The organism is Aquirufa antheringensis (assembly GCF_023921165.1).
Classification (GTDB): Bacteria; Bacteroidota; Bacteroidia; order Cytophagales; family Spirosomataceae; genus Aquirufa; species Aquirufa antheringensis.
This window is the reverse complement of sequence record NZ_CP049835.1, coordinates 1-57671: the sequence shown is the minus strand read 5'-3', so window position 1 is coordinate 57671 and position 57671 is coordinate 1. Positions and strand designations below refer to the sequence as shown.

General features: G+C 41.6%; 50 protein-coding genes, 1 tRNA gene and 1 other RNA gene (1 of these 52 running past the window's edge). 28 read left to right on the top strand and 24 right to left on the bottom strand.

The window, feature by feature from the left end; translation table 11 throughout:
* Both G9X63_RS00260 and G9X63_RS00255 read right to left on the bottom strand, forming a co-directional pair.
* Nucleotides 1–170 carry the start of a hypothetical protein gene (locus tag G9X63_RS00260; RefSeq protein ID WP_252623132.1) on the bottom strand. It extends 229 nt beyond the left edge of the window, so 170 of the gene's 399 nt are visible here — the first part of the coding sequence; it begins with the start codon at nt 168–170; the stop codon falls past the left edge of the window.
* 17 nt (nt 171–187) lie between these two features.
* Complete coding sequence (locus G9X63_RS00255) at nt 188–1237, bottom strand: o-succinylbenzoate synthase (RefSeq protein ID WP_252623130.1); 1050 nt, start codon at nt 1235–1237, stop codon at nt 188–190.
* A gap of 68 nt (nt 1238–1305) precedes the next feature.
* On the opposite strand from G9X63_RS00255, the gene lpxK reads away from it, so the two are divergent.
* The 7 genes from lpxK to mnmE are packed head-to-tail and all read left to right on the top strand — an operon-like array spanning nt 1306 to nt 11008.
* Nucleotides 1306–2310, top strand: a complete 1005-nt coding sequence (gene lpxK, locus G9X63_RS00250) for a tetraacyldisaccharide 4'-kinase (RefSeq protein WP_252623128.1) — start codon at nt 1306–1308, stop codon at nt 2308–2310.
* 9 nt (nt 2311–2319) lie between these two features.
* Nucleotides 2320–4266: a putative porin gene (locus G9X63_RS00245; protein ID WP_252623126.1), complete on the top strand. Its 1947-nt coding sequence runs from the start codon at nt 2320–2322 to the stop codon at nt 4264–4266.
* A 23-nt stretch (nt 4267–4289) separates the two neighbouring features.
* Nucleotides 4290–4778, top strand: coding sequence for a gluconate 2-dehydrogenase subunit 3 family protein (locus tag G9X63_RS00240; protein WP_130923191.1), 489 nt, complete (start codon nt 4290–4292; stop codon nt 4776–4778).
* A gap of 8 nt (nt 4779–4786) precedes the next feature.
* Entirely contained in the window at nt 4787–6493 is a 1707-nt protein-coding gene (locus G9X63_RS00235) for a GMC oxidoreductase (RefSeq protein ID WP_252623124.1), read from the top strand.
* The gene (locus tag G9X63_RS00230; RefSeq protein WP_252623122.1) at nt 6493–9315 is read left to right on the top strand and encodes a PD-(D/E)XK nuclease family protein; all 2823 of its coding nucleotides are present in this window, start codon (nt 6493–6495) and stop codon (nt 9313–9315) included. The genes G9X63_RS00235 and G9X63_RS00230 overlap by 1 nt, the downstream gene beginning before the upstream one ends.
* A gap of 43 nt (nt 9316–9358) precedes the next feature.
* Nucleotides 9359–9643 carry an SCP2 sterol-binding domain-containing protein gene (locus G9X63_RS00225; RefSeq protein ID WP_130896881.1) on the top strand — a complete coding sequence of 95 codons (285 nt, stop codon included), beginning with the start codon at nt 9359–9361 and terminating at the stop codon, nt 9641–9643.
* Between the two features lie 3 nt (nt 9644–9646).
* Nucleotides 9647–11008, top strand: a complete 1362-nt coding sequence (mnmE, locus tag G9X63_RS00220; RefSeq protein ID WP_252623121.1) for a tRNA uridine-5-carboxymethylaminomethyl(34) synthesis GTPase MnmE — start codon at nt 9647–9649, stop codon at nt 11006–11008.
* A 297-nt stretch (nt 11009–11305) separates the two neighbouring features.
* Here mnmE and G9X63_RS00215 read toward each other — a convergent pair whose 3' ends face one another.
* Nucleotides 11306–12736: an AAA family ATPase gene (locus tag G9X63_RS00215; protein ID WP_252623120.1), complete on the bottom strand. Its 1431-nt coding sequence runs from the start codon at nt 12734–12736 to the stop codon at nt 11306–11308.
* 1 nt (nt 12737) lies between these two features.
* Nucleotides 12738–13847, bottom strand: coding sequence for a vWA domain-containing protein (locus G9X63_RS00210; RefSeq protein ID WP_130896878.1), 1110 nt, complete (start codon nt 13845–13847; stop codon nt 12738–12740).
* 57 nt (nt 13848–13904) lie between these two features.
* Here G9X63_RS00210 and G9X63_RS00205 point away from each other — a divergent pair, with 57 nt between their 5' ends.
* Nucleotides 13905–14570 (top strand): spheroidene monooxygenase, encoded by a 666-nt coding sequence (locus tag G9X63_RS00205; RefSeq protein ID WP_252623119.1) that lies wholly within the window; start codon nt 13905–13907, stop codon nt 14568–14570.
* A 245-nt stretch (nt 14571–14815) separates the two neighbouring features.
* Here the strand turns inward: G9X63_RS00205 and G9X63_RS00200 are convergent, their stop codons facing one another.
* Entirely contained in the window at nt 14816–15157 is a 342-nt protein-coding gene (locus G9X63_RS00200; RefSeq protein ID WP_130896876.1) for a P-II family nitrogen regulator, read from the bottom strand.
* A gap of 18 nt (nt 15158–15175) precedes the next feature.
* Nucleotides 15176–16429 carry an ammonium transporter gene (locus tag G9X63_RS00195; protein ID WP_252623118.1) on the bottom strand — a complete coding sequence of 418 codons (1254 nt, stop codon included), beginning with the start codon at nt 16427–16429 and terminating at the stop codon, nt 15176–15178.
* A 101-nt stretch (nt 16430–16530) separates the two neighbouring features.
* Here G9X63_RS00195 and G9X63_RS00190 point away from each other — a divergent pair, with 101 nt between their 5' ends.
* Nucleotides 16531–18414, top strand: a complete 1884-nt coding sequence (locus G9X63_RS00190) for a family 20 glycosylhydrolase (protein WP_252623117.1) — start codon at nt 16531–16533, stop codon at nt 18412–18414.
* Nucleotides 18414–19073, top strand: a complete 660-nt coding sequence (locus tag G9X63_RS00185; protein WP_252623115.1) for a DNA/RNA non-specific endonuclease — start codon at nt 18414–18416, stop codon at nt 19071–19073. The genes G9X63_RS00190 and G9X63_RS00185 overlap by 1 nt, the downstream gene beginning before the upstream one ends.
* Here G9X63_RS00185 and G9X63_RS00180 read toward each other — a convergent pair.
* Together G9X63_RS00180 and kduI are read right to left on the bottom strand one after the other, a co-directional pair.
* Nucleotides 19065–20930 carry a glycoside hydrolase family 88/105 protein gene (locus G9X63_RS00180; protein ID WP_252623112.1) on the bottom strand — a complete coding sequence of 622 codons (1866 nt, stop codon included), beginning with the start codon at nt 20928–20930 and terminating at the stop codon, nt 19065–19067. The two genes, G9X63_RS00185 and G9X63_RS00180, sit on opposite strands and share 9 nt — an antisense overlap.
* Nucleotide 20931: 1 nt before the next feature.
* Nucleotides 20932–21762, bottom strand: a complete 831-nt coding sequence (kduI, locus tag G9X63_RS00175) for a 5-dehydro-4-deoxy-D-glucuronate isomerase (RefSeq protein WP_252623110.1) — start codon at nt 21760–21762, stop codon at nt 20932–20934.
* A gap of 65 nt (nt 21763–21827) precedes the next feature.
* Here kduI and G9X63_RS00170 point away from each other — a divergent pair, with 65 nt between their 5' ends.
* The 11 genes from G9X63_RS00170 (at nt 21828) to G9X63_RS00120 (ending at nt 31974) form a co-directional block, all read left to right on the top strand.
* Nucleotides 21828–22535, top strand: a complete 708-nt coding sequence (locus G9X63_RS00170) for a hypothetical protein (RefSeq protein ID WP_252623108.1) — start codon at nt 21828–21830, stop codon at nt 22533–22535.
* A complete protein-coding gene (locus tag G9X63_RS00165) occupies nt 22525–23274 on the top strand; it encodes a tRNA (adenosine(37)-N6)-dimethylallyltransferase (RefSeq protein ID WP_252623106.1) in 750 nt (249 codons plus the stop codon). Before G9X63_RS00170 ends, G9X63_RS00165 begins: the two co-directional genes overlap by 11 nt.
* A 65-nt stretch (nt 23275–23339) precedes the next feature.
* Nucleotides 23340–23427, top strand: a tRNA-Ser gene (locus G9X63_RS00160).
* 62 nt (nt 23428–23489) lie between these two features.
* Nucleotides 23490–24161: a 16S rRNA (cytidine(1402)-2'-O)-methyltransferase gene (gene rsmI, locus G9X63_RS00155; RefSeq protein WP_130896868.1), complete on the top strand. Its 672-nt coding sequence runs from the start codon at nt 23490–23492 to the stop codon at nt 24159–24161.
* Entirely contained in the window at nt 24162–25265 is a 1104-nt protein-coding gene (locus tag G9X63_RS00150) for an Lnb N-terminal periplasmic domain-containing protein (RefSeq protein WP_130923205.1), read from the top strand. It abuts the gene before it with no gap.
* Nucleotides 25266–27458 carry a carbohydrate binding family 9 domain-containing protein gene (locus G9X63_RS00145; RefSeq protein WP_252623104.1) on the top strand — a complete coding sequence of 731 codons (2193 nt, stop codon included), beginning with the start codon at nt 25266–25268 and terminating at the stop codon, nt 27456–27458.
* 1 nt (nt 27459) lies between these two features.
* Complete coding sequence (locus G9X63_RS00140) at nt 27460–28473, top strand: threonine aldolase family protein (protein WP_252623102.1); 1014 nt, start codon at nt 27460–27462, stop codon at nt 28471–28473.
* Between the two features lie 39 nt (nt 28474–28512).
* Nucleotides 28513–28827: an L-rhamnose mutarotase gene (gene rhaM / locus G9X63_RS00135; RefSeq protein ID WP_252623100.1), complete on the top strand. Its 315-nt coding sequence runs from the start codon at nt 28513–28515 to the stop codon at nt 28825–28827.
* The gene (locus G9X63_RS00130) at nt 28827–29918 is read left to right on the top strand and encodes a glycoside hydrolase family 88/105 protein (RefSeq protein WP_252623098.1); all 1092 of its coding nucleotides are present in this window, start codon (nt 28827–28829) and stop codon (nt 29916–29918) included. The genes rhaM and G9X63_RS00130 overlap by 1 nt, the downstream gene beginning before the upstream one ends.
* Nucleotides 29919–29979: 61 nt before the next feature.
* Entirely contained in the window at nt 29980–30528 is a 549-nt protein-coding gene (locus G9X63_RS00125; protein ID WP_252623096.1) for a hypothetical protein, read from the top strand.
* Between the two features lie 60 nt (nt 30529–30588).
* The gene (locus G9X63_RS00120; protein ID WP_252623094.1) at nt 30589–31974 is read left to right on the top strand and encodes an aminopeptidase P N-terminal domain-containing protein; all 1386 of its coding nucleotides are present in this window, start codon (nt 30589–30591) and stop codon (nt 31972–31974) included.
* A 54-nt stretch (nt 31975–32028) separates the two neighbouring features.
* On the opposite strand, the gene ssrA is transcribed toward G9X63_RS00120, so the two are convergent.
* Together ssrA and G9X63_RS00110 are read right to left on the bottom strand one after the other, a co-directional pair.
* Nucleotides 32029–32397: a transfer-messenger RNA gene (gene ssrA / locus G9X63_RS00115) on the bottom strand.
* A gap of 24 nt (nt 32398–32421) precedes the next feature.
* Entirely contained in the window at nt 32422–32892 is a 471-nt protein-coding gene (locus tag G9X63_RS00110) for an Lrp/AsnC family transcriptional regulator (RefSeq protein WP_130896860.1), read from the bottom strand.
* 205 nt (nt 32893–33097) lie between these two features.
* On the opposite strand from G9X63_RS00110, the gene ald reads away from it, so the two are divergent.
* Complete coding sequence (ald, locus tag G9X63_RS00105) at nt 33098–34183, top strand: alanine dehydrogenase (protein WP_252623092.1); 1086 nt, start codon at nt 33098–33100, stop codon at nt 34181–34183.
* Here ald and G9X63_RS00100 read toward each other — a convergent pair.
* Genes G9X63_RS00100 through alaS form a run of 4 tightly spaced genes read right to left on the bottom strand, consistent with a single transcriptional unit; the run spans nt 34178 to nt 39819 of the window.
* Nucleotides 34178–35614 (bottom strand): ATP-dependent DNA helicase, encoded by a 1437-nt coding sequence (locus tag G9X63_RS00100; RefSeq protein ID WP_252623091.1) that lies wholly within the window; start codon nt 35612–35614, stop codon nt 34178–34180. The two genes, ald and G9X63_RS00100, sit on opposite strands and share 6 nt — an antisense overlap.
* An 8-nt stretch (nt 35615–35622) precedes the next feature.
* On the bottom strand, nt 35623–36222 hold the full coding sequence (locus G9X63_RS00095) for an aminotransferase class IV (RefSeq protein WP_252623090.1): 600 nt from the start codon (nt 36220–36222) through the stop codon (nt 35623–35625).
* A 1-nt stretch (nt 36223) separates the two neighbouring features.
* On the bottom strand, nt 36224–37189 hold the full coding sequence (locus tag G9X63_RS00090; protein ID WP_252623089.1) for an aminodeoxychorismate synthase component I: 966 nt from the start codon (nt 37187–37189) through the stop codon (nt 36224–36226).
* Between the two features lie 5 nt (nt 37190–37194).
* The gene (alaS, locus tag G9X63_RS00085; RefSeq protein ID WP_252623088.1) at nt 37195–39819 is read right to left on the bottom strand and encodes an alanine--tRNA ligase; all 2625 of its coding nucleotides are present in this window, start codon (nt 39817–39819) and stop codon (nt 37195–37197) included.
* Nucleotides 39820–39903: 84 nt separating this feature from the next.
* Here alaS and G9X63_RS00080 point away from each other — a divergent pair, with 84 nt between their 5' ends.
* Nucleotides 39904–40266, top strand: a complete 363-nt coding sequence (locus G9X63_RS00080) for a MerR family transcriptional regulator (protein WP_252623087.1) — start codon at nt 39904–39906, stop codon at nt 40264–40266.
* Nucleotides 40267–40291: 25 nt separating this feature from the next.
* Complete coding sequence (dprA, locus tag G9X63_RS00075) at nt 40292–41359, top strand: DNA-processing protein DprA (RefSeq protein WP_252623085.1); 1068 nt, start codon at nt 40292–40294, stop codon at nt 41357–41359.
* On the opposite strand, the gene pyrE is transcribed toward dprA, so the two are convergent.
* Nucleotides 41360–41998, bottom strand: coding sequence for an orotate phosphoribosyltransferase (pyrE, locus tag G9X63_RS00070; protein WP_276532677.1), 639 nt, complete (start codon nt 41996–41998; stop codon nt 41360–41362). It abuts the gene before it with no gap.
* A 92-nt stretch (nt 41999–42090) separates the two neighbouring features.
* Between pyrE and G9X63_RS00065 the strand changes: the two genes are divergently transcribed.
* The gene (locus tag G9X63_RS00065) at nt 42091–42771 is read left to right on the top strand and encodes an NUDIX hydrolase (protein ID WP_130923218.1); all 681 of its coding nucleotides are present in this window, start codon (nt 42091–42093) and stop codon (nt 42769–42771) included.
* Here the strand turns inward: G9X63_RS00065 and coaD are convergent.
* Together coaD and G9X63_RS00055 are read right to left on the bottom strand one after the other, a co-directional pair.
* Entirely contained in the window at nt 42763–43221 is a 459-nt protein-coding gene (gene coaD / locus G9X63_RS00060; RefSeq protein ID WP_130896851.1) for a pantetheine-phosphate adenylyltransferase, read from the bottom strand. The genes G9X63_RS00065 and coaD overlap by 9 nt on opposite strands.
* Complete coding sequence (locus tag G9X63_RS00055; protein WP_130923219.1) at nt 43208–43813, bottom strand: DUF3822 family protein; 606 nt, start codon at nt 43811–43813, stop codon at nt 43208–43210. Before G9X63_RS00055 ends, coaD begins: the two co-directional genes overlap by 14 nt.
* A gap of 87 nt (nt 43814–43900) precedes the next feature.
* Here G9X63_RS00055 and G9X63_RS00050 point away from each other — a divergent pair, with 87 nt between their 5' ends.
* Nucleotides 43901–45517 (top strand): ABC-F family ATP-binding cassette domain-containing protein, encoded by a 1617-nt coding sequence (locus G9X63_RS00050; RefSeq protein WP_252623083.1) that lies wholly within the window; start codon nt 43901–43903, stop codon nt 45515–45517.
* A 52-nt stretch (nt 45518–45569) separates the two neighbouring features.
* Here the strand turns inward: G9X63_RS00050 and G9X63_RS00045 are convergent, their stop codons facing one another.
* The 5 genes from G9X63_RS00045 to queA form a co-directional block, all read right to left on the bottom strand.
* Entirely contained in the window at nt 45570–47192 is a 1623-nt protein-coding gene (locus G9X63_RS00045) for an NADP-dependent glyceraldehyde-3-phosphate dehydrogenase (protein WP_130896848.1), read from the bottom strand.
* A gap of 300 nt (nt 47193–47492) precedes the next feature.
* A complete protein-coding gene (locus tag G9X63_RS00040) occupies nt 47493–48674 on the bottom strand; it encodes an MFS transporter (RefSeq protein WP_276532676.1) in 1182 nt (393 codons plus the stop codon).
* Nucleotides 48675–51050 (bottom strand): efflux RND transporter permease subunit, encoded by a 2376-nt coding sequence (locus G9X63_RS00035; RefSeq protein ID WP_252623079.1) that lies wholly within the window; start codon nt 51048–51050, stop codon nt 48675–48677. It lies immediately after the preceding gene.
* Nucleotides 51051–51053: 3 nt separating this feature from the next.
* Nucleotides 51054–51719 carry a 2-C-methyl-D-erythritol 4-phosphate cytidylyltransferase gene (locus tag G9X63_RS00030; RefSeq protein ID WP_252623077.1) on the bottom strand — a complete coding sequence of 222 codons (666 nt, stop codon included), beginning with the start codon at nt 51717–51719 and terminating at the stop codon, nt 51054–51056.
* A gap of 20 nt (nt 51720–51739) precedes the next feature.
* Nucleotides 51740–52792 (bottom strand): tRNA preQ1(34) S-adenosylmethionine ribosyltransferase-isomerase QueA, encoded by a 1053-nt coding sequence (queA, locus tag G9X63_RS00025; protein WP_130896843.1) that lies wholly within the window; start codon nt 52790–52792, stop codon nt 51740–51742.
* A 120-nt stretch (nt 52793–52912) separates the two neighbouring features.
* On the opposite strand from queA, the gene G9X63_RS00020 reads away from it, so the two are divergent.
* Nucleotides 52913–54202 (top strand): cryptochrome/photolyase family protein, encoded by a 1290-nt coding sequence (locus G9X63_RS00020; protein ID WP_252623075.1) that lies wholly within the window; start codon nt 52913–52915, stop codon nt 54200–54202.
* On the opposite strand, the gene G9X63_RS00015 is transcribed toward G9X63_RS00020, so the two are convergent.
* Nucleotides 54178–54969, bottom strand: coding sequence for a DUF3108 domain-containing protein (locus tag G9X63_RS00015; RefSeq protein ID WP_252623073.1), 792 nt, complete (start codon nt 54967–54969; stop codon nt 54178–54180). The genes G9X63_RS00020 and G9X63_RS00015 overlap by 25 nt on opposite strands.
* A gap of 125 nt (nt 54970–55094) precedes the next feature.
* Between G9X63_RS00015 and recA the strand changes: the two genes are divergently transcribed.
* The gene (gene recA / locus G9X63_RS00010; protein WP_252623071.1) at nt 55095–56153 is read left to right on the top strand and encodes a recombinase RecA; all 1059 of its coding nucleotides are present in this window, start codon (nt 55095–55097) and stop codon (nt 56151–56153) included.
* Nucleotides 56154–56205: 52 nt separating this feature from the next.
* On the opposite strand, the gene dnaA is transcribed toward recA, so the two are convergent.
* Nucleotides 56206–57636 carry a chromosomal replication initiator protein DnaA gene (gene dnaA / locus G9X63_RS00005; protein ID WP_130896839.1) on the bottom strand — a complete coding sequence of 477 codons (1431 nt, stop codon included), beginning with the start codon at nt 57634–57636 and terminating at the stop codon, nt 56206–56208.
* Nucleotides 57637–57671: the final 35 nt, after the last annotated feature.

Below are 57671 nucleotides of genomic sequence, written 5' to 3'. Positions count from 1 at the left end.
ACTTTCTCCAAAATATCCTCTAATTGATCTCCGTATTTCTCATTGAAATCATCTTCCAAATCGTGAAGCATTTCCTCTACATCATCGTAAGTATCATCTGAGTAGTTCAATTTGCTCAATTCTAATCGCTTTTCTAAGATGGCGATCATCGCCTCATCAATCGTATTCATTTTAAACGGATTTGTTTTTACAAAGATAGGGGCTGAAACGGAGATTCCCTTGGAAATGTGGGGTCAAAAAGAATATTTCCTTTTTCGATCGACAATCCAGAGGCAAAATTATTCGTATAAAGTTGACCAGTTCCTAAGCCTTGTGGAATTTTTACATCATAATCCCCAGTCAATTGAGCGATGGCTTGTAATCCGATGTTGGATTCTAAAGCAGAGGTAATCCACCAATCTTTTCCCTTTTCTGTAGCCCAATTTATCCAATCGCGGGTCGCTTGGATTCCACCTAAAAAGCTTGGCTTTAAGATGATGTAATCAGGGTCGATGAATGAGGCGATAGATTTGTCTTGCATCCCTATCAATTCTTCATCTAAGGCAATGGGGAGTATTTGTAGAGCAATGAGCTTTCGCATTTCTTCTACCTGACCAGCTTTAATGGGCTGTTCGATGGAATGCAGGTCGTAAGCGGCTAATTTCTCTAGTTTATAGGGTGCCTTAGCAGGTGAAAAGGCGCCGTTTGCGTCGACACGTAAAATAAGTTCCTCTGCGGAGAAGCGGGAGCGAATACTTTTCAAGAGCGAAAGCTCAGTTTCAAAATCGATCGCACCGATCTTGAGTTTCAAGCAAGAATAACCTTGTGCTAATTTTTGTTCGATTTGCTCGCGCATAAATTCGGCACTGCCCATCCAGATGAGCCCATTGATGGGTAGAGACTTTTCTCCCTGAGCAAATTTATTGGTAAATGGCGCGGCGAAATCGTGAAAGGCCGTTTCTAAGGCGAAACGAAAGGAGGGCTGTTCAAATGAGATTTCAGAAATCCAGTCATTGATGTCTGAAGGCAATGCCAAACCTTGAAAAGGCTCTAAAGCTTTTTCAAAAGCAGCAGCGCAATCCTCCGAAAATTCAGGACTTAATCCGAATAAGGGCCCAGCTTCTCCAATACCGATTCGATTGCCATCAGATATCTCCACGAAATAAGATTTCTTATTGTTAAGTACCCCGCGGGAGGTACCTGCTTCGAAGTGAAATTGAAGATCGTGAGTAAGAAATCGAAGACTGATTTTGGACATGATGCAATTTATTATTTTCTATTCGATTTTGTGCCCTCCCGTATTATTTTTAGCTTTAAGGTTATTATATGAAGCAGCTAATTACCATTCTTCCGTCCTTGCTTTTTGGCCTGATTACCTTCGTCCGGAATAAACTCTATGACTGGGTGATTTTGCCGTCTACCTCCTTTGATAAACCGCGCATCATTGTGGTGGGCAATCTGTCGGTAGGTGGAACGGGAAAGAGTCCTTTCGTTTCCTATTTAGTCCAAAACTGGAGAGGAAACGATCGATTGGGGATTTTGAGCCGTGGGTATGGCCGTAAAACGAAGGGCTATCTAGACGTACAAGTGGATTCGACGGCGGAAGAAGTAGGGGATGAACCTTTGGCCTATAAAACTTTATTTCCTGAACTGCCTGTGGTCGTTTGTGAAAATCGGGTGAAAGGAGTTCAGCAGATGCCTGAAGTGGATGTGCTTTTATTGGATGATGCTTTTCAACATCGCTCGATAAAAGGGTCTGTCAATTTGGTTTGTTCTACCTTCTCTCAGCCCTTTTATAGCGATTCTATGCTGCCTCAAGGGCGTTTACGTGAGTCTGCTAAAGGGATAAAACGGGCGGATGCGGTGATCGTGACTCGCTGTCCGGGTATTTTAACGAAGGAGCAAAAATCGAATTTTGCCCAAGGCGTTTTACGGAATACCAAAGAGGAGAAACCGATCTTTTATACGAGTGTCCGGTATGGCAAGCCGCAAGGTCCAAGGGAATATTTACCAAGTAAATGGTCTTTATTTGCCGGAATTGCAGATCCAAAGCCCTTTTTTACGTATGCTGCTAGCCTAGGTCAAATTCAAGAGGAGGTGATATATGCTGATCACCACCGGTTTACAGAGATTGAATTGTTAGAGTTAGAGCAACAGGCCAAAATGATGGCAGGCGATGAGGGTTTTTTAACGACTCATAAGGATTATGTGCGTTTAAAGGCTGAATTAGCCCAATTGCCTAATCTAGCGAACCACTTGTATTATTTGCCAATGGAAATGTATTTCATTGATCAGGAAGAACAGTTTTGGGACTGGTTGGGAAAAAACTAAATTTGTAGCGTGAAGTATAGACTGATTGTTCTTCTTATTTTATGGGGTATTTCGCCCGCTTTTGCACAGACTTTGCAGTCCGCAGGAGGGGATCGGAATTCTTTCCCTGATCCGATGGCGCCTAAGGATCCCAACGCACCTAAGCCCGTTTCAAATGGGAAGTCTGGGCGTGCAGCTTTGGATGACTCCACTAAAATGCTCTATGGACCTCAAAGCATGTCCTATTTCGTAGAGGAAGATATATTGAATGGACGAGGGGCGAAAAAATCAGTCGATACGAGTCTGCACTTGTTTCACCGCTATTTATTTCAGGAGAGATCGGGCTTTTTGACGGCTCATTTAGGGAATGAAGGAACGGCAGTTCGGAATATTTTTGTCAATAAACCGGATCAAATAGGGACTCAATTAGGCTATAATGCCTATATGCCCTATGCTTTTGCGACGGACGAGGTAAAGTATTACCAAACAAAATCACCCTATTCTGACATTGAATATTATTTAGGAGCGGGTGGCCAAACGCGTCTGAATTTTACGTTCGCACGAAACGTGGATTCGCTTTGGAATATGGGTTTTGAGATTCAGAGGCAGGTTTCGGATAAGTTTTTGACCGATTCGAAATACAAATCGGGAAATCAAACTTTGACTGAGCAATGGGGCGTCTTATTCCAAACTAATTTCAGAACCCGTAACAACCGGTACCGACTTTTGTCCCATTTAAACTATTTTGATCAAGGAATTCAAGACCAAGGTGGATTACAATTGTTGAATGGCTTAGATCCGACTACGGCTTTGAATTACACGGATAACGGAGCGTTATTTGCCACTTCAGGAGTTCAGTCCAATGATTCTTTTATCAAATTCCATTTTTACCACGAGTTCATCGGGTTTAAAGGATTGCAATTCTTTCAGCGCGTAGATGTAGAAAATAGAACGGCGAAATTTAAGGACCTTGATTTTGCCACGAATCTGACGAAATCGTTTTACTTGAAGAATTATGGTACTCAGACGGATTCCTTGTACAATGAGAATCAATGGCAATCCTACACTCATCAAACGGGTATAAAAGGAATATTTAGAGGTTTTACCTACCGAACGTATTTCAAACAGCGCTATTGGGATGTGAATAACCCGATGGCAGGTTTGCAAAAGAATCGTTTAGAAAACTACGTGGGTCTGTTTTTGCAGCAAAAATTCAATGACAAGATCGACTTTACCGCAGATGGAGAATATTTAGTAGGATCCGATTACCGCCTGCAGGCAAGCTTTATTTCTCCGTTTTTTCAAGTTAAGGCGAGTCGCATTTCTGTGAGTCCTTCGATCGCTCAGAATTGGACTTATAATGCTGCTTTTCGATGGATTCAATCGTTTGATAACGTCCTATTTGATGAGTTAACAGGAACCTTAGATCTTCATACGAAAAACGTCTATTTCCGTCCAACCGCGACGATTCAACGCATCGCGAATTATGCCTATTTTGATACCTTGGCTACCGCAAAACAAGCAGCTGATGCGATAGGCGTATTTAGAACAGGGTTTTCGGCAGGAGGTACTTTTAAACGTTTTGAATGGTCTGCCTTGGTTTTAGCCAATACAAAGACGGGACCTGATGTGATTAGGATGCCAAACTTGGTTGCTAATGCGAATCTTGCCCTGAATGTCCAATACAAGAAATTGTTGTATATGCAGTTTGGTGTAGATGTACAGCATCAATCGTCCTATTACGCGGATGCCTATATGCCTACCATGCAACAATATCATTTGCAGAACCGCTATGAAATTCCGGCTTTTGTTCAAGCTGACGCTTACGTATCTTTACGCATTAACCGAGTTCGACTTTTCTTTAAAATGCAGAATGTAACACAAGGATTGTTAAATTCGAATTACTATACCGCTTACTTACATCCGGCGATGGCTCGTTCCTTCGGTTATGGTGTTCGTTGGCTATTATTTGATTAAAAAACAGTAAACCTAGATAAATTATGAACACTATTTCACGCCGAAATTGGGTGAAAGGAATGGCGCTTGCTACCTTAGGCAGCGTTGTTTTTACAGATCTCAAAGCAGCCAATGCGCCCAGCATTCAATGGAGCGCTGATCAAGACCAATTATTACAAGCTTGGATAGGAGTGATCATTCCTGAATCCAGTATTCCTGGGGCCGTTTCCTTAGGCGTTCCAGCTTATGTGAAGGTGATGCTTCGCGATTGCTATGAGCCTGCTACCTCTACCACATTGATGAAGGTTTTAGCGGCTTTACCGTCTATTGAGAAGGTTTCTGAGTCCGAAAAGGAGCAATTGTTTTTCCAAATCGAACAAGGCAAACAGGGTGCTGATGCGCAGAAAGCCATGGCCACGTTGAAGGGCCTGACGATTCGCGGTTATATGACCACGGAATACGTGATGGTGAATCACCAGAATTATGTGATGGCACCTGGATTTTTCAATGGCTGTGAACCTCTTAAAAAATAAACCGAGCGATGAATATTTTAACTAATGCTGAAAAACGTACTTATGGTGCGATTGTGATAGGTTCTGGTATGGCGGGCGGATGGGCTGCTAAGGAATTTTGTGATAAAGGAATCAAGACTTTGGTGCTCGAAAGAGGCCGTAAAGTGACCCATAATGAAGATTATCCGACGACTTTGTTGAGTCCTTGGGAAATGGAACATAGAGGGCAATTAACGAAACAGGAGATCGATGAAAATCCGATCATTTCGAAGTGTTATGCCTTCAGAGAAGATGCGAAGCACTTTTTCGTAAAAGATGCAGAGCATCCATACATTCAAGATAAACCATTTGATTGGATCCGTGGCTACCAAACCGGAGGAAAATCACTTCTATGGGCGCGTCAAACACAACGTTGGTCTCAATTAGATTTTGATGGTCCAGCGCGTGATGGATTCGCGGTGCCGTGGCCGATCACTTACAAGGAAATAGACCCTTGGTATTCCTATGTGGAGCATTTCGCTGGTATTTCGGGTAATAAGGATGGATTGGATTCCTTACCGGATGGCGACTTTTTACCCCCGATGGAATTAACCTGTGTGGAGAAACATTTCCAAAAAGAGATGAAACGTTTGTATGCAGATCGTCACGTCATCATTGGTCGCTGTGCTCATTTAACGGAACCGCGTGATATTCATATTCAACAGGGACGTGGGACATGTTTGGGTCGTAATTTATGCCAAAGAGGTTGCCCATACGGTGGTTATTTCAGCGCCAATTCGTCTACGTTGCCTTGGGCTGCAAAGACGGGTAATATGACGTTAAGAACGGATTCCGTAGTTCATTCGATCATTTATGATGAAAAGAAACAAAAAGCGGTAGGAGTTCGTGTCGTAGATGCGCACACGAAAGAGATGGTGGAATATTATGCTAAAGTCATTTTTGTGACAGCTGCTGCCATCAATACAAACTTAATTTTATTGAATTCGAAGTCTTCTCGCTTCCCGAACGGTTTAGGAAACGACAGCGGTCTATTAGGAACGCACGTAGCTTTCCACAATTACCGTGCTTCCTTGTCTGCGGAATACGAAGGATATTTAGATTATAAAACATCTGGTGGACGTCCTAATTCAGGGTATATTCCTCGTTTTAGAAACTTATACAAGCAAGAAACGAACTTCTTACGCGGTTATGCAGCGGGGATGAGTGGTGGTAGAGGAACGCACGCAGATCAAAGTTCGGTGGGTGAGAGCTTGAAGAATTCATTGTTAAATCCAAAATGGTCGAACTGGTATGCTGGATCGCACATGATGGGGGAAACGATTCCGAAGGAAAGTAATAAAGTGACTTTGGACTCCACGAAAAAAGATGCCTGGGGAATGCCTTTGCTACATATGGACGTGAGCTATGATAACAACGATGATTTGATGGTCAAAGATTTTATCGATCAATTCACCGAAATGTACGAGAAGGCCGGCTTCAAGAACATCAAAACCCGCGATTCACACGCTCCCGCTGGATTAGATATCCACGAAATGGGCGGAGTGAGAATGGGTTCAGATCCGAAGACGTCTCTTTTAAATAAGTGGAATCAAATGCACCACGTCAAGAACGTGTTTGTGACGGACGGAGCTTGTATGACCTCTACTTCTACCCAAAACCCTTCATTAACGTATATGGCCTTCACAGCCCGCGCGGTAGATTTTGCGGTGAAAGAAATGAAAAAAGGAAACCTGTAATGCAAACATTTTTAGGTAAAACGGCAGATCACCTCTTCCATACGCATGGTATGGAGGAATTGAAAGATATTGCCGTGGTGATGCCCTCGCAACGAGGTATCCTTTACCTAAAGAAGGAATTAGCGATCAGGGGTGATCGACCGTTTTTGTCTCCCTCATTCTTTACGATTGAGGAATTTGCGCTGCAGATGACGGATTCGGTTTTAGAGGATCCGATTGACTTGTTGATGGAGGCCTATGCCTGTTTTAAGGAGGTTGATTCGAAAGTTGATTTTGATCGTTTTGTGACCTGGGGGCAGATGATGTTGAAGGATTTCGATACCCTGGATCTGTATTTAGTGGATCCATCGGCCTTGTTTTCCTTTCTTTCTGAAGCTAAATCGATTGAGCGCTGGGGACAAGAATATGGTCAAGATCACGCAGATGAGTGGATTACGGCTAATACACAGGCTTATTTCAAATTATATGATTCGCTTTTAGAGGTCTATATTCGGCTGAAAAGTAGGTTAGAATCGAAGGGAACTACCTATCGTGGACTCGCTTATCGCAAACTAGTGGAGCTGTTAGAGGCGGGTAAATCACTCGGTTTTAAACAAATTTATTTTGTTGGTTTTAATGCGCTTTCTAAATCCGAGGAGACCATCATTCGTTTGCTATTGCGGGAGAATGTGGCGCAGACGCTTTGGGATGCAGATGAATATTATGCCAAAAGCAAGCATCACAGAGCCGGTAATTGGCTGAAAACCTATGCGAATCCGGCGGATCCAGCCTATTTATCGCGCGGTCCATTTCATTGGATGGGACGGGATTTGTTAGAAAAGCCAAAAGAAGTGGAGATTGTGGGTTTAGCAAATCCATCGGCCCAGATTTTTGTGGCTTTAGAGCAAATTCGTGCTTGGCAAACGGAACACGGGGATTTGGAACAGGTGGCCCTCGTTTTAGGGGATGAGAGCCTTTTAGATTCTTTATTGCCCTATTTAGGTGAATTTAAAGACCGTCTGAATATTACGATGGGCTATTCGTTGAAGAAGGCTCAAGTGTTTTCATTGATGGAGATGTGGTGGTCCTTGGTGCCTTTGGAAAAATACCCAGTTTCACTAGTAAAAGCGTTGAAAGAGCATCCGTTGATGGCTTCCGTCAAGGTACCTGCCTGGAAAGAGACAGATTTATATCTCTCACAAGTTCCGAGCGGGGGTACTATTTTTATATCGTCTTCATCTACTTTTGAAGATTGCCTGAAAGCTTTGATTCGCTTATTAACGGATATTCTGTACAAAACAGATAAGGATGATTGGGATGCGGAATCGCAGGCCATTTTGCAGGCTTTGACCGTGTTAGATAAGTTAGAAGAGATCGCTCAGGCGAATCCCTTTATATCAGTTAAAAGTGGCCAAGCACTTTGCAAGCAAATGGTGCAGCAGCAAAAAATGACTTTTGAAGGCGCGGAGAAACGTTCCTTGCACGTGATGGGGTTGTTAGAAACGAGGACCTTGGATTTTGACCGGGTGATTGTTTTATCGCTAAATGAAGGAAGTTTACCTGGAATGCGGAAGCGCGAAAGTTTGATTCCTGTTGATATTGCGAATATGGCGGCCTTTTCGCTACCTACGTTTACACAAGCGGATGCGGTGACGAGTTATCACTTCTATCGATTATTGCAGCGTCCTAAGGAGGTGATGCTGGTCTATGTGCAGAATGATTCATCATCAGCAGAAGTAAGCCGTTTTATTCGTCAGATTCGGTATGATTGGGCCAAAAAGAATCCACATTTGAACCTTCGGGAACCCGCCGTTAAATTCAGTTCAGATGAGGTCTCTAATCCGGAAATAACCTTGCGCATTGAGAAAACGCCGGAACTGATTGCTGAAATAAAAGATGTGCTAGCTCGAAGAGGGTTATCTCCTTCTTCCGTTGCTATGTTTGCCAGCTGTTCGCTAAAGTATTATTTCTCCCAAATAGTCAACCTGCAACAGGAAAAACAGCGCGATGATGAAATGGGGGCGGATGTATTTGGGACCTGGGTACACAAGGTGTTGGAATTATTGGATAAACAAATGATCGCTTCTGGCGGTTATGAGGATGGTCTTAATGTGGCACAAAAGAAGGCCTTAATCGAACCTTTGTTAGCAAAGGCGATGGAAGAGATCAAGGAACGTGAAGGAAATTTCGAAGTAGAGAAAGGCTTTAATTATGTGTTGCAAGAAGTCGCTAAAACGTTGCTGGGAACTTATTTTGATCAATCTGCTGCTTGGTATGAGGAAAGAATCCAATTACTTGCCGTAGAAGAAGAAGTGAATACGGTACTTTCGATCCCAGTGGGTACAGAAATGTGGCCAATTAAAATGAAAGGCCGGATAGATCGATTGGATCTAAAAGGAGGATCTGTTTTGCGCATTGTTGACTATAAGACGGGAAAAGTGGTGAAGAAAGATGTGGACGCTGGGGATAGTTTAGCCGAAACGCTTAGAGACGAGGAACTAAAAGCCAAACTTTTTCAGTTGTGGATGTACAAGTTTTTAGTGACGAAGGAGTTGCAAAAAGCGCCGTCGGAAAGAAAGGAGTTTTTACAAGGTTTGGAAGTAGATCGAATCAGCATTGAACCCGGTATTATTTCCTTCCGGAATTTCGATGAAAAGGTCCTGTCTTCGCCACTCGAATTTACCGAGGGAGAGTCAGTCTCTGATTTTATCCAAGAATCTGAGAAGCTAGTACAGTATTGGGTAAAGTCGCTCGTTTCCACGGATCAAGCCTTCGAGAAAACAGTGAATATAGACCAATGCACTTATTGTGATTTTACCGCTATTTGCCATCGAAACGTGTAGTTTCAGTAAAATGACGTAATTTTGACCCATAAATTGATATAAAATGACATTTCAAGAAATCAACGAACGTATTATTGCCTTAGCTGCCCAAAAAGGCGGCCAAGGTGTCTCATTCAAATTCGCTTTCCCAGGTGGAATCATCGTCGTAGGTGCGGATGGAGCTGTATCCAATGAAAATTTGGATTCAGATTGCACGATCTCTACCACAGAGGAAACATTCACTTCCATCTTAAACGGTGAATTAAACTCCATGATGGCCGTTATGACTGGTAAAGTGAAAATCTCTGGCGATATGTCTGTCGCAATGAAGTTGACGAATTTATTGTAATCGATGAACTTTACGGATACCATTGTTGCCTTAGCGACGCCCGCAGGGGTAGGAGCGATTGGCGTAATTCGTCTTTCGGGAGATCGAGCCATCGAGATCGTGAACGCCGTTTTTAAGCCCAAAGATCTATCCACCCAACCCACTCATACCATCCATTACGGCCGTATTGAGTCCAATGGGCGGGTCTATGACGAAGTGGTAGCCAGTTTATACATTGCACCACGTTCCTACACGAAGGAAAATGTGGTCGAAATTTCCTGCCACGGTTCCCCGTTTATCCAAGAGAGTATCCTTCAATTGTTTGTAGAACACGGGGCTCGCTTCGCTCGCCCCGGCGAATTTACTCAGCGCGCTTTCCTAAACGGAGCATTCGACCTAGCCCAAGCAGAAGCCGTAGCAGACGTTATTGCCGCCGATTCTGCCGCTGCCCAAAACGCCGCTTTGCATCAATTACGCGGCGGTTTTTCGAAAGAATTAGCCGCATTGCGCGAGGAATTAATCCATTTTGCTTCTCTAATCGAGCTAGAATTAGACTTCGGTGAGGAAGATGTTGAATTCGCGGATCGCAAGGATTTGGAAGCTCTGGTTAATCAATTATTAAAGAATATCCGTCCACTCGTTTCCAGCTTTAGAGCTGGTAATGCGGTGAAGAATGGGGTGGCAACGGTGATTGTGGGGAAGCCCAATGCAGGTAAATCGACGCTTTTAAATGCCTTATTGAACGAAGATAGAGCCATTGTGTCTGATATCGCAGGAACAACCCGCGATTCCCTCGAGGACGAATGGACCCTAGGTGGAATTAAATTTCGTTTAGTGGATACGGCGGGTCTTCGTGAAACTTCTGATGTGATTGAAGCGCTAGGAGTGGAGCGAACCCAGGCGTGGGTCAAGAAAGCGCAAGTGGTCATTTATATGGCCGATGCGACATCTGAAACACCTGATGGCCTCGCAGCCGGCGTGGAAGCTTTAGGGGCGTTGGAAATCCCTGTGATAAAGTTGTTGAACAAAGTAGATCAAATCGCTGATCTCTCTGCATTTCAATCGGCTATCCCGGATTTAATTCCCATCTCCGCTAAAAACCGTGACGGCCTAAACGACCTAGAAACCGCCTTGTTAAACGTAGTCGGTTTAGATCAAGTGAGCACGAACGGCACATTAGTGACAAATCTTCGTCACTACCAACAACTATTGCAGACTCAAGAAACCCTAGAAGGCGTTTTAAATGCGTTAAAAACGGGTTTGACAGGCGATCTTATCGCACAAGACCTTCGTTATGCCTTACATTACTTAGGAGAGATCACGGGTCAGATTTCGAATGACGATCTGTTGAAGAATATCTTTGGGAAGTTTTGTATAGGAAAATAGCCGAAGGCTATTTAAAGAGTAGAGATAAGAGAGTATAGAGTAGAGATGTAAATCATAGAACATAAAGCACAAAGAATAAAGTAGGTATAAAAAAAGAGAACGAAAATCGTTCTCTTTTTTTATGGTATTTTTTGAATATTTCATGAGTGCATCTCCGCAGGCGATGCTTTTCAAATTGTAGATTATAGAGTAAAGATTTAGTTTGATGACTTGTTTTAGAGTCAAGATTCCTTATTACCATTCGTAAAAAATATGACGAAGGCCATTTTTAAGAATGGTAAGAAGGAATCAGACTATTTAAAACAAATCCTTAAACTGAAAACCATTAGTCAACCTTTCCTTACCCAGCTTCTGATACTCCGCTAACGCCCATAACACAAATTCCTTTAAGAATAACTTATCCGCCGCCTCAACATCCGGTTGATAACGAACAATCAAATCCTCTAAAGGCTTAATCTCATTCAGCGTCGAAGCATAATCAGCCGCATTACATTCATCATACAATACAACGCCCCCCTCGGCATACACCGCTTCCATTAATGTAGCATATGGACTCTCTTCAATTTTCTTAGATAGCTTTTCGATCTTAGGGAATAAACCAGGGAAGAATGATTTAATCGCAGAACCGATTAATTGTTCCGCCACGAATGCCGCGCCTTCTTGTTCGCCCTCATACACTAATTCCACTTTTCCTGTGATGGCTGGGATGATGCCCATGAAGTCGGCCAAACGCACGGTTGTCGATTTCTCGCGATTTAGCAAGGCACGTCTTTCCGCCGTACTCACTAAACTCTCCAGCATGGAGATACTCATACGAGCGCTGACACCACTCTTTGAATCAATATATTCACTCTCTCTCGCCTCGAATATGATTTGCTCTAATAAATCGTAGGCTAAATTAGGGACATAAACGCGATCCGATTGAGCTTCGTTAATACGGGCCTCTTGAGATGAAATCTTGCGTGCAATCGCAATCGTTTCTGGATAATGTGTCAAAATTTGAGATCCAATACGGTCTTTCAAAGGCGTCACAATACTTCCTCTATTTGTATAATCTTCCGGGTTCGCCGTGAAAATGAATTGAAGATCTAAAGGCAAACGCAATTTGAAACCACGGATTTGGATATCTCCCTCTTGTAAAATGTTGAATAAGGCTACCTGAATGCGCGCTTGTAAATCGGGAATCTCGTTAATGACGAAAATGCAGCGATTCGCTCTAGGAATCATTCCAAAGTGAATCACCCGGTCATCCGCATAGGATAATTTCAAATTCGCCGCCTTGATCGGATCCACATCACCAATTAAATCGGCTACCGTCACATCTGGAGTAGCTAATTTCTCCGCAAATCTGTCCGAACGGTGTAACCACGCAATCGGTGTCGCATCTCCTTGAGCCGCGATTAAATCGATCGCGAATCTGGAAATAGGGGCTAAGGGATCATCGTTAATCTCTGAACCAGCCACGTAGGGGATGTATTCGTCTAAGAGATTAATCATTAAACGTGCCAAACGTGTTTTCGCCTGACCGCGTAAACCCAATAAGTTGATATTATGGCGAGACAAAATCGCGCGCTCTAATTCTGGAATAACGGAGTTTTCAAAACCATGAACGCCCTCGAAAACGGTCGTTCCTGCCTCCATGTGTTTAATCAAGTTGTCTCTTAATTCGTCTTTAATCGATTTGCTGATATAGCCTGAGGCCTTTAATTCGCCTAAATTGTGGATCATCTTATTTGAGTCTTTTCTTTCTATTCGTTTCGTAATCTTGGAAAATCATTTCCCCTAAGCCCTTTAAGCCCGTATAAAAGGCTTTTCCTTGGTTTGCTTCGGTAAATTTGTCCACAAATTGCTGCAGGTAGGAATCCCGGGCAATCATAAACGTGGTAATGGGAATATGTAATTTACGCGCCTGAGCCGCCTGCGTGTAACATTTCTCCGTTACGTAGGGGTCTAGTCCGTTGCTATTCATATAATACGTCCCGTCCTTTTCCCGAACACAGCTCGGTTTTCCGTCGGTAATCATAAATATCTGTTTGTTGGTATTCCTTTTTCGGCGCAGAATATCCATCGCTAATTGCAGTCCAGCCACCGTATTCGTGTGGTAAGGTCCCACTTTTAAATAGGGAATATCCTTGATGGAAATGCTCCAGGCATCGTTTCCGAAGACTAGAATGTCGATGGTATCTTTGGGATAGCGAGTTGTAATGAGTTCTGCCAAAGCCATCGCCACCTTCTTGGCCGGCGTAATCCGATCCTCGCCATACAGAATCATGGAGTGGCTGATATCAATCATCAACACCGTGCTCATCTGCGATTTAAATTGCGTGTCCTCCACGACTAGATCCTCCTCGGTTAACTCGAATTCACCTATTCCGTGATTGATTTGGGCATTTTTCAAACTCTCTGTAAGGGAAATTTTCTCTAGACTATCGCCAAAATGATAGGATCTAAATTCCCCCGTCATTTCATCTCCCTGGCCTGAAGCCTTGGTCTTGTGATTCCCAGCTCCACTTTTATTTAAGTTACCGAAGATGTTTTCCAATGCTGTTTGGCGAATCGCCCGCTCTGTTTTGGCCGTAATCCCCATCCCAGAACCTCCATTTTCATCGATCTCCTCGCGGATATAGCCTTTGGCCTTTAAATCCTCAATGAAATCCTCAATGGTATAAGTCTCATCCGTCAGCTCGTATTCTTTGTCTAATTCGCGTAACCACTCGATTGCCTCATCAAAATCCCCCGACGTATGCGTGATTAATTCCTTGAAAATCCCGAAAAGCTTATCAAAAGGGGAGATGCTCTTCTCCTCGAATTCCTTAAAATAAAATCCCTTTTTATTCATGTCTTTTAAACCCTAATAGCACTTTAATTGTTCAAATAAACAGCTAAATTTGATAAAATGAGTGACCAAATAATTTCTTTTCGATTTTTATCTTTCCAAGGCGTCGCAAACAAGCGCTTTGCCTTTGCTGAAATGGGTCGCTCATTCGTCCAAAAATGGGAATCAAACGGCCTTTCATTCGCCAAACATCTAGGTGTAGGCGCGGGCAACGGCTTCTCTATTTGGCCTGATTTTTCTTCCTATGCTTTCCTCGGTGTGTTTGATAACCAAGCAGCATCAGATCATTTTTTCAAAACTAATACACGTTGGTTAACGCTGTCGTCGCATTCTTCAGAAACGAAAGGTTGGGACGCCGTTGCTATAAAGGGCCACGGAACTTGGAATGGATCGAATCCTTTTTCCATTGTGGAGGATCCAGGGAACGGTCCCCTTTTAGTGATGACGCGCGCCAGTATTGTGTGGTACAAATCTCCCATTTTCTGGTTCTATGTCTCTCACGCGAGTAAATACTTGGAAAATCGGGCGGGTTTATTGTTTGCCAAAGGCGTTGGCGAATTCCCTCTCATCGAACAAGCGACGTTGAGTCTTTGGGACTCTTCGGAAAGCCTAGATTCCTTTGCCTATAAAAGTAAGGAACATGCGCCTATGATTAAAAAGACGAGGAAGATTGGGTGGTATTCGGAGGAGATGTTTACTCGATTCAGAGTAATTTTGGTTTTATAATTTCAAAAATGGGCTGCGCCATATTTTTCAAAATTATAAAATCAAAATTCTCTAAACTCGAGATCACTCTTCTTTCTCTTAAAGCATAAAGCACAAAGAATAAATATTGACTAATAAGTATAGTTAATACTTCACGAATTCATCGCCGAAGGCGAACCAACTTTATTCTTTGTGCTTTATGCTCTATTCTTTGTACTTCGTACTTTGTGCTCTATTCTTTACAATTCGATAAAGTGCGAAGCATTTTATCGAATAGCCTCAATCCCCCTCGTCCTCGTCCGAATACGAATCGCATCCTGAACATCATAAACGAAGATTTTGCCATCTCCCACGTTGCCCTCAGAGGCGTTGTCTAGGATGACATCTAAGCATTTTTCGAGGTTCTCGTCGCTCACGACGCAGATGATCATGACCTTTGGCAATAAGATCATCGACTTTTCTGTACCGCGGTATATTTCTGAATAACCTTGTTGTAAACCTGCTCCGCGAACGGGAACGACGGTCATACAAGGGATATCGGCATCGATCAAGCCTTTTTGAATAGCTTTTAATTTCGATGGTTTTACAATGGCTTCTACCTTTTTCATATGGTTTTTATTTAGCTATTATTCAAAAGTTGTGTATGCTTCTACTCCAAATTCAACGGCATCAATGCCCGCAGATTCTGCTTTATGGCTCAATCGAATGCCCATCGTCTTTTTCAAGGCCATGAAAATAGCATAGGTTGTAGCAAAAGAGAATACGCTGATCACGGAAACGCCGATTAATTGCGTGATGAATTGTGCACTTTCGCCGGTGATGAATAAACCATTCTTTTGTGAGAATAAACCTACGGCAATCGTGCCAAAGAATCCGTTAACACCATGTACCGCTACGGCACCCACTGGATCATCCACTTTCATTTTGTCCACTACCACTACCGCGATATCGACGATCGTACCTGCGATAAAACCAATAATCAAGGCTGAATCAGGTGAAACCACATTACAGCCAGCTGTGATAGCCACTAAACCCGCCAAAACACCATTTATTACCATGGTAATATCTACTTTCTTATAGCGAATAAACGTGTATAACATCGTGGCGATACCACCCGCTGCTGACGCAAGGAAGGTATTAGTCGCTACAGAACCGATTAAATCCCATTTGCCCACGGCTCCTAAAGTAGAACCTGGGTTGAATCCGAACCAACCGAACCATAGGATAAAGGCACCTACCGCCGATAAGGTTAAATTATGTCCTGGAATCGCATTCGCTGTTCCGTCTTCGTTGTATTTTCCAAGACGAGGTCCTAAAACGATCGCACCTGCTAAAGCGGCAAATCCACCCATCGCATGAATGGCTGCGGATCCCGCGAAGTCGTTAAAACCACGTAAGGTTAACCAGCCGTTTGGATTCCAAACCCAGTTTGCCGCTAATGGATACAATACCGCACTGAAAATGGCTACATAAATAGCATATGACCACATTTTCATCCGTTCAGCTACACCGCCAGAAACGATGGAGATAGCTGCCACGGCAAAGCCCATTTGTATAAACCAAAATAGGGAATTAGAAATGGTCAAACCTAAGCCTAGGTCTCCTTCCATTATTCCAGTGTCAAAAGCCCAATAGCCATTGGATTTGCCATAGGCAATTCCGAATCCGACTAAATAGAAGGCAACACCACCGAACATGATGTCGATCATTACTTTGGCAATAATACTAATGGCATTCTTTGAACGGACGAATCCAGCCTCTAAAAGGGCAAATCCTCCTTCCATTTGGAAAATAAGAGCAGCGCAAAGGGCTACCCAAACCGTATCAATAGCGTGTGTGAGTTCCACTTGCTGAGCAGCAAGCGTGGCAGTTTCATTCATGGTTTTGTGTTTTGTATATAATGCTTCGTTTGCAAAAATAGAAAACGATTTGGAATATTCTGCATTTTGATGGAACTTTAACCCTATACAAAAACCTATTTATGAAAAAAATCATTGCACTCTTTTGCCTAGGCTTAAGCTTCGTTTCATCCGCACAAATCCCATCGATTATCCCCATTCCATCACAGGCGGTATATCCTTCCGGGAAATTCGTTTTACCTGCTGCCATTTCGATTTCAGGTCCCTCTGAAGCTCAACTGAAAGTGGGATATGCGACTTTGGTTGGTAAGCTCAAAAGCGCCACAGGGCGTTCAGTTACACTAAAATCCTCAGGTACAGCATCTATTCAACTGCAAATCGTGAACAACGCTAAACTAGGGGCGGAGGGATATGAAATGCAAGTGAATGCGAAAGGAGTTGCCATCAAGGCGAATAAGTCTGCTGGTTTATTCTACGGAATTCAAACGCTTTTACAATTACTGCCTAAAGAAATTGAATCAAAAACAGTCGTTAAAGGAGTAAACTGGTCGATTCCCTACGCACAAATTACTGATACGCCTCGTTTCGCTTGGCGCGGTCAAATGTTTGATGTGGCTCGTCACTTCTTCTCGAAAGAGGATGTGAAGAAATTCATCGATGACATGGTGGAATACAAATATAACTTGCTTCACTTTCACCTAACGGATGATGAGGGCTGGAGAATCGAGATTAAATCCTACCCTAATTTGACGAAGAAAGGCGCCTATAATGTGAAGAAAGTAGGTCGTTTCACGACTTTTTCTAAGCCTGAACCAAATGAACCGCGTACTTATGGCGGTTTCTACACGCAAGAAGATATCAAGGAATTGGTCAAATATGGTCAAGATCGTTTCGTCAATATCGTACCAGAAATTGATGTGCCTGGTCATTCGATGGCGGCCGTTGCGTCTTATCCAGAACTTTCCTGTACCCCAGGTGCAGATAAATACGAGGTAATTTCAGGCGAGCCTTTCATTGATTGGTCGCATGGACATCCAGAGGCTTTGCAGGATAACACGCTTTGTCCGGCAAATGAAAAAGTTTATACGTTTTTAGACAAAGTGATGGGCGAGGTAGCTAGTCTATTCCCTTACGAATACATCCATATGGGTGGTGACGAGTGTCCTAAGAACTATTGGGACAATAATCCGGAGATTTTAGCTTTGAGAGCACGCGAGGGATTGAAAAATTCGCAAGAGGTGCAAGCCTATTTTGTGCGTCGATTAGAGAAGATTATAACCTCTAAGGGTAAGCGCATGTTAGGCTGGGATGAGATTTTAGAGGGCGGAGGATTGCCAAAGGGAACGGCTGTTATGTCTTGGCGTGGTATCGCCGGCGGTGTAGAAGCGGCTAAATTAGGTCACGAAGTGGTGATGACACCTAATAATAACGTCTATGTGGATCTAATGCAAGGTGATAAAGCCATCGAGCCGCCTGTCTATAAAACAGTTAGATTAGCCGATTCGTATGCCTTCAATCCAGTTCCGGCGGGTGTGGATGCAAAATTAGTGAAAGGTGGTCAAGCGAATATGTGGTCGGAACAATTGTTCAATTACCGCCATTTGCAGTACATGATGTGGCCTCGGGCGCTAGCCATTTCTGAATCTCTTTGGTCCCCAAATGAAAACAAGAATTGGGATAATTTCATCGGGCGTGTGGAAGATCACATGGCGCGTTTTGACGTAGCAGATAAGAAATATGCACCATCGATGTACGAGGCCATTGTGAATGTGAGCAAGAATGCAAAAGGTGAATTATTCGTGGAATTAAAGAATGAAATCTCGGGTTTACAGATTCACTACAGCTTTGATAATTCGTATCCAGATCAACATTATCCCACAGCCAATGGCTTAGTGGCTGTTCCTAAGGATGCAGAACTACTGCGCGTCGTATCGTATCGTGGAAATAAAATGGTAGGTCGTACGATGAACATTTCACGTGCGGACTTAGAAAAAAGAGCTAAATAATGCTTTTAAACTTTATTTTTAGTCTATTATTATCAGTAGGGGTGCCCAATATTTCGGGCGCCTCTTCTGCTTCTACGACTAACTACCTTTCGGTTAAGAAAGGTTATGTGATGTCCTATAATGGGGTAGAGGGTAGAGCGAATTGGGTGGGATGGACATTGAAGGCTAGTGATGTGGGTGCTGTAGATAGAACAGATCGTTTTATTCAAGATGAATCATTCCCTCGTAGTTTTAAGATTGTTGATGAGAAGGATTACGCTCATTCAGGCTATGATCGAGGCCATCTGTGTAATTCTGAAGATAGAACCTCTTCCTACTATTTAAATGAGGAGACTTTCTTAATGTCGAATATGATTCCGCAGACTCGTGAGTTGAATCGGGGGCCTTTCAAGATGCTAGAGGAATATTGCCGTAAACTGGCGATTAAAAAAGGACAGCATCTATTAATTTATTCCGGTGGCATAGGGGCAAAGGATCGATTATTTTCTGGAGTTATCGTTCCAGCCTATTGCTGGAAAGTAGTGTATACACCAGACAAAATCTGGTGCATACTTTTTCCGAATGAACGAGTTTTGAACAAAAACTGGCAGACCTATGCGGTGCCTTTGGAAACCCTAGAGAAAATGACGGGTTTTCGTTTTCCGCGGAAATTATCTTAGCATATACATAGCCAGTTTCTTAGCAGCTAAGAAATTCTCATATTCTAATGGCGTTCTGCGGTTATTTGTGTACTCGGTATACAACCAAGGATCACCCAGCGCAAATACTTTACCTCTTCCCACTTTCGACGTAGCCATCACCACATGACCTAGGTGATTCACTAGTGGCTTCGCATTGCCGCTCAGTTTTAGAGTTGTTATTTCTTTGATGTAGACCTTTTTAATGGGGTCAAATACTTCGTTACCTGCCGTTATCATTACAGCACCTTGCTCCCAGTTGCGGCCTTGAACGAAATTCAAGTTAGGAGCGACGAATTCGATGCCAAAACGTTTGGCCAAAATATTAAACTGAGGAATCTCGCAGTTCGTAGTGTCGTTTGCTAACAAGATCAAATTTCCACCAGCCTTTACCCAAGCCTCGATTTCGTCCGCAGCCTTAGTCGTCATGAAATTCGGCTTCGCCGTTTCCTTGTAGCTATCTGGATCTACAATGATGTAAACAGAAGCTCCTTTCAAGTTCTCCCGCGTAGGAGAGGCTCCCAAGGTATCTAACGTAGCGCCTAATTGTTCAAATTGAATGCCCCATTGGTTAAACCCAGAGTCCTTGCGATCCTCCCAAGTATAGTGGAAGCGATTGCCGTTTTTAGTCTCGTGGTTAAAGAAATAGTCTAATACTACTTTTTTGCCGGCACCGATAGGTAATTCTTTGGCAATTTCCATCTCTAAAGATGCCAGAATAAATGGACCTACACCTTTCAAATCATCTTTGCGTAAGGGTTCGCTCAAATAATAGTCGTACGATCCATCCCGGTATGGCACACCTCCTAAGCCACCCACAGTGACCGTTTTCTCTAAATGAATATAACCCTCCGCGTCCTTAGTGATGAACTCTTTCAGGATTCCAGCATATCCTTTCTCTGCGTTTTTGCGAAATGAAGCAGGTAAGTAGCCTTTTCTTACGCCCTTAGCGAAGGCATAAACGAACATGTTCGAACAAGAGGCCTCGAAATAGTTGCCTTTTTTGGCTGGATAACCCGGTAATTGATACCAAACACCCGAAGTAGGATCTTGAATCTTTGCGATGGCTCCTGATAATTGATTTAATTGTTGGATGAGGATTCCTCGAGACGAGTGATTCTTAGGCATATAATCCAATACATCAACTAAGGCCATCACGTACCACCCCATCGAACGACCCCAAAAATTAGGCGAATGTCCATTTGTCTTATCAGCCCAAGGCTGTGCTTTAGCTTGATCATAGGCGTGGAATAAAAGCCCCGTTTTCGAATCAATCGCGCCTTTGTACATTAATTGAAACTGCTTGACGATGTCTGCCCAATTGTCTTGTTGTGTGATTTGACCGTATTCGGCATAGAATGGCTCTAGCATATAAAGTCCGTCTAACCACATCTGGTTCGGGTATCTTTTCTTATGCCAAAATCCGCCATCTGCATCTCTCGGTTGCGCCGAAATCTGCTTTCTTAACAGGTCAGCGGCTTTTTTATAGCGCTCGTCGCCTAATTCTTGGTACAGATACAGGAGCATACGTCCCGTAGTGATGTTATCAGAATTGAATTCATCAAAATGGTAGGTGCGAATGTTACCATTGGCATCTATGAAACTGTCGATGTTCTTTTTAATGTAGTTAAAGTAGGTGGCGTCACCCGTTCTTTGGTACACATGTTCTAAAGCTTTCAATACCAAACCTTGCTCATAATCCCAGCCCGCCGGTTTTCCCACTTTCACCGTGATGGAATCGGTGTGGGTATGCATAAAGGATTTCGCCATTAGCTCGGAGTAATTTTGGGCTGAAACCGCGGTGCTTAACCCTAAAAAAAGAACGATCAGTTTTTTCATGTTAACGTAATTCAGAAATTTCTGCAAAATCCATATCGGTATAATCCTTATTTTCACCCGCCATTCCCCAAATAAAGGAGTAATTTTTTGTACCCGCTCCACTGTGAATCGACCAGGGCGGCGAAATAACTGCCTGGTGGTTATGCACCCAAATGTGCTTGGTTTCAGTCGTTTCACCCATCAAATGCAATACAGCGTGACCTGGCGTTACATCAAAGTATAAATAGGCTTCCATTCTTCTATCGTGTACGTGTGCCGGCATCGTATTCCAAACCGAACCTGGTTCTAAAATCGTCAAGCCCATCACTAATTGACAAGATTGAATCCCCTCGTTGTGAATGTATTTATAAATGGTACGGTGATTCGATGTTTCTAAACTACCTAAAACCACAGTGCTCACTTGCTCGCGATCTAATTTGGCATTCGGGTAATTGGCGTGCGCTGGGGAAGACAATAGGTAGAATTGCGCCGGATTATCCGAAGATTCCGAGCTAAAGCTTACCTCTTTTACGCCACGACCCACATAAACAGCTCCTAATTTATCGATGGTAAATGACTCGCCATCCGCTGTCACTGTTCCTTTGCCGCCTACGTTGATAATTCCTAGCTCACGTCTCTCTAAAAAGAAATTAGCCCGTAATTTCTCGGGATTAGGCAGGTGCAACGTGTTCAATACAGGCATGGCTCCACCGATGATCATGCGATCATAAATAGTATAGGTTAATTGTATCTGATCCGCGTGAAAGATTTTCTCAATTAAGAAATTATCTCTGATTTCTTGGTTCGTAAAGGTGGAAACCTCTTTTCGGCTCGCCTCAAATCTATAGTCCATTCTAATATGTTTTTTTGTTTTCAAAGCGCTTTTGCGCCTAATTCTACTGTATATTTACACGTTTTATGCCAAAAGAGTTCCCACATACCCTCGCTCATTTCCTCCTTTCGATCGGTTTCCAATCGATGGGTGATGACTTGTGGCAACAAGAGGAGTCAAAGGTACGCGTAAAAGCGATGCCAGGAGAAAGTCAGGAGGGTGATATTTGTATTGGGGAAGATCAATGGCTCATGCGTCGCCTCTCTATTGAAAAACATATCATTGCTCGTGTGAAGTCTTTACGTTCCGTTTTTGCCCGCGATACGCGTATCGTTCCGATTGATGCGGAGACGGCACGGGAATTTTTAGACAAAGAACACGTAAAGGGTTTTTTAAAAGGTTCTAGTTATTTAGGTTGTATCGTTCCAACTCACCGGGTTTTTCGGGGGATTGAAAGTTCGTATAATTACGAGGGTCATCCACTGCTGGCGGTAGCGGTTTTTGGGAAATCAATAAAGATGAAAGAAGCTGGACTTGAGGGATGTCATTCGGGAGAATTAGTGGAAATTGCTACACTTTCTAGCATTCGCCTAGTAGGAGGTTTGACGAAATTCTTACAGGCCTACAAAGATTTGAATCCGGAAATGCACAATGTGATGACTTATGTGGACAAGGAATGGAATACGGGTAAAGGTTTTTTGGCTGTAGGCTTTGCCAAAATAGGAGAGACGGCCCCCATTCAGTTGGGTAACCGAATGAATAAAGGGAATTTAAAATTACGTTATGTCTACTGATCAGAAGCTTATTGTTTTATTGGGTCCCACAGCTAGCGGTAAAACGGCATTAGCCGTAGAACTAGCGTGTGCCTTAGATGGCGAAATCATCTCAGCAGACTCCCGCCAAATTTACCGCCGCCTCGACATAGGCACCGGAAAGGACTTAAAAGAATATGGGTTTATCCCTTATCATCTCATTGATAGTCATGAAATAGGTGAGGCATTCTCCGTTGCCCATTTCCAAAAGGCCGCCTTTGATGCAATCAACGACGTTTTTGCCCGAGGGAAACAACCCATACTCTGTGGCGGAACTGGTTTGTATATTGAATCCTTATTAGCGAATTACCAATTCTCTCATGTGCCTCATTTCTTGTCTGAACCTTTGGATATTCAATTTAAGTATACCGTTTTCGGCCTAAACCCATCCACTGAAAAAAGAAGAGAGAAAATAAGCACTCGTTTTCAGGCTAGACTGAAAGAGGGGATGTTAGAGGAAGTCCAGCAGCTTTTATTTGATGGGGTCCATCCAGAAGAATTACGTTGGATGGGTTTGGAATATAAATGGATCGTGAATTACATAGAAGGAGTGATTACGAAAGAGGAATTCGAAAAAGGCCTAGAGACGGCCATCCACCAGTTCGCTAAACGCCAAATGACCTATTTTAGAAAAATGGAACGGGCCGGAATTGAAATTAATTGGATTCCGGATGCCCTTGATTTTCAGGCGAAAAGAGATTATATCTTGAATTTTATCTAAAATTTTGAAGAAGAGTATTGCAAAATCTGGAAAAACGCATTACTTTTGCAATCTCTTAAGGAGACAGAGAGTTGGCAGAGTGGTCGATTGCGGCAGTCTTGAAAACTGTTGACTGTTACAGGTCCGGGGGTTCGAATCCCTCACTCTCTACCAGAGCGAAAAGCGAAACGAAAGTTTCGCTTTTTTTGTTTCAGGTCATTTAATTAAATTTCGGAATGAAATTATACCTCGTACCTACTCCCATTGGGAATTTAGAAGATATCACGCTGCGTGCCATTCGGGTGCTAGGAGAGGTAGACGGGATTTTAGCGGAGGACACGCGTAATTCAGGTCAATTACTGAAGCATCTAAATATCTCCAAACCTTTGTATTCCCACCACGCCCACAACGAACACACCGGTGTTCCTGGGGTAATCAAGATGCTGAAAGAGGGCAAATCGCTTGCCTTAATTTCGGATGCAGGAACGCCGGGTATCTCTGATCCAGGTTATCTCCTAGTGAAAGCATGTGTAGATAATGGCATTGAGGTGGAATCATTACCCGGTGCAACGGCCTTCGTTCCGGCCTTAGTAAATTCAGGTTTCCCTACGGATCGTTTCGTTTACGAGGGTTTTTTACCTCATAAAAAAGGGCGTCAAACGCGTTGGAAAGCCTTAGCGGAAGAAGAAAGAACAATTGTTCTATATGAATCGCCGCATCGTTTAGTGAAAGCCTTAGAACAAATAATCGAATTTATCTCGGCTGATCGATTAGTGATGGTAGGGCGTGAGATAAGTAAGCTTCACGAACAAATGGTGCGAGGAACGGCTACAGAAGTATTAGCCTATTTCACGGCGCATCCAGATAAAGTGCGAGGTGAAATTGTGATTGTTATTGCTGGAAAATAGATGAAAAAGATCCTTTTATTTTTGTTGATTTCTTTGACTGTAAAGGCTCAGTTGAGTTCTAAGGCAGAAGTGGTTTTAGTAACCGTCGCACCAGGAAAGGAATTACATTCGGCATTTGGCCATACAATTCTGTGGGTAAATGATCCGTTGAATGGTATTGATCGGGCCTATAGTTTCGGGACATTCGATTTTAAAACAGAGAATTTTTATTTGAAATTCTTGATGGGCACCCTGCCCTATACCATTTCTGTTCATTCGATGCAGGATGAATTTAATTACAACGCGCAATATGAAAAGCGTGGAATGATTGCCCAAAAGCTTCAGTTAGATTCTCTTCAGAAAAACGCCATTTTTCAAGCATTGGAAACCAATTTATTGCCTGAAAATAGGGAGTATGCCTACAAATTTTTCTATGATAATTGCTCTACGCGGATTCGAGATGTAATCGAGCGGAATGCACCTGGAAAATACCGTTGGATTCAGAATCCATCTTTAGAAGGTAAATCATATCGGGATTGGATGAATAAATACCTTGCGCCTAATTCCTGGGTGACCTTGGGAATGAATTTAGCTTTGGGGATTCCATCTAATGTAAAGGCGACAGCCTCACAGGCGTGTTATTTGCCGGATAATTTGGCTTCAGCTACTAATCTGGCTAAAGGACTTTCAGCTAACCCGGTAACGTTATTTGATGCTGAAGTGTCAGAGGAAGCAGGTTTTGATTTCACTGGACCCTATGTGATTTTAAGTGTGTTAATCGTATTAGTGGGGTTAGCGACCTATAAAAAACGATTTTCATACGCTGCGGACGTGGCTTTATTTAGTATTATCGGTTTGTTAGCTTGGTTCATTTTCTTTTTAGGAACGGCAACTAATCATGAGGTGATGGCATGGAATCCGGCATCGTTGATGTTGTTTCCATTGAATTTTCCGTTAGTGATTTGGTTTGCAAAAGATCCGTTGAAATGGAAAAAATACCTGCAAATCATCAGTGTTTTGTGTGTGATTGGGCTTATTTGGTCAGGAATACAATTTGCGCCCATGGTCTTAGTTGGATTGCCTATTTTTATACGTGTGTGCTATTTATCCTTCATCAAAAAATAAATGCGTTATTATCTTTTACTCCTCATCTCCTTTTGTGGCTATTCCCAGGAGGTGTTCAAGCCTTTAGAACAACGGAAAGAAATTCAGCCGTTGAAGATTGAACGCGTCTTGAAAGCGGATGGACATTTAGATGAGGCAGAATGGGTAAAGGCTCCTGCGGTGAATGTAGACTTTCAGGTAGAGCCTTTTCAAGGACGTAAGGCCTCTTTCATTTCGACTGTTAAACTACTGTATAATCGGCAATTTCTGTATGTGGCGGCTATATTACAAGATAGTATAGGGAAGAATAGCTACCGAGCACCTAATTTGAAGCGCGATTATGCTTTTGAAGAAAATGATCTTTTCGGAATTGCCATTGATGGATTTAATGACAAGCGTAATGCGCTCGTATTGCAATCAAACGCCTATGGTGCGCAGCGTGATTTATTATCCTTTGATGATCGAGCTTTTGATATTGATTGGGATGGTTTATACAGAGTAAGAACGCATCGTTCGGATTCTTCTTGGGTAGCAGAATTTGCCATTCCTTGGCAAACCTTGCGTTATCCTAAAACGGATGGGAATAAGCCTCAGGATTGGGGTATAAATTTTTTCCGGGTACGACGATCAAGTAATGAATTATCGGTTTGGTCGCCACATCCCCGGTCGATGAGTCCGTTGCGTATGGATTATGCGGGCAAGTTAAGTGGGATTATTCCTCCACCACCCACGGCTACGAATATTCGTTTTATTCCCTACCTTTTGCAGGTATCGAAGAATTCGAAAGGCACCGAAATAGGGAATTCTACTGCCTCAGACTTTAAAATGGGTGGCGAAATTAAGTGGGCAATCAGTCCTACTTCCGTCATGGATTTTACCTTTAATACAGATTTTGCTCAAGCGGATGTGGATAGGCAGGTAAATAACATCTCTCGTTTTTCAGTCTTCTTCCCGGAGCGTCGTCAATTTTTCTTAGAGAATGCCTCGCTATTTTCAGCTGGGTTAGCCCCTGTTAATGAGGTGGTAGGTGGTTCGATGTACATACAACCCTTCTTTAGTCGGACAATTGGTTTAGATCAAAACGTGAATCCCATTGCCATTACGGCTGGAACTCGTTTTGTTTACCGTTCTGAAAAACGCAATTTGGGTGGAATTTATATGCGCCAAGGTGAGGGCGATGGTGATCCATTTACTAATTTTTTGGTGGCACGTTATTCCGAGAATTTTGGCAAGCAAAATAGGGTAGGAGCGATTGTTACCACAAAATCTTCCCCCTCAAACGTCGCTACAACCGGGGCAGTAGATGCCTTTATTCGCTTCAATGATAAATTCTCGTTCAGTGGAATGGGTACTTTGACGCAGGATTCGCGGAATAGTCAACAGGGATTTGCGGAATATGGCCAATTTCTGTACAAAGACAATTTAGTGACCTTATATTGGACGCATACAGTCGTTTCAGATGATTACAATCCTGAAATGGGATTTGTTTCCAGGAAAAATGTTTTATCGAATTCCCAGGGTGTCGATTTTAATGTGCGGGGTAAATGGCTGCCTACATTTATTCGATTTTGGCAACCAGGGGTTTACACCGAAGTATACCACAGCCTAAAGACAGGGAATATCGTGGAACAAAAATTAGTTTCTGGTCCTCTCTGGTTTAATCTGCAGAATGGGGGTATCCTTGGGGGCTATATTGATGCGAGCGTTCAAAACTTGGAAGAGGATTTTAATCCAGTGGGCATTCGCATTAAACCGGGTTCGTATCGTTATTTCAGAAAAGGCTTTTTACTGGCAAGTGATCCTAGCGCGAAATATTCGGCCTCTACAGAATATGGTTGGGGTGGATTTTTTGATGGATCCCTGCAAAACGTAGATGCTAAATTTCGGGTAGCCCCTATCCCACATTTAAATGTAGGTTTGTCTTGGAACTGGAGCAAATTTGAAGACGTAGGTGTGGCTCGTGAGACGAAAGAAGTCAACTTGTTGATTTTGGAGACACGCATGGCCATCAATCCGCGATTGCAATTAATTGGCTTCTATCAAAAAAATACGACCGATAATTTGAATTCGGTGAATATGCGTTTGGCCTGGGAATACCAGCCTTTATCCTATGTATATCTCGTGTTTAATACCTTGAATTACCAAGGTGTGGATGCTACCCAACAGAAGCAACAGAGTTTTTTAGCTAAATTGTCCTTTCTTAAGCAGTTTTAACATGAAAATTGAATTACGCAGCGACACCTTTACTTTGCCCACCGCTGGAATGCGCGAGGCGATGTTTTCCGCACCTTTAGGGGATGATGTTTTTGGAGAGGATCCCACGGTCAATGCCTTGGAGGAAAAGGTGGCGAAAATATTCCAAAAGGAAGCCGCGCTTTTCTGTGTTTCCGGAACTCAATCAAACCAGATTGCCATTTCAGTTCATGTTTCCAAAGGCCAAGAAGTCATTTGCGACGAACTTTCTCATATTTACTTATACGAGGGTGGAGGAATTATGGCGAATGCGGGTGCCTCTGTTAAATTATTGAAAGGTGATCTAGGCCGTTTGAATGTAGGTCAAATTAGAGCAGCCATCTCCCCGGATGATATTCATGCCTGTGAAAGTCGTTTAGTCAGTTTAGAAAATACGGTTAATAAAGGCGGAGGGAGTATTTATACCTCTGAAGCCTTACAGGAAATCTCTGATTTTTGTCGCTCTATTGATGTTCCTTTGCACTTGGATGGAGCACGCATTTTCAATGCCATCGTCGAAACGGGTCAAACTCCTGCCCAATTTGGCAACTGGTTTGATACGATCTCCATCTGTTTGTCTAAAGGTTTAGGAGCTCCCATCGGTTCCATTCTTGTCGGTTCTACAGACTTTATCAAGAAGGCGAGACGGGTGAGAAAACGTCTTGGTGGCGGATGGAGACAAGCGGGATTACTAGCTGCCGCTGGAATTTACGCCTTAGATCATCAAGTAGAACGTTTGAAAGAAGATCATGCACGCGCAAGAGTTATTGCTTCTGTTTGTGAGAAACTTCCTTGGGTAAAATCCATCCTCCCTGTAGCTACGAATATTGTTATTGTAGAATTACCTGCTGGGATGTCTTCTGTTGATAAAGTGGCTGAATTAAGGGAGAAAGGGATTTATTGTTCACCATTCGGTCCCACTTATGTGCGCTTTGTGACGCATTTAGGTTTTGATGACGCGGCGCTGCAGGCATTTACAGAACGTATTTCTGAGTAAAATTAGCGTGATTAAGCCTTCTATAAGAAATTTATTCTTATGCAGCGAAAGGCGTTTAAAATGTATTTGTTGCCGGGTCATTCGGCGGAATACAAAAAAAGACATGATGAAATATGGCCTGATTTAGGCGATTTATTACATCAGGTGGGTATTCAAAACTATTCCATCTTCTTGGATGAAAGTACTCGAATGCTTTTTGGTTATTTAGAGGCCCCAGATTTGTCGACACTTCAATCTCTTCCAGCGCAAGAAGTGATGAAAAAATGGTGGGCTTATATGGCTGATATTATGGAGACAAATTCAGATCATTCACCCGTTTCCATTGATTTAACACCTGTCTTTTATTTCGCCTGATGAAAAAAATACTTTTTCTCTTATTACCATTCAGTGTATTCGCCGCAAAGCCAGATCGTACTCAGGTCTTGCAACAGATGCATCTAGCTAAATCTTATTTCCAAAGTGTATGGCCAGATGTTACGAAAGTAATTGTAAGTCCTGATAGGACGCGCCCCTCTAATATTTGGACGCGTGCCGTTTTTTATGAGGGCTTGATGGAATTGTACAAATTGGATCCTAAAGCCTCTGATTTGAAGTATATGGAGGACTGGGGCGAATTTCATCATTGGTCATTACGCAATGGATTGAAGACGAGAAATGCGGATGATCAAGCCTGTGGACAGGTGTATTTGGACTTATTCGACTTGAAAGCAGATTCTGCTCGCATTAAACCCATTAAAGAAAATATTGACAACATGGTCGCCACAGAAAAAGCCAATGATTGGTCCTGGATTGATTGCCTTCAAATGAGTATGCCAGTGTACACCCGTTTAGGCGTTCGTTTTAAAGAGGACAAGTATTTTACTAAAATGCACGATTTGTATGCGGATACAAAAGCTAAGCTGTATAATCAGCAGGAGCATTTGTGGTGGAGAGACAAAGACTTCATTCCGCCTTACAAAGAGCCCAATGGCACGAATTGCTATTGGTCTAGAGGTAATGGGTGGGTTTTTGCGGCCTTAGCGAGAACGTTGGATTTAATGCCTGCAAATGCACCACACAGAGCAGAATACGTGAAAGATTTTCAAGACTTAGCGGCTGCTTTGCTACCATTGCAACGAAAAGATGGATTTTATAATGTGAGTTTGACGGATGAATCTAATTTTGGTGGTCCTGAATTAACAGGGACGTCCTTGTTTGTCTATGGGATGGCCTGGGGAATTCGCTCAGGATTATTGCCCGCATCAAAATACCAGAAATCAGTTGATAAGGGTTGGAAAGCCATTGATTCCTGTGTTCAGCCGAATGGTTTTTTAGCTTATGTGCAGGGAACCGGAAAAGAGCCTAAAGATGGTCAACCTGTGACGAAGGCATCCGTTCCTAACTTTGAGGATTTTGGGGCAGGCTGTTATTTATTAGCTGGTTCAGAAATTTTGAAAAGCAAATAGTATATTTTTGATAGGTTTTTGCATTTTATTCTTAATTTAGCCGTTCAATCAATAGAATAAAATGAAAAAAGTCATTATTGGTTCCTTAGTGGGCGGTCTGATCATCTTTATTTGGCAGACAATGTCTCATGTAGCCTTGAATTTACATGAGCCTGTTCAGCAGTATACCGCAAAACAAGATACGATTCTACATTTCTTGAATAAACAGGAATTAGCCCCCGGAGGGTATATTTTGCCTCGCATGAGTCATAATCAGTCGATGGAGGAGTTGGAAGGATTTACTAAGTCGATTGCTGGTAAGCCTTGGGCGCGTATCATTTATTATTCATCTTATAAAACAGATATGACGATGAATATGGTTCGCGGTTTTGCTGTGGATGTCTTGATGGTATTTATACTCGTTTGGATTATTTCTAAATTGAAGATTCCGCGTCGTTCCTCCATAGTAGGCGTATCGATCGCGATTGGTTTTATAGCCTTTTGTCAAACGTCTTATACCGAACATATTTGGTATCCCGTGTTTGATTTACGCGCTCAATTGATGGATGCGGTGATTGCTTGGGGACTTTGTGGTTTTTGGCTGAGTCGTTATTTGGGCCAAAAAAATTAATTCGAAGGCTCCATCTGGAGCCTTTTTTCTTATCTTGCTAATTCAAATTTCTATTATTCAATGAAAATCAAACACCTCATCATCGGATTGCTATCGACATTGTCTTTGTCATCAGCCATCGCTCAAGATTATCCAACGGATTATTTAAGTCCAGAATTTCACGCGGGTCGTCGTGCTGCCTTTAAAGAAAAGATGTCTGACAAAGGCGTGGGTATCTTCTTCGCATCACAAACACGTCAGCGTAGTAATGACACGGAGTTTCAATATGCGCAAAACAAGAATTTTTATTATTTGACCGGATTAGAAGAGCCTAATGCTGTTTTATTATTGTTCAAGCAACCTGTGACCTTGTTAGGAAAGACAGGAACTGAATTTATTTTTGTCCAAAACCGTGATCCTTTCAAGGAACTTTGGACGGGCAAAATTTTAGGTGTGGATGGTTTCAAGGCGAAAAGTAAAATGGAAAATGTGTTCATTAATGATCAATTTACTAGTTCATCGATCTCTTTGGCATCTGTTGATTCGGTTTATACTTTGTACCGTACGGAGGGTATCTTCGCTAAATACAAGTCAAAAGAAGATCCTTTATCTCGTATGGCATCGCTAGTGGATAGTTTAGTGATTTCGAATGCTAAGCCTTTGGCCTCTAGATCTACTTTAAATACGTTAAGAACTTTACGTGGCATTAAGTTGCCTGAAGAAATCGCTTTAATTCAAAAAGCAGCCTCTATCAGTGTTTTAGGTCATAACGACGTCATGCGTGCGGTAAAGCCGGGGATGAAGGAATACCAAGCTCAAGCAATCATGGAATACCATTTCAAAAAGGAGGGTTCTGAATACCCGGGTTATAATAGTATTAATGGGGCGGCTGAAAATGCATGTGTGTTACATTACATCACTAATTTGAAGACAATTAAGGAGGGTGAATTACTATTAAGTGATTGCGCCGCAGAATACCACGGTTATTCTGCAGACGTAACCAGAACGGTTCCTGCGAATGGAAAGTTTACAGAGGCTCAAAAAGCGCTATATGAAATTGTTTTAGCGGCACAAGATGCTGGAATTGCAGCATGTAAAGCGGGAGCTCCTTTCAGTGATATCGACGCTGCTTCTCGTGCTGTTGTGAATGCAGGTTTAATTAAATTAGGGATAGCTGCAAATGAGAAAGAAGCACGTACCTATTTCCCTCACGGAACTTCTCACCATTTAGGATTGGATGTACATGATTTAGGACCTCGCGTTTTAGCAGCAGGTGTGGTGGTAACGGTGGAACCAGGTATTTACATTCCAGCTGGAAGTAAGTGCGATAAGAAATGGTGGAATATTGGTATTCGTATCGAAGATGATATCTTAATCACTGAAAAAGGAAATGTAAACCTTTCGGAAGGTTCTCCTCGTACCGTAGCTGAAATCGAAAAGATGGCTGCTCAGAGGAGTATGTTTTAGTCTATCGTAGATAAATTAAAAAAAGCCCCTAAAACTAGGGGCTTTTTTATTATCTGGTGGAATCGGAGGGACTCGAACCCTCGTCCAAACCTAGAGAACTGCTGCTTTCTACACGTTTAGATTTGATTCATTTTCGATGTTAGATAGGTTCAAATCAGACCTTACCTAACACTTATCCTCTGGATACTACTGATTCATTAGAGAAATCAAAATCAGCGACTCTGCATGTCGACGCTCAGAATCCCCCGTCGGCAGAGTTTGGACAGGGCTGAACGATGGCAATTGGTTAGTCTATCAGACTAAGCAGCCATGGCATACGAAGTATTGCCAGCTATAATTCGAAGGTTTTTTTAACAGGAAATGCCTACAACTCCCGACGTGCTTACAACCGGACTACATAAGCTGTCAAAACCGGTCGATCCCAAATAGAAATACAAAGATACAAAATTACACGGGCAATGCAGTCGTCTGTTTAATTTCATCCATCACAAACAAGGTGCTAATGTGTGCGACAGACGGCAAAACCGCTAGTTTTTCTTGGTAAAATTGATTGTAACTTTCTACATCCGCACTCACAACATTTAAATAGTAGTCAAAGTTCCCTGAAACTAAATGGCAAGATGTCACTTCGGGGAAGTTTAAAATAGCAGACTCGAATTCCCGAAAGTTCTTTCTGTTTTGCTTCTCTAATGTAACCTGACAGTGGACTAAAAGGCCTAGGTTAAGTTTTTTTCGATTTAGAAGGGCCACATAGCCCTGAATATAACCATCCGATTCCATTCGTTTGATTCGATCGTGGGTAGGGCTTAGGGATAAGTTGACCTGCTCTGATATTTCTTTGAGTGTTTTTTGACTATCGGTTTGAATGATTTGTAAAATCTTATGATCCAATTCATCCAGATTAGTATTTTTTGCCATAAAGTTTTCGGTTTTTCTATCTAATGGAGTCTTGTTTTCTGAATATTTTCTGAGAAATAGTATAATTAGAGTAAATATTACTTATTATATGGTATAATGCAAGATATTTTATTGCCTTACTTATATTTGTACTGTATTATACTTCATCAAAGGTAAAGGCCAGCGGATTTTTTTCGGTGGCCTTTCTTTTTTAAATCAACAGATTATGATCATAGGCGTTCCTAAAGAAATTAAAATTCAAGAGTTTCGGGTAGGCTTAACTCCAGCTGGAGTTCAAGGTATAACGGCCGCTGGACACTCGGTATATGTGCAGACTGCAGCAGGAGAGGGTTCCGGTCTTTCTGATGCGCAATACATCGCTGCAGGGGCAAAAGTGTTAGCTACAGCCGCTGAAGTGTATGCTATAGCGGACATGATTGTGAAGGTAAAAGAACCTTTAGCAGCAGAATTTCCCTTGATTAAGAAGAATCAAATTTTATTTACCTATTTCCATTTTGCTGCGTCACGTGAATTAACCGAAGCAATGATTGCTTCCGGGGCGGTTTGTATAGCGTATGAGACGGTGGAATTAGCTGATCATAGCTTGCCTCTCTTGACTCCCATGTCTGAGGTGGCCGGCCGAATGGCGATTCAAGTAGGAGCTTTCTATTTAGGCAAGCCTCAAGGGGGTAAAGGAAAATTACTAGGAGGTGTTCCAGGTGTAAAGCCAGCGAATGTGTTAGTGCTGGGTGGAGGTGTAGTAGGAACGCAAGCAGCGAAAATGGCCGCTGGATTGGGTGCTAATGTGACGATTATGGATACAAATTTAGCGCGTCTTCGTTATTTGGATGAAGTGATGCCCGCTAATGTGGCAACACAATTTTCTACTTCTTATGCGATTCAAGAAGCCTTGCCAACAGTTGATTTAGTAGTAGGTGCCGTGTTATTACATGGTGCCAAAGCCCCTCATCTAATCAAGCGCGATGACTTAAAGAAAATGACTCCAGGTACGGTCCTTGTAGATGTTGCGGTGGATCAAGGTGGATGTATTGAAACCTGTAAGCCTACCACACACGAGAATCCAATTTATGAAATAGACGGAATTGTTCATTATTGCGTAGCTAATATGCCAGGAGCTGTACCTATGACATCTACCTTAGCCTTAACGCAAGCGACCTTGCCTTATGTACATCTGATTGCAAATTTGGGCTGGACTGAAGCTTGTATTCAAAACGAAGCTTTAAATAAAGGATTGACAATCTATGATGGTAAGCTATTCCATGCTGGAGTAGCTGCTACCTTTAATTTATAAAGGAAAGAACCGTTCGTGAAAATTGACCAAGAATATCTCGTGTGTGGCTCTGGTGATAGCCGTATAGAGCCAACGCAGGTATTCTGGGTCGATTTGTTCTTCTTTTAAGTAACCTTGATCTACAAATACGGCCGACCATTGACCCCCTTGTGATTTGTGAACGGTCAAAGCGTAGGCAAATTTCACCTGCAAGGCATTCAAATAAGGGTCTTTTCGAATCGCCTCCGTGCGTTCCTTTTTCTTGGGAATATGAGCATAATCTTCACATACCGAATCATACAGCTTTTTATTAGCCTCTCTACCTAAGGCAGATTCCGTGGAATGCAAGGTTTCTAACAAGATTTTAGCCTCAATGGGCGGATGGTCTTCGTAATCGCAAAGTCGCAAGGAAACATCAAGGAAACGCTGACCATGCATTTCTTCCTCCCGTTTGATTTTCATAATCTCCACAAAATCTCCGTTTGCTAAAAATCCAGCTGGTGAATCCTCTTCTAACCAATGGTAATTATTACGAACGATCATTAATAAATCCCCACTCGAAATTTCATCTTCTTGATACAGAATCGTCCTACGGACAAATTCATTCAATTGAACGGCACTTTTGTTTGATCGAGTTAACAAAATCGTTTCTTCCTTCCCAAACTTCTTATACGCATAATGCATACCATCTTCCATCCTTTCTCCAGTCATCCGGAAGATATCTTTGAATGACTTCGTATTAAATTGGATGGTTGTTGAATTCGCTAAAAGTAATTGCCTTAAGGCAGTTGCATTGTATAATATACCCGAATCAATATCTTGGCGCATGACATCGATTAACTCATGGTCCAGCACTTCCATATGAAATTCTGAGGAAATATAATCTCGCGAAAGGGCAGGGGACAGGCTCTTACCTACCGGTGGCAATTGAGCCGTATCTCCTACGAAGATTAATTTATTACCCGTATGTCCATTTTCTGGATTCGTAAATACGTATTCGATTAAATCGGTTAATAAGCTATTTGTTCCAAAATCCGATTCATCTGTGATCATTGACGCCTCATCCACAATAAAGACTGTGTTAGTGGCATAATTATTCATTCGCTGAAAACTCAGTGCCCCAGAATGAGGATTGCTTACTTGTCGATAGATCTTTTTGTGAATGGTGCTCGCTTTTTTCTTGGCATAATTAGCCATTACCTTAGCAGCACGACCCGTAGGGGCCATTAATTGAGTTTTATAGCCAAAGGCAGGTAAAATCTTGATTAAGGTCGAAATAACGGTTGTCTTTCCCGTACCGGCATACCCTTTGATAATAAAAGTAAGCGGAGCCCACTCATCTTTGTTAAGTACAAAAGCACTTAATTTTTGAAATAGGGACGCCTGTGAGGGCGTAGGTTCAAAAGGGAACTTTTGGTGCAATAAAAAACTGGGACTTTTATCCGTGGACATACTTCAATTTACAAAATAGAATCGGCTACCGAAAGGGAATTTTCCATTGATAATGGTCTGAATACGTTGATTAGGCAAATTCTTTCATAAGTGGCTAATTCTTCCACTAAAATATCAGTTTCTTCTATCTCTTCTTCGATAATTAAACGAGCCCTTGTTGTTCCCCAATGCAAAGGATCTTCTGGTGTATACCAAATTCCCTCTTTCAAAAAGGCTAAATTGGCCATACTGCAATCTTGCACCTTTCCGTCCTTGACGAAAATTACTTCATCCGCTTCAGGATGAGCCTCTAAAAAGGTTTGGAAAAAACCTCTCTCACTCCATTTAAAGCCGTAATCAATTTCTCCTGTGTCCACTAAGGCAAAGCGTTTGATTTCCTTTTTCGTGTAGGGCAAGATTTCAATCGTTTCCGGATCTTCTTGATACGTAATTCGCAATCGATGGGTTCCTTCTACGGGTAAAATCTGTTCTGCGACAAGCTCCTCCACATCGAACGGTTCCCATTCCGGAAAAAATTGTTCGAAAGTCTCATTTACCCGCATTTGGTGGAAATCAAGGTGTTGCGCTTTTCCGTCTTGTATACAAATGGTTTCTAGGAAGGAGAACATATTAGAAGGGGAGATATACTTTTTGGATTAATTCGTCGTACTCTTTTTTGACATCTGAAAATACGGTGATGCCGCCGCCACTTTTGAAAACGAGACCATCGGATTGATTTTCGATAAATCGAATCATCACGCCGGAATTGAACGATTGACCATCAAATTTACCCATAATTCCAGTATAAAAACCGCGTTCATACTGTTCGGCCTCCTGAATGATGTGCATGGTAGCCTTTTTGGGTGCACCCGTAATCGATCCTGCAGGCAGTAATTCTAACAAAATTGAACCGTATTTGCCTTGAAGTTCAGGTACTAATTCCCCACTTATTTTTGATGACATCTGCCAAAGTTCACCCGTATTCGTTTTCACCCGATCAATGTATTGGTATTTTTCTACTCGAATAGGAAAAGCCACTTTACTTAAGTCATTCCGGATTAAATCTACGATGGTGGCGTGTTCAGCCTTTTCTTTGGGATCCATCTGGAGTTGACTTGCGGATGTATTTTCGGTTACCTCTAAAGTTCCTTTCATTGGATATGAGGAGATTGTGTTCTCCTGAATTCGGACAAAGGTTTCGGGTGAAAAGGAGGTAAATTGATCTCGTACTAAAATTTTATAGGGTGCCTCAGCTCTTTGAAAGATTTCAGAGAGGCTTAAAGAGGTGGTAATGGGTGTCTCTGCTGTTAAATTCAAGAGAAACGAATCACCTCTTTTCAAACCAGCCTGAACCTGATTAAATTTGGCCGAATAGGATTCGAAGGAAAGTGGACGTTTAGTAAAAGGAACTGTTTCAGACGTTAATCCAGGAACATCAAATTCAAACTGTATTCCTAATTCCTTTGCTTCTTTTTCAGATCCTGCCCAGGCATTTTCTAGCGTATAATCAACTAAAAAGACAAAAGGAATCCCCTTTTTACCCCAAAGGTCCAATTGTTTGGCTACCTGTGCAAAGGGCAAAAAGGGGATTTTCATAGAATTTAGGCTATATAGGATGGCGCTAAACTCAATAATTTCGGTATACCTGCTGGATTTTGACCACCTGCCGTAGCTAAGAAGGGTTGTCCACCTCCACCGCCTTGTACTTCTTTCGCTAATTCACGAATGATTTTGCCGGCATCTAATCCTTGGCTATCTACTAAGCCTTTCGAGATGGAGATGGCTACACTAGCTTTCCCCTCGATTTCAGCGGCTAAAAGCACGAATAAGTTCTCTTGATTCTCTTGTAAATCGAATGCAAGATTCTTTAAGGCATCTGCCGTAGGAGCAGAGACTTGTTTAATAATCGAGTTAACAGGGCCAGCCACGATTCCTTTTACTAGACTATTCTTTAATCCAGAGATTTCTTTCTGTTGGTAGGCTGCAACCGTTTTTTGTAGGGCTGAATTGCTCTCAATTAAGGTAGCCACCGCCTTAACCAAATCTTTAGGCGCTTTCAACAAGTCGTTGATTTCACTCAATAAAGCTTCTTGTTCGCTTAATAATTCATAAGCCTTTTGAGAAGTAATGGCTTCAATTCTGCGAACACCAGTAGCCACAGAACTCTCAGATGTAATTTTGAATAAACCAATTTCGCCCGTCGATGGAACGTGGGTTCCTCCACAAAGTTCAACCGAGAAGTTCTTGTCAAATGTGATCACACGCACGAAATCACCATATTTCTCGCCAAATAAGGCCATAGCCCCTTTGTCTTTCGCTTCTGCAATAGGAACGTTTCGTTCTTCTAACAAAGGAATGTTCTCTGCGATTTTGGCATTCACAATCTGCTCGATTTGCTTAATCTCTTCATCCGTTACTTTTTGGAAGTGAGAGAAGTCAAATCGTAATAAATCCTCGTTTACTAAACTACCTTTTTGTGCCACGTGCTTACCTAATACTTCTTGTAAAGCCGCTTGCATCAAGTGTGTAGAACTGTGGTGATGCGTAATAGCGCGACGACGTAACGTAGCAATGCTCGCCTTCACTGGTTCGCTAGCTAAGTTTTCAATACGCGCATCAGATAAGATATGAACGATTAAATCGTTCTCTTTTTTCGTGTCGATGACAGGAAGAGAAATACCTGATGTAGTGAAAACTAAAACTCCGGTATCGCCCACTTGTCCACCGGATTCAGCATAGAAAGGCGTCGTTTCTAATACGACTTTGTATTGAACACCCGCCTTATTTTGAATCTTCTGGTATTTTAAAACTTGGGTATCTGTCTCGTTTGAATCGTATCCGATGAAGCTAACTTCGTCCCCCTCATTCACGATTACCCAATCCTCTGCACTAGCGCCTGCATCTTTGCGTGAACGCTCTTTTTGAGCTTTTAATGCAGCATTATATCCAGGTTCATCGATATCCAAACCTTTCTCACGAGCAATTAGAGCCGTTAAGTCGACCGGGAAACCGTAGGTGTCATTTAATTCAAACACCTCATCTCCGGATAAGATTTTACCTGAGCAATCTTCCATTAATTTATCTAGACGAACTAATCCAGAAGATAAGGTACGTAAGAAAGATACTTCCTCTTCGTATATCACTTTAGCCACGAAAGACTCTTGTGAGATTAATTCATCAAATACGCCTTTGAATTGTTGAGCTAATCCAGGGATTAATAAGTGCAAGAAAGGCTCTTTGAAGTCCAAATAGGTGTAGCCATAACGCACCGCACGACGTAAAATACGACGGATGACATAGCCTGCTTTATTGTTAGAAGGCAATTGTCCATCCGCAATCGTAAAGGCGATGGCACGAATATGGTCAGCAATAACGCGCATCGCGATGTCAGCCCATTTTTCGTCCCCGTATTTCTTGCCACTTTTCGCAGCGATATATTGAATAGTGCCTTGAAAAACATCCGTATCGTAATTCGATTGCTTTCCTTGAATCGCCATACAAAGACGCTCAAAGCCCATTCCTGTATCTACGTGTTTGTTCGGAAGCGGTACTAAAGACCCATCTGCCATACGTTCAAACTGCATAAATACGTTATTCCAAATCTCAACTACTTGCGGGTGATCTGCATTCACTAGGCTTTTGCCCGGAATCGTATCTACTTCGTCTTGATTTCTAAGGTCAATATGGATTTCTGAACAAGGTCCGCAAGGTCCTGTTTCACCCATTTCCCAGAAATTATCTTTTTTATTACCATAAATGATGCGATCCTCGCCCACAATGGCCTTCCAAATATCGAATGCCTCTTTATCAAACGGAACACCATCTTTTTTATCTCCTTCGAAAACCGATACATAGATGCGGTCTTTCGGTAATTTAAATACCTCTGTTAATAATTCCCATGACCAGGTAAGTGCCTCTTGTTTAAAGTAATCGCCAAAAGACCAATTACCTAACATCTCAAACATCGTGTGGTGGTAGGTATCAAAACCCACATCCTCTAAGTCATTGTGCTTCCCTGACACACGAAGGCATTTTTGTGTATCCGCGATTCTTTTTGAGGGCGGAGTTCCGTTGCCTAAAAAGAAATCTTTGAATTGCGCCATACCCGAGTTGTTGAACAAAAGGGTAGGGTCATTTTTTGCCACTAAAGGAGCAGAAGGAACAATTAAATGGCCTTTAGATTGAAAGAAATCCAAAAATTGTTGACGTATCTGAGAAGAGGTCATGCGTTTTATTGTAAAATGAAGGGAACCTTTGTATTTTTACTAAAGGAGTCCTGATAAATGGAATCACAAAATTAAGTCTATTTTTTGAAGAAGCCCATTTTGGGTTTAAAATTATTGATGGAATTAAGCAAGCAATATTATTCAATTTCGGAGGTAGCGGCCATTTTTAAGGTGAACACCTCTAAGATTCGCTATTGGGAGACTCAATTTCCTCATTTATCTCCCAAGCGTGCAGGTTCTGGTATCCGTAAATATACCCCAGCAGATATTGAAAAAATCAAGGTTTTGGTTAGTTTAATCGATGAAAGAGGTTTGACTATTGAAGGAGCCAAGCAAGCTTTGAATTTCAAAGGCAAAGAAAAAAATCCGAATCAAAACATCATTAATCAACTAACTGATATTCGTGATTTTTTACAAGGGATGAAGGCTAATTTAGACATGGAATAAGCGTAGGTTTCGGAAAATTACTCCGATGAAAACCACTTATTCGCTAGCCGTCTATCAAATTGCCTTAACCTATTTGCCTAAAGTGGGTCCTGTTAAAGGAAAAGAACTCGTTTCTCTCTATCCTCGATTAGCTGATATTTTTCGATTAGCAACGTATCTACCTTTTGCTGCTGAAGTTTTACGAGAAGCGGAAAAGACAGTCCAAATTTGCGCAGAAGATCAAATTCAAATTCTTTATTTCCAAGATTCGGAATATCCCCAACGGATTAAAGATCTTTACGATGCCCCTTTAATATTGTTTAAAAAAGGGAAGGCTGACTTGAATGCCCACCGAATTGTAGCTGTAGTAGGTACACGACATGCGAGTGACGTGGGGAAGAAGGTAACAGAAGAACTAGTTCAATCTGCCATCAAAGATGAAGTTATTTTAGTCAGTGGTTTTGCAAGAGGAATTGATATAGCCTTGCACAAAGCCTGTCTTAAATGTAATGTTCCTACCATTGCTGTTCTTGCTGGCGGATTTCGTCATCTCTATCCACAGGAGAATGCGGTGTATGTGGAGCAGATTTTAGCTACCGGTGCTTTGCTGTCTGAATATGCTCCTCATGTACCGCCTGCTGCCTATTATTTTCCCGTTCGAAATCGCATTATTGCTGGACTTGCTGATGCTACCGTAATTGTAGAAGCGGCAGAAAAAGGAGGTGCCTTAATTACCGCCGATTACGCACTTAATTACGATCGGACTGTTTTTGCAGTTCCTGGTAGCTTAAATAGACCTTTCTCAAAAGGCTGTAATTTATTGATTAGAAATAATAAAGCAACGATTTATACTTCTTGGGATGACTTTATGATGGAATTGAATTGGGATCAAGCAAAAGATCGGTTAGTTCTGCACCCTGATCTTCATCAAAAACTTTTCACCTTACATGAAACCACAGTCATTTCCCTGCTGCATAGAGAAGGCCAGTTATCCTTTAATGAGCTTTTGTATCGTTCAGAAATTAGCCAAGACGATCTTTCTCTTATTCTATTAAATCTAGAGTTAAAAGGGATGTTGCGGTCGACTGATGGGGATGCCTTTATGCTGACCTGATTATTTCTTCCAAGTGCTAGGAGAGACTCTCCAGTCTTGCAAAGTCATTAATTGGGTCTCAGTCACATAATCTAATTTGACAGCCTCCTCAATTAAGGCATTGTAATCGCTTAGGGTATACAATGGAATTTGGTGGTTTTTAAAATTATCGGCCGCTATTTCGAAACCATAGGTGAAGATAGCTACCATGCCTAACACTTCTACGCCCGCCGCTTTCAAGGCATCTGCCGCTTTAAGAGAACTTCCACCTGTGGAAATGAGGTCTTCGATGAGAACAACTTTTTGGCCTTTTTCGATTTTCCCCTCGATTTGATTTCCCATTCCATGCTTCTTAGGTTCAGGACGCACATAACAGAAGGGTAAATCTAAATAATCGGCTACTAAAGCTCCTTGTGCAATACCGGCTGTTGCTACACCAGCGATAATAGTTGCTTCCGGGAAATAGGCTTTTACGGCAGCAGATAAGCAATTTTTGATATAGGTACGAACCTCTGGAAAAGATAAAGAAACGCGGTTATCACAATAAATAGGAGAATTCCAGCCAGAAGCCCAAGTAAAAGGTTGATCCGGACGTAATTGAATAGCTTGGATCTTTAATAGGTGTTGGGCAACTTCTTGAGGAATTGTCAAATTTTGCATAAGGGTCGTTTCTGAATTTATATTTACAAAAATAATTTATTCAGTTTATCTTTCACTATTTAATTCTATTTTTGCCACACAAAATTGAAAAGATGGTAATTTTTATTGATGATCGACCGATCAGAATTGTGAAGAAGAAGGAGTTGGGAGAAATGCCATCTAAAGAGGATTTTGATTTAGTCCTTGACGCCAGATTATCCCCTTTGAAAGTGGAGAATTTCAGCGGCCATACGTGTATAATCAATGCAAGTGCAGATCAAGTGGAGAAAATTCTACTGAATTTGCATGCTAAGTCGGGTATCCATTTTCATGCTCTATACCTGATTGTGGATGACCGAAAGCTGTTTAAGCAGAAGATTGTCAAAATGTATCAGCTGGTAGAAGCCGCTGGAGGAGTGGTTCTTAATCAGAATCAAGATGTTTTATGGATGTATCGTTTGGGTAAATGGGATTTGCCAAAAGGTAAATTAGAAAAGAACGAGAAATTCGAAACGGCCGCCGTTCGTGAAGTAGAAGAAGAATGTAATGTCAAAGCAGCATTAGGCCTTAAAATTTGTACTACTTACCATACCTACACGCACAAGAATAAGCTAGTGTTGAAAAAAACACGCTGGTATGCGATGAAAACAAACTTTACAGGGATACTCATTCCGCAAACGGAGGAAGGAATTGAAAAAGTAGAGTGGTTGAATGAAAAGAAACAAATTCAAGCCTTGACGAATACGTATTCATCCATTCGGCACGTCATTGAGAAATTCAAGAAATTAATCTAAGGTATACGGTAAGTATTGGTCTACTGGACTGCCATAGCGATGTAAATCGCGGATGATAGTGGAACTAATCGGTGCTAAATGAGGGGATGTAATAAGGAAAACAGTCTCTAATTCATTGTGAATATGTCTATTCACCTGAGAAATGGAGTTTTCATATTCGAAATCTGTCGTATTGCGCAATCCTCTTATGATAAACTTGGCGCCATATTCGTGTGCCACATTCGCAGTCAAGTTTTGATACGTAACAACTGAAACAGGTTTTCCTTCAAAGGTCTTGCGAATATAATCTTCCATTTTCTCTAGCGGAAAATAGCGCGTTTTGGAAGAGTTTTGGCCTATACCTATAATGACTTCGTCAAATAAAGCCAATGCTCTTAACACAATATCCTCGTGTCCCTTCGTAAAAGGATCAAAAGAACCAGGGAAAAATGCTTTTTTAGGATTGGACATAAGGTATTTGATAAAGTGATGCGTCTGCAATTTCTTCTGATTCTGCGACTAATAGAGGAGGATATAAGGTCCAATTTAAGGAAAATGCGTCCCTAATGGATTGCAAATAAAAGGCTAATTCGATGGCCGATTCAAAGCGGAATACATTCGCTAATTGCAATTTGTTTCCTTGGTATAGACTGGCGAAAGCTAATTTGCCCTGAATCAATAGGTTTAACTGCTGATCGTTATTTAGCAAACATGATGCTAAACTATGAGTATAGCTTATTTTTGCATAAGCAAAATGAGCAGATATATGGTCTTTCCAATCACTAGGAACAAGGAAAATTAATGTAGCGTCTTCGGTAGCAATAGCTTGTTGCTGTATCTCTTTGCCTACTAACGCATTTTCTCCCAAAGCCTTTTCTAAGAATCCTAACCGAAAAGTGGGGGAGTCAAATGTATTCGGAATTAACAGGAAATACTCATTCGAGATTTCAATATGGACCGATGTGATGCGGTTATCCTTTTTCGGGTGAGCGAGTAATTGCTCCCGGAAATTCTCCGCGTTTAGTCGGAGATGTAGGGTTTCTGCCAAATTTGTGGGTTCCATAGTCTCTAATTCGTTTCGAAATTGCAAAAAAAATATGATAATCGGTGCCAAAATTAGTAATTTTGCACCCTATTTAATCCAGCTCCTATGTTGCAAGTATCTAATGTGTCCCTTCGTTTTGGGAAAAGAGTCCTTTTTGAAGAAGTTAATATCAAATTTACCGAAGGTAACTGTTACGGATTAATCGGTGCTAATGGCGCAGGAAAGTCCACCTTTTTGAAAATTTTATCAGGCGAAATTGAATCGCAAACCGGTTCCGTTTCGATGAATCCTGGTGAACGTATGTCGATTTTGAAGCAAAATCACTTCGAATACGAGGAGGTAGAGGTATTGCAAACGGTGATTATGGGTAATAAACGCCTGTATGACATCATGTTAGAGAAGGATGCCATTTACTTAAAAGAAGACTTTACAGAGGCAGATGGCAATAAAGCAGCGGATTTAGAAGCAGAATTTGCGGAATTAAACGGGTGGGAAGCAGAATCAGAAGCGGGTTCTTTACTGAGTGGTTTAGGGATCGCAGCAGATTTGCATTACACTTTATTGAAGGACTTGAATGGATCAGATAAAGTGAAAGTCCTTTTGGCTCAAGCCTTATTTGGAAATCCTGATATTCTTCTTTTAGATGAGCCTACGAATAACTTGGACATCGATTCCATTTTGTGGTTAGAAGGCTATTTGATGAACTTTAAAAACACGGTGATTGTGGTTTCTCACGATCGTCACTTCTTAGATAATGTGTGTACGCACATTGCTGACTTAGATTTTGGCAAAATTCAACTATATGGTGGTACCTATACCTTCTGGTATGAGTCCTCTCAATTAGCGGCTCGTCAACGTACGGATCAGAATAAAAAGACCGACGAAAAACGGAAGGAATTAGAAGAGTTTATTCGTCGTTTCTCTGCTAACGTAGCGAAATCAAAACAAGCGACTTCTCGTCAAAAAATGTTAGATAAATTACAAGTGGAAGACATCAAGCCTTCGTCTCGTAAATACCCTTTCATTAATTTTAAACCTGAAAGAGAGGCGGGAGATCAGTTGTTAAGCGTTGAGAATTTGTCGGCTACGACAGAAGATGGAACTCCTTTATTCACGAATTTATCTTTTACGATCAATAAAGGAGATAAAGTGGCCTTGTTAGCGAAAGATTCTTTAGCGATAACAGCCTTGTTAGACATTCTGGCAGGTGAAAACACGAAATTTACGGGTGAGTACAAATGGGGCGTCACTACTACCCAGACTTATTTACCGAATGATAATGCGAAATATTTCCAAGATGATTCCATGAATCTAGTCGATTGGTTACGTCAATATTCCGTAGAGAAAGACGAAAGTTTTATTCGTGGTTTCTTAGGTCGTATGTTATTCTCAGGAGATGAGGCATTGAAAAAATGTACCGTCATCTCAGGAGGGGAAAAACAACGTTGTATGTTCTCCCGTATGATGTTATCAGGTGCGAACGTGCTTTTATTTGATGAGCCTACGAATCACTTGGACTTAGAATCCATTACCGCATTGAATAATGGTATGATTGAATTCCCTGGAACGATGTTGTTTACTTGCCATGATCATCAATTGACTGATACGGTGGCGAATCGCGTGATAGAAATCGGCTCGAAAGGTCATTTAGATAAATTAATGACCTACGATGAGTTCATCACCGATCCCACGGTGAAAGCTCAAAGAGCCGCACTTAAATAATAAAAAAGGCCAGCACGAAAGCGCTGGCCTTTTTTTTATAAAACTGATTTTATCACAAAATAAATCTAGTCGATAAGAAGTTCGATTGTTGGTTCTCTACAATCGCATTCACGATATCTTTGTTCGATTGAGTTGCTTTAGTAGCGACAACTGTACGAATGGAGAATGAACGCAAGGCAGCTGTTACCGACAATGTACCTTCTGCAGAATCCTTACGGCCTGTGAAAGGGAAGGAGTCTGGTCCGCGTTGACATTGAGCGTTAATGTTCACACGTGAAACTTGGTTCACTGTCGCATCGATTAATTCCGAAATTTGGTTGACGTCTGTCCCGAAAATCGCCACTTGCTGTCCGTGAGACGACTCATGGATATAATCGATTGGCTCATCTAAGCTTTCGAATGGAACTACGGGTACCACTGGTCCAAATTGCTCTTCATGCCAAACCTTCATCTTACTGTTTACTGGATACAACAACGCAGGGAAGAAGATGGATTTGAAGTTCTCTCCTCCATGTTCGTTCAATACTTTAGCACCGTGTAGCTTCGCATCTTCAATCAATTCAGTTAAATAAGCTGGCTTGTTCGGTTCAGGAAGGGGGGTAATTTGAACGCCTGGTTCCCACATCATGCCTAATTTAAGCGTTTCAATTTTCTTTGCTAAGCCCTCGTTGAATTTATCCGCAAGTGATTTGTGTACGAAGATAATTTTTACCGCCGTACAACGTTGTCCGTTGAAAGAAAGAGATCCTAAAAGGCACTCATTAATAGCCGAATCTAAGTCAGCACTTTCCGTTACGATAGCTGCATTCTTAGCATCTAAGCCTAAAATGGCACGTAAACGGTTTACTTTCGGGTGCATCTTCTTTAATTTATCCGCTACTTTGGATGAACCAATTAAAGTTAATACATCGATTTTGCCTGATTCCATTAATTGAGGAATGATCGAATTCCCACGTCCGTATAACGTGTTAATCACGCCTGCGGGGAAAGAATCTTTGAACGCCTCTAATAAAGGGTAGTGTAATAAAGTACCGTGTTTCGGTGGTTTGAATAAGACGATATTTCCCATGATCAAAGCTGGGATAAGCGTTGTAAAGGTTTCATTTAACGGATAGTTAAATGGTCCCATACAAAGTACCACTCCTAAAGGAGAACGTCTTACTTGCCCGATAATTCCTTCTTCTATTAAAAAAGTAGAAGAAGTACGATCGATATCTTTCAATGCACCAATCGTATCGTAAATATATTGAACCGTACGGTCGAATTCTTTTTGAGAGTCACCTAGTGATTTACCGATTTCCCACATTAATAATTTAACGACCTCGTCGCGCTTTTGAATCATCTTCTGAGTGAACTTCTCCACACATTCGATGCGTTGCGCTACTGTCATGGATGGCCATTCGCCACGTCCATTGGAATAAGCTTTCACGCCAGCGTACAAAACTTCCATCGCATCTGCTGCATCCGTGATAGGATAGGAGCCGATTCGTTTTTGTTCAAAACCTTTATCTGTTTTTACGTAGATGGGTGACCAAACGTCTTGCGTTTTGCCTTTCCATTGCCGCATTTCTCCATTGACTAAATACTCTTTTTGTTCAATGGGTTGTGTTAAATCGTATGCTGCAGGGATTTCTTCCGCGGAGGGGAAGAGACTTTGTAAATTGTTTTCGGGCATCGTCCTTGTTATTAATTTTTACAAATTTCCGGAATTAGGACATTTCAATTAATTGACTGAATCAATTATTTAAAAAGTACCACGTTTTTCCGGTTATTTACTATTATAAAGACGGCGAACGTTCAATATTACTCCTTTTTTACAGGATATTTTCTTCGGATTTTATTGATAATGAACTTGTTTTGTTCGGTGAAGCTAGCAGGATGCAGTAACGCGAAGGCCGTAGACCAGCTAGAAAAAAGCACTGGCTCTGCCGCTGAAAAAGTGCTGGAGCAGATATTTTTTTGAGTTAGGTATTCGTTAAATTCCATACGTCCAATTTCGTTTTTTAGTCCACAATAAGATAAACGCCAGTAAAGATAATAAAGCGGCAAGTAAAAAAGGTATGGGAATTTGGCTCGCTACCCCTTGGTAAATTTCACCTGAAACATAGGCACCTATGCCTATTCCTGCCTCTAATGCGATGTACATAGTTGCCATGGCACGTCCCATGTGGTTTTTATCGCCTAGGTCATTGGTCCAAGCAGCTAACGTAGGAGTGTTAACTCCCCAAGCCATTCCATAGATGATGGCTGAGACTATTAATAAGTAGGAATTAGCTGAAAATACGAGTAAAAACATCGAAAGGCTTAACATGAAGCAGCCAAAAATCAACACGGGAATACGTCCGTACTGATCAGAAGTTTTGGAAAAAAAGAAGCGAATGAGAATTGAGGAAATCGTGTAAATGGTAAAATACAAGCCCTTATTTGTCCAGCCCACTAGCTTGGAGGTGTCCGGGATTAAGGTAATCATAGCACCCGCAGAAAACGAAACGAATAACATAACCCAAAAAACGGGAACTACTTTGGGTTCAAAAACGTCTTTCCAACCAATGCGGAAAAGAGAAAAGCTAAAACGTGATTTCATCGCTTTGGGCAGAGTCTCCTTCATTCGACTCAAAATAACGATAGAAGCTAAAGCGAAAATAGAGGAGATGTAAAACATTTGGTCCAAACCGTAATGAGCAGCTAAAAAACTGCCTATCGCCGGTCCAATAGACATGCCTGTAGCGGTGAAGATACCGAGACTGCCTTGTGCTTCTCCTCTTCGATCCTCAGGAATAACATCTGCCACGTAGGCGGCTGTGGCCGTAGGTTTCGTCCCTGTAGACATTCCATGAATGAAGCGTAGAAATAAAAAGCCCTGAACCGTATGAAGCATTGGATAAAGTCCTCCACAAATAAAGCAAACGAGAGATCCGAAGGCCATGATGGGAATGCGGCCAATGTGATCCGTTAATTTTCCAGAGAAGGGACGCGAAAAACCCGCTGCGAGTGTGAATAATGCGATGGTATAACCAATATACTCTTTGCCTCCTAAACTCGCTAAATAATCGGGTAATTCTGGAATAATCATCGAAAAGCTAGCTGAAAACAAAAAGTTACTCAGGCAAAGCAAAAAAAACGGTAAGGTATATAAAGACGGTTTTGCGGCTACCATTTACAGGTCTTCTTCTAAAATGGTGGCTATTTCTTTCTTATTCAGACCTAACAGGAAGGCTGGCAAAAGAATCAAGTTGCAAATCATCGCCATCAGTAGCGTTACCGAAACTAAAATCCCCAAGGCTTGCGTCCCTTTAAAGGTAGAGGCAGTAAAAATGAAGAAGCCAAAGAATAAAATCATCGCCGTATAAAACATCGAAACCCCGGTTTTTAGAATGGTGGTTTGTACTGCTTTTTGCACATTTTGATTGTTTTTAGCCCATTCCTCTTTGTAGCGCGTTAAGAAATAAATCGTTCCGTCACTCGAAATCCCGAAGGCAATAGAGAAGATTAATATGGTGCTAGGCTTTAAGGCAATGCCAAAATACCCCATCAGGCCGGCCGTAATAATCAGTGGAATTAAACTAGGTAGCGTAGAGATTAACACCATTTTCCAAGAGCGGAATAAGAGTGCCATCAAGATACAAATCAAAATGATCGCTGTAATCGTACTTTCGATTAGGTTCACTTGCAGGTACGCTGTTTGGAACGCATAGATGACCGAATTACCTGTCACATCGGCTTGATAACCTCTTTTATCTCCAGCAGGTAGTAGTTCGCCTGTTTCGATATCCGTTCTAAAGATACTGTCGATTTTAGGTTGAATTTCATCAAATAATTGCTGCGTTCGAACCGTTCCAGCATCCTGCATTTGAAAACTAATACGTGTAAAGCGTTTGTCTTTATCGATGAACCCGGCAAAAAGGTTGTTGTTTTTACCATCTAGGCTCGATTGAAAGTCCTTTAGCTTCGCTAATTCATCGATTCCCGGTAAGGTAAAGTATTTCGGATCTCCACCTCGATATACTTGGTAAAGGTATTTCGTAGCGGTTAAAATAGAAAGACCCTGCGTGAACTCGGGGTACTTTGCTAGCAATTTTTCGGTTCGTTTGATTTTGGCCAAAAGTTCCGGCGTCAACGCTCTCCCTTTTTCAAACGCATCGATATTCACCTCAAAAGGCATCACGCCCTTAAAGCGATCTTCTACAAACTTTAGATCGGTATAGATGGCATTATCTCGAGGCAAATCGTCCACAATATATCCCACGGCTTGAATTTTACTCAGGCCATAGAAAGAGATGACTAAAACGATCGAAATAAAACCATAGATGAATTTCCGGTGATGTAGTACCCAAACATCCACTCGATTCAAGAATTTATTCACTCTCACTGACTCAAAATGCGCTAAATCTTTTTGCTTCGGAGGAGCTAAGAAACTAAAGAAAATAGGAATCAATACTAGCGAAACAAAGAAAGTGATCATCACATTTAACGCGGCCACAATCCCAAACTCGACTAACAAAGCGGAACCCGTAAAGGCAAAAACCCCAAATCCGATCGATGTGGTCAAATTAGCTAAGAACAACGTTCTTCCTACTTTCGACGCACTTTCGATTAAGGATTCTTCCTTGCTTTTACCTGATAAATAGGTCTCGTGGTACTTATTCAATAGGAAAATCACATTCGGAATTCCGATTACCACGATAAGTGGAGGAATTAAACCAGATAATAGGGTGATCTTAAACCCGAAGAAGACAATGGTGGCTAAAGAAGCCACAATGCCCACAAGGACCACGATATTCGCAAAGAAAACTACTTGGAATGAGCGGAAGAAGAACAATAAGATTAATGAAGTCACCAAGATAGCTAAACCCAAGAACAGGCTTAATTCCTTTGTTACCTGCGACGTATATTCGGTGCGTATGAATGGCATACCTGTCATATGCACCGAATGCTTTATTTTCGCTTGGTATTGTTCCCCTAATGCTTTTATATTTTTAACTAATACAATACGTCCTTTGTCATTGATGACCTTTTGGTCTAGAGTGATCAACAATAAATGCGTCTTCAAATCTTCTGTGTAAAGGAAGTTTTTGTAGATAGGTAATCGGTCTAATTTGGCCTTAAAAATAGTTAGATTGCTTTCATTTAAAGTTAATGTACTATCTAACAAGGGGCGCGTTTTGAATTTCTTCTCTACTGAGTCAATGTATAATTCAGGTAAAGTCGCTAGGGAAAGTACATTCTTAATACCCGCTTGCTTTTTGACCGCATTACTTAAATCTCGCCAAGCCTGAAATTCTGCGGGGCTAAAAATGGAAGGATTTTCGACGGCAATGACCATCACCGCACCATCCTCACCGTATTTCTTTTTAAAACCTTCGTAGAGTTGAAAACGCTCATCTGAAGCAGGAAGGATTTTCGCTAATTCGTAGCTAAGTTGAATTTGACTTGCCTTAAATCCTAACCCAATGGTTAGTAGCAAGATGAATCCTAATAAGGGAAATTTATAGTGTAGGATGCTTTTACCAATCCAATTCCAAGCGTTTTTCATAAATTATTTCAGTAAGACCTCCGCTATGACCAAATCCTCCGGCGTGGTGATTTTGATATTTTTATAAGATCCTTTTACTAGGTTAATGGGTATTCCTAAAGCTTCTACCACGCGTGCATCATCCGTGAAATCTGCTGAGTAATCTTGTTTAAAGGCCTCTTTGAGGTCTTTGACGGAGAAGATTTGGGGTGTCTGAATTAAACGAATTGATTCGCGATTCAAGTGTTCGAAACATCCTTTTTCATCGGAATAGGACCGAACAGAATCTTTCGAAGCCACGGCTAACACAGCATTTCCTTTTTCTGCTGCCATTTGAAAACTTGCCTGAATTAACTCAGGATCAATTAAGGGTCTCACTCCATCGTGAATGGCCACCATTCCGTCCTCTGATAAGGTCTGAATCGCCTGTTGGCTACTTTGGAAGCGGGAATTACCACCAGCGACTAAACGATGTGGAATAGAAGGTAATTCAGCTATTAGCGTTTCCCAATAAGTAAACTGATCAACTGGTAATACCAGAATTATTTCTGTAGAAGTATCGGCCTTGTAAAAAGCCGCAAGGGTATGATATAAAACGGGTTTGCCTTGCAAAAGCAAAAATTGTTTAGGGACCGCGCTTTGCATACGCTGACCGGAACCCCCTGCGACAATTATGGCATATTTTTTCAAAGCAAACCCGATTAATTCAATTAGATGATTAACATGACGTCACCATACGAGAAGAAACGGTATTTCTCTTTGATGGCTTGCTTGTAAGCTTCTGTGATTAATTCATGTCCACCAAAGGCCGAAGCCATCATTAATAAGATGGATTCCGGTAAGTGGAAATTAGTTAATAGGGCAGTTGGGATTTTGAATTCGTAGGGAGGGAAGATGAATTTATCTGTCCAGCTATTGATAGGCTTTAAATGGCCACTCGCCGAAACAGAAGACTCTAATGCCTTCATTACCGTTGTTCCTACCGCTAATACTTGTTTTTTATTGTCGATTGCTTCATTTACAAATTTGCAAGTCGAATCGTCGATCATAAAGTGTTCTGAATCCGTTTTGTGTTTGGTCAAATCCTCTACATCCACTTGACGGAAAGTACCTAATCCTACGTGCAAAGTAATAGGAGTGAACTGAGCACCATTTAATTCCATACGCTTCATCACAATCTTGGAGAAGTGTAAACCTGCGGTAGGAGCTGCCACTGCACCTACGTGCTCGGCATAAATGGTTTGGAAACGATCGCGATCATCCTCTGTCGCGGCTCTTTTGAAACGAATCTCATCAGGAAGTGGAGTCTCACCTAATTCGTGGATCGCTTGCATTAACGCATCGTGATCACCATCATATAAGAAACGTATCGTACGTCCACGAGAGGTTGTGTTATCGATCACCTCTGCCACTAGGTCAGAATCACCAAAATACAATTTATTTCCGACACGAATTTTACGTGCTGGATCTACTAACACGTCCCAAAGACGGTGTTCTCTGTTTAATTCTCTTAATAAAAAGACCTCGATTTGAGCTCCTGTTTTCTCCTTGTTACCGTATAAACGAGCAGGAAAAACTTTTGTATTATTCGTGACTAAGACATCACCTTCGCCAAAATAGTCAATGATATCCGTGAATTTCTTATGTTCAATCGTCTTATTCTTGCGATTAACCACCATCATGCGCGCATCTTCGCGATTTTCGGTAGGGTTAAGGGCTATTAAGTTTTGGGGTAAATCAAATCTGAATTCAGATAATTTCATTCTCAGCGGGTTTGAATTTTTATAATCTACAAATATACCATATTGAAGGGGGGCTTGTCAAGGTAAATTTTTGAAACAATCTAGAATCTGCGTAGTTTAGCCCTTTAAGATACATAGAGGATGAAAAAAGTTTCCATATTTTGGTTTAGACGCGATTTAAGAATAGAGGACAATCATGGATTATTCCAAGCCTTGTCTGCTTCAGAACCGGTACTTCCTCTCTTTATTTTTGATACGAACATCTTGGATCGTCTTCCCTCTAAAAAGGATGGGCGAGTGGAGTTTATTCACCAAGCGATCACTCAATTGAATGAAGCAATAGGTGGTCACCTTTGTGTGAAACACGGTAATCCTCTGGCTGTTTTTAAAGATTTGATGACTAAGTGGGATATTGTTCGTATTTACACAAACCATGATTATGAACGCTATGGCCTTGATCGGGATGCAACAATAAGCTCGTTAGCCAAAGAAAAACGGGTAGAATTCAAAACGTTTAAAGATCAAGTTGTATTTGAGAAGGATGAAGTTTTATCAGGTGCGGGTACTCCCTACACTGTTTTTACGCCTTATTCGCGTAAATGGAAAGCTTTATTAGCTGAGACTTCACTGCCTAACTTTCCTTCCTCGGAAAGTACAAATTATGTCAGCGATACGTTTACTCTACCTTCTTTAGCTGACATTGGTTTTCAGCCTTCCGGTCTACTTTTCCCTCAGGCTAGTGTGGCGGATGAGTTGATTAGAGCTTATGCTCAGGACCGTGATTTTCCTGCCAAACCAGGTACATCTAGACTCTCGGTGCATCTGCGTTTTGGAACACTTTCGATTCGTTCTTTAGTTCGTCAGGCTTTGGGTAAGTCAGAAGTATGGTTGAATGAATTGATTTGGCGAGATTTTTATTTTAATATCCTTCATCATTTTCCCCACATATCTGACCGACATTCATTTAGAAAGGAATACGATCGAATGAATTGGCGCAATAACGAAGAGGAATTCAAGGCCTGGTGTGAAGGAAAAACAGGTTATCCTATTGTGGATGCAGGAATGAGAGAATTGAATGCGACAGGCTTTATGCATAATAGAGTTCGAATGATTGTGGCGAGCTTTTTAGTGAAGCACTTGTTGATTGATTGGCGTTGGGGCGAGGCTTACTTTGCAGAGAAGTTGTTAGACTTCGATTTTGCGGCCAATAATGGGGGGTGGCAATGGGCCTCAGGTTCCGGTTGTGATGCCGCACCTTATTTTCGCGTTTTCAATCCTACCTTACAGACACAGAAATTCGATCAATCTTTGGCCTACATTAAAAAATGGGTACCTGAATTGCAAGAGTTGAGCTATCCGGCGCCTATTGTTAATCACGAATTGGCAAGAGCCAGAGTATTAGCCGCCTACAAAGAGGCTTTAGGGAAATAGATTTTCTTTCCTAGAATGGTGTAATCGATTAAGTCGATGGTTAAAAATCCAATTTTTAAATTTACCTGTACTTTTAAAGGTACTTGATATGCGTCATCACTAATCCAAAGTCGAATAGCATCTTCCTCCTTGAAAAGGTTGTTTTTAGGTAATAAGATATTCGTTTTGATGCTAGCTCTCTTTCCTGATTCCGTCTCAATGGTCTCTTTAGCTCTTACCACTAAAACTAATTCATAAATCTTACTGTCCACTAATACCTGTGCGGACCATCTAGAACCTGGTTTTTTGTCAGACACGGGTTTACTTCGTAAGAAATAATAAGCCGAAATAAGGTCTAATAGATCTTTAGGTCCGGATATCGTACTGGTCACCGGCTTATTTTGTGGAGAGGTGATTTTAGCAAAACCTTTGTCCATTTGATATAGGACGGTTTCTTGCTTTCGGTATCTCCCTTCCCGTTTACGCATTTCAGTCTTTAGGGGAAATAGACTCTCGGTGTCTAGTTGAGCTGACCAATAATCGCGCAAAGGACTAAATAACTCAAGTACCCCCGTTGTTTTGCCTTCAATTTCTACTTTTCGAACCGTTTGATGCCCAATTGTACTTATTTCAGGGCTACTTTTAATCGTTGCTTCAGCGGCATTAATGAACCCTAGATGAATGCGGTATTGTAGATTTTCTCCTGCGATCAATGCCTTATTTTCTTGAGCGAAAAGGCTCCAGAAAGTACATAAGAATAGAAAAATAACAAGAGTCTGATTTTTCATGCCAAAGCACAATTTATTATCAATTGTTTGTATAAAAAATTAGAGGCAATTTTCTATTTTTGTATAGGTCAAACGATAAAACAAATATAGTCGTTTGCCTTATAAATTTTAGATAAAAAACGAAAATGGCGAAACAAGCTAGTGATGCGCAAGGCCTAGCGGCTGAAAAGTTAAAAGCTTTACAAACTACGTTAGAGAAATTAGATAAAGCGTACGGTAAAGGTACCGTTATGCGCTTATCAGATAGTAAAGTGATGGATGTTCCTGTTATTTCAACAGGCTCCTTAGGATTAGACTTAGCCTTAGGCATTGGCGGTGTACCTAGAGGACGTGTAGTAGAGATTTATGGTCCTGAATCTTCTGGTAAAACAACCTTGACGCTTCACATGATTGCTGAAGCTCAGAAAGTAGGTGGTTTAGCCGCTTTCGTAGATGCAGAGCATGCTTTTGATCGCTCTTATGCAGAGAAATTAGGTATAGATTGTGAAAATTTGCTTATCTCTCAGCCAGACAATGGTGAGCAGGCTTTAGAAATTGCAGAACATTTGATTTCTTCTGGTGCAATTGATATCATCGTGATTGACTCTGTGGCGGCTTTAGTACCTAAAGCAGAAATCGAAGGGGAGATGGGGGATTCTAAAATGGGTTTACAGGCTCGTTTGATGTCTCAAGCCTTACGTAAATTAACCGGTACGATTAATAAGACGGGCTGTTGCTGTGTTTTCATTAATCAGTTACGTGATAAGATTGGGGTCATGTTTGGTTCTCCAGAAACGACTACGGGTGGAAATGCCTTGAAATTCTATGCTTCAGTACGTTTAGATATTCGTCGTGCAGGTCAAATTAAAGAAAGCGCAGATTCGATCACCGGAAATAGAACTCGTGTGAAAGTGGTGAAGAACAAATTAGCGCCTCCCTTTAAAGTAGTTGAGTTCGATATTATGTATGGCGAAGGTATTTCGAAAGCGGGAGAAATACTTGATTTAGGGGTGGATTTAAATGTCATCGATAAATCGGGTTCTTGGTTTTCTTATAATGGAAATCGTTTAGGTCAAGGTCGTGATGCAGTAAAAGACTTGATTAAAGACAATCCAGAACTAATGGAAGAGCTAGAAGCGAAGATTAAAGATAAGGTCAAAGTGGATGATAGCGCGCTTCTTGATAAAGACGCGGTAGCTGAATAAGCTTGAATTTATAGGTAATAAAAAAGCGGCTAATGTAGATTAGTCGCTTTTTTTAGGATTGAACTCCTTTGAGATTAAATCGGGTAAAGAGGTTTCGAATGGTTTTTTCGACACTTTGGTCAGTTTCCATCGCCTCAGAGATGGCTTGAACAGCGTGAATAACTGTACTATGATCTCTACCTCCGAAATGATAGCCAATTGACTTTAATGGTAAATTAGTTAATTCTTTAAGCATGTACATCGCAATTTGACGAGGGAAAACATTCTCTTTCTTGCGACATTTGCCACGTAAGGTATCGAGATCGACATCAAAATGATTGGTAACTACGTCTAAGATACTTTCTACACTCAATTCCTTTTCTTGTTCGTTCACAATACTCTTGAGTGTGGACTTCGCTAATTCTAAATCAATTTCCTTACGGGTAAGGGAAGCCTGTGCCATCAGTGAAATGATCACGCCTTCTAATTCACGGACGTTAGTTTGAATGGAATGAGCTAAGTATTCTAATACATCGAAATCAATTTGGATCCCATCTTCTTGCAGCTTCTTTTGAATGATAGCAATACGGGTCTCAAAATCAGGTTGCTGCAAATCAGCCGTCAAGCCCCACTTAAATCGTGAAAGTAAGCGGTCTTCCATTCCAGCTAAGTCTCTAGGAGCTCGGTCAGAAGAAAGGATAATTTGTTTGCCTGATTGATGTAGGTGATTAAAAATATTAAAGAAGGTCTCTTGGGTTTTTTCTTTACCTGATAAGAATTGAACGTCATCAATAATTAACACATCCACCTGTAAATAGAAGTTTGTGAAGGCTTCGATGGAATTATTTCGTATTGCATTCACAAATTGGTTCGTAAACTTCTCCGTAGATACGTAAAGAACAAACTTATCTGGGAAGGAATCTTTAATCTGATTCCCTATGGCTTGTATCAAGTGGGTCTTGCCTAAACCCACACCACCATAAATCATGAGAGGATTGAATGCCGTTAAGCCTGGCTTATTAGCTACAGCCATTCCAGCTGCGCGACCTAGGCGATTGCAATCTCCTTCGATGAATTTGTCAAAAGTATATTTAGGAATTAAATAAGAATCTAATTCTAATGAATCTAAATTTTTTAACTCAAATGGACTCTTTGCGGGATTAGGAAAATTAGGAGCCTTCGCTTGTTGATTTTGAGTTTGGTTAGTAGGCGGAAGGTTAAAAGTAATAGGCGGGTTCTTACGATCCCCATTATCTACTACAATGGAATATTCTAACATTCCATGACGCCCGATAGTTAGATCTATGGCCTTTCTTAAATCAGAAACGTGCTTCTCTTCGAGCCATTCGTAGAAGAACTGAGAGGGCACTTGAATCAACAAAGTGTTGTTTTGAAATTTAAGCGGAACGATAGGGGCAAACCAAGTTGCGAAACTTTGCTCTGATATATCATTTTTGATGATATTCAGACAGTTATTCCACAATTCTCTAACTTCGATTTGCATTAATTTTATGAGTCAAACAGTTCTCAGGGCGAATT

Coding starts and splice junctions, on each gene's coding strand:
- G9X63_RS00255 (WP_252623130.1), bottom strand. CDS start 1,237: ATGTCCAAAATCAGTCTTCGATTTCTTACTCACGATCTTCAATTTCAC.
- lpxK (WP_252623128.1), top strand. CDS start 1,306: ATGAAGCAGCTAATTACCATTCTTCCGTCCTTGCTTTTTGGCCTGATT.
- G9X63_RS00240 (WP_130923191.1), top strand. CDS start 4,290: ATGAACACTATTTCACGCCGAAATTGGGTGAAAGGAATGGCGCTTGCT.
- G9X63_RS00235 (WP_252623124.1), top strand. CDS start 4,787: ATGAATATTTTAACTAATGCTGAAAAACGTACTTATGGTGCGATTGTG.
- G9X63_RS00230 (WP_252623122.1), top strand. CDS start 6,493: ATGCAAACATTTTTAGGTAAAACGGCAGATCACCTCTTCCATACGCAT.
- G9X63_RS00225 (WP_130896881.1), top strand. CDS start 9,359: ATGACATTTCAAGAAATCAACGAACGTATTATTGCCTTAGCTGCCCAA.
- mnmE (WP_252623121.1), top strand. CDS start 9,647: ATGAACTTTACGGATACCATTGTTGCCTTAGCGACGCCCGCAGGGGTA.
- G9X63_RS00215 (WP_252623120.1), bottom strand. CDS start 12,736: ATGATCCACAATTTAGGCGAATTAAAGGCCTCAGGCTATATCAGCAAA.
- G9X63_RS00210 (WP_130896878.1), bottom strand. CDS start 13,847: ATGAATAAAAAGGGATTTTATTTTAAGGAATTCGAGGAGAAGAGCATC.
- G9X63_RS00205 (WP_252623119.1), top strand. CDS start 13,905: ATGAGTGACCAAATAATTTCTTTTCGATTTTTATCTTTCCAAGGCGTC.
- G9X63_RS00200 (WP_130896876.1), bottom strand. CDS start 15,157: ATGAAAAAGGTAGAAGCCATTGTAAAACCATCGAAATTAAAAGCTATT.
- G9X63_RS00195 (WP_252623118.1), bottom strand. CDS start 16,429: ATGAATGAAACTGCCACGCTTGCTGCTCAGCAAGTGGAACTCACACAC.
- G9X63_RS00190 (WP_252623117.1), top strand. CDS start 16,531: ATGAAAAAAATCATTGCACTCTTTTGCCTAGGCTTAAGCTTCGTTTCA.
- G9X63_RS00185 (WP_252623115.1), top strand. CDS start 18,414: ATGCTTTTAAACTTTATTTTTAGTCTATTATTATCAGTAGGGGTGCCC.
- G9X63_RS00180 (WP_252623112.1), bottom strand. CDS start 20,930: ATGAAAAAACTGATCGTTCTTTTTTTAGGGTTAAGCACCGCGGTTTCA.
- kduI (WP_252623110.1), bottom strand. CDS start 21,762: ATGGACTATAGATTTGAGGCGAGCCGAAAAGAGGTTTCCACCTTTACG.
- G9X63_RS00170 (WP_252623108.1), top strand. CDS start 21,828: ATGCCAAAAGAGTTCCCACATACCCTCGCTCATTTCCTCCTTTCGATC.
- G9X63_RS00165 (WP_252623106.1), top strand. CDS start 22,525: ATGTCTACTGATCAGAAGCTTATTGTTTTATTGGGTCCCACAGCTAGC.
- rsmI (WP_130896868.1), top strand. CDS start 23,490: ATGAAATTATACCTCGTACCTACTCCCATTGGGAATTTAGAAGATATC.
- G9X63_RS00150 (WP_130923205.1), top strand. CDS start 24,162: ATGAAAAAGATCCTTTTATTTTTGTTGATTTCTTTGACTGTAAAGGCT.
- G9X63_RS00145 (WP_252623104.1), top strand. CDS start 25,266: ATGCGTTATTATCTTTTACTCCTCATCTCCTTTTGTGGCTATTCCCAG.
- G9X63_RS00140 (WP_252623102.1), top strand. CDS start 27,460: ATGAAAATTGAATTACGCAGCGACACCTTTACTTTGCCCACCGCTGGA.
- rhaM (WP_252623100.1), top strand. CDS start 28,513: ATGCAGCGAAAGGCGTTTAAAATGTATTTGTTGCCGGGTCATTCGGCG.
- G9X63_RS00130 (WP_252623098.1), top strand. CDS start 28,827: ATGAAAAAAATACTTTTTCTCTTATTACCATTCAGTGTATTCGCCGCA.
- G9X63_RS00125 (WP_252623096.1), top strand. CDS start 29,980: ATGAAAAAAGTCATTATTGGTTCCTTAGTGGGCGGTCTGATCATCTTT.
- G9X63_RS00120 (WP_252623094.1), top strand. CDS start 30,589: ATGAAAATCAAACACCTCATCATCGGATTGCTATCGACATTGTCTTTG.
- G9X63_RS00110 (WP_130896860.1), bottom strand. CDS start 32,892: ATGGCAAAAAATACTAATCTGGATGAATTGGATCATAAGATTTTACAA.
- ald (WP_252623092.1), top strand. CDS start 33,098: ATGATCATAGGCGTTCCTAAAGAAATTAAAATTCAAGAGTTTCGGGTA.
- G9X63_RS00100 (WP_252623091.1), bottom strand. CDS start 35,614: ATGTCCACGGATAAAAGTCCCAGTTTTTTATTGCACCAAAAGTTCCCT.
- G9X63_RS00095 (WP_252623090.1), bottom strand. CDS start 36,222: ATGTTCTCCTTCCTAGAAACCATTTGTATACAAGACGGAAAAGCGCAA.
- G9X63_RS00090 (WP_252623089.1), bottom strand. CDS start 37,189: ATGAAAATCCCCTTTTTGCCCTTTGCACAGGTAGCCAAACAATTGGAC.
- alaS (WP_252623088.1), bottom strand. CDS start 39,819: ATGACCTCTTCTCAGATACGTCAACAATTTTTGGATTTCTTTCAATCT.
- dprA (WP_252623085.1), top strand. CDS start 40,292: ATGAAAACCACTTATTCGCTAGCCGTCTATCAAATTGCCTTAACCTAT.
- pyrE (WP_276532677.1), bottom strand. CDS start 41,998: ATGCAAAATTTGACAATTCCTCAAGAAGTTGCCCAACACCTATTAAAG.
- G9X63_RS00065 (WP_130923218.1), top strand. CDS start 42,091: ATGGTAATTTTTATTGATGATCGACCGATCAGAATTGTGAAGAAGAAG.
- coaD (WP_130896851.1), bottom strand. CDS start 43,221: ATGTCCAATCCTAAAAAAGCATTTTTCCCTGGTTCTTTTGATCCTTTT.
- G9X63_RS00055 (WP_130923219.1), bottom strand. CDS start 43,813: ATGGAACCCACAAATTTGGCAGAAACCCTACATCTCCGACTAAACGCG.
- G9X63_RS00050 (WP_252623083.1), top strand. CDS start 43,901: ATGTTGCAAGTATCTAATGTGTCCCTTCGTTTTGGGAAAAGAGTCCTT.
- G9X63_RS00045 (WP_130896848.1), bottom strand. CDS start 47,192: ATGCCCGAAAACAATTTACAAAGTCTCTTCCCCTCCGCGGAAGAAATC.
- G9X63_RS00040 (WP_276532676.1), bottom strand. CDS start 48,674: ATGGTAGCCGCAAAACCGTCTTTATATACCTTACCGTTTTTTTTGCTT.
- G9X63_RS00035 (WP_252623079.1), bottom strand. CDS start 51,050: ATGAAAAACGCTTGGAATTGGATTGGTAAAAGCATCCTACACTATAAA.
- queA (WP_130896843.1), bottom strand. CDS start 52,792: ATGAAATTATCTGAATTCAGATTTGATTTACCCCAAAACTTAATAGCC.
- G9X63_RS00020 (WP_252623075.1), top strand. CDS start 52,913: ATGAAAAAAGTTTCCATATTTTGGTTTAGACGCGATTTAAGAATAGAG.
- G9X63_RS00015 (WP_252623073.1), bottom strand. CDS start 54,969: ATGAAAAATCAGACTCTTGTTATTTTTCTATTCTTATGTACTTTCTGG.
- recA (WP_252623071.1), top strand. CDS start 55,095: ATGGCGAAACAAGCTAGTGATGCGCAAGGCCTAGCGGCTGAAAAGTTA.
- dnaA (WP_130896839.1), bottom strand. CDS start 57,636: ATGCAAATCGAAGTTAGAGAATTGTGGAATAACTGTCTGAATATCATC.